Annotated in this window: 58 protein-coding genes (2 of these 58 only partly in view); 33 read left to right on the top strand and 25 right to left on the bottom strand. The window is 68.8% G+C overall.

Annotated features, from left to right (window positions below; genetic code table 11):
• The 6 genes from ACYVIO_RS40290 to ACYVIO_RS40265 all read right to left on the bottom strand — a co-directional run.
• Nucleotides 1–850, bottom strand: partial view of a flotillin family protein gene (locus ACYVIO_RS40290; protein WP_460656286.1) — the 5' portion only. Its footprint begins 503 nt before the window's first position; 850 of the gene's 1,353 nt are visible here — the first part of the coding sequence; it begins with the start codon at nt 848–850; the stop codon falls past the left edge of the window.
• A gap of 24 nt (nt 851–874) precedes the next feature.
• The gene (locus ACYVIO_RS40285; RefSeq protein ID WP_460656285.1) at nt 875–1,069 is read right to left on the bottom strand and encodes a hypothetical protein; all 195 of its coding nucleotides are present in this window, start codon (nt 1,067–1,069) and stop codon (nt 875–877) included.
• 165 nt (nt 1,070–1,234) lie between these two features.
• Nucleotides 1,235–2,056, bottom strand: coding sequence for a carbohydrate ABC transporter permease (locus ACYVIO_RS40280; protein WP_460656284.1), 822 nt, complete (start codon nt 2,054–2,056; stop codon nt 1,235–1,237).
• Nucleotides 2,053–2,988: a carbohydrate ABC transporter permease gene (locus ACYVIO_RS40275; RefSeq protein ID WP_460656283.1), complete on the bottom strand. Its 936-nt coding sequence runs from the start codon at nt 2,986–2,988 to the stop codon at nt 2,053–2,055. The genes ACYVIO_RS40280 and ACYVIO_RS40275 overlap by 4 nt, the downstream gene beginning before the upstream one ends.
• Nucleotides 2,985–4,268, bottom strand: a complete 1,284-nt coding sequence (locus ACYVIO_RS40270) for an ABC transporter substrate-binding protein (RefSeq protein WP_460656282.1) — start codon at nt 4,266–4,268, stop codon at nt 2,985–2,987. Before ACYVIO_RS40270 ends, ACYVIO_RS40275 begins: the two co-directional genes overlap by 4 nt.
• Nucleotides 4,269–4,272: 4 nt before the next feature.
• Nucleotides 4,273–5,271: a carbohydrate kinase family protein gene (locus tag ACYVIO_RS40265; RefSeq protein WP_460656281.1), complete on the bottom strand. Its 999-nt coding sequence runs from the start codon at nt 5,269–5,271 to the stop codon at nt 4,273–4,275.
• 125 nt (nt 5,272–5,396) lie between these two features.
• Here ACYVIO_RS40265 and ACYVIO_RS40260 point away from each other — a divergent pair, with 125 nt between their 5' ends.
• The 12 genes from ACYVIO_RS40260 (at nt 5,397) to ACYVIO_RS40205 (ending at nt 13,922) form a co-directional block, all read left to right on the top strand.
• Nucleotides 5,397–6,149, top strand: a complete 753-nt coding sequence (locus ACYVIO_RS40260) for a DeoR/GlpR family DNA-binding transcription regulator (protein WP_460656280.1) — start codon at nt 5,397–5,399, stop codon at nt 6,147–6,149.
• Nucleotides 6,146–7,489 (top strand): 6-phospho-beta-glucosidase, encoded by a 1,344-nt coding sequence (locus ACYVIO_RS40255; protein ID WP_460656279.1) that lies wholly within the window; start codon nt 6,146–6,148, stop codon nt 7,487–7,489. The genes ACYVIO_RS40260 and ACYVIO_RS40255 overlap by 4 nt, the downstream gene beginning before the upstream one ends.
• A 185-nt stretch (nt 7,490–7,674) precedes the next feature.
• Nucleotides 7,675–8,199, top strand: coding sequence for a 30S ribosomal protein S16 (gene rpsP / locus ACYVIO_RS40250; RefSeq protein ID WP_460656278.1), 525 nt, complete (start codon nt 7,675–7,677; stop codon nt 8,197–8,199).
• A gap of 5 nt (nt 8,200–8,204) precedes the next feature.
• Complete coding sequence (locus ACYVIO_RS40245) at nt 8,205–8,456, top strand: RNA-binding protein (RefSeq protein WP_344183870.1); 252 nt, start codon at nt 8,205–8,207, stop codon at nt 8,454–8,456.
• 110 nt (nt 8,457–8,566) lie between these two features.
• Nucleotides 8,567–9,115: a ribosome maturation factor RimM gene (rimM, locus tag ACYVIO_RS40240; RefSeq protein ID WP_460656277.1), complete on the top strand. Its 549-nt coding sequence runs from the start codon at nt 8,567–8,569 to the stop codon at nt 9,113–9,115.
• Nucleotides 9,115–10,314, top strand: coding sequence for a tRNA (guanosine(37)-N1)-methyltransferase TrmD (gene trmD / locus ACYVIO_RS40235; protein WP_460656276.1), 1,200 nt, complete (start codon nt 9,115–9,117; stop codon nt 10,312–10,314). Before rimM ends, trmD begins: the two co-directional genes overlap by 1 nt.
• 153 nt (nt 10,315–10,467) lie before the next feature.
• Nucleotides 10,468–10,818 carry a 50S ribosomal protein L19 gene (gene rplS / locus ACYVIO_RS40230; protein ID WP_460656275.1) on the top strand — a complete coding sequence of 117 codons (351 nt, stop codon included), beginning with the start codon at nt 10,468–10,470 and terminating at the stop codon, nt 10,816–10,818.
• Between the two features lie 136 nt (nt 10,819–10,954).
• Nucleotides 10,955–11,584 carry a signal peptidase I gene (gene lepB / locus ACYVIO_RS40225; protein WP_460656274.1) on the top strand — a complete coding sequence of 210 codons (630 nt, stop codon included), beginning with the start codon at nt 10,955–10,957 and terminating at the stop codon, nt 11,582–11,584.
• Nucleotides 11,581–12,351, top strand: a complete 771-nt coding sequence (gene lepB, locus ACYVIO_RS40220; RefSeq protein ID WP_460656273.1) for a signal peptidase I — start codon at nt 11,581–11,583, stop codon at nt 12,349–12,351. The genes lepB (ACYVIO_RS40225) and lepB (ACYVIO_RS40220) overlap by 4 nt, the downstream gene beginning before the upstream one ends.
• A gap of 11 nt (nt 12,352–12,362) precedes the next feature.
• Entirely contained in the window at nt 12,363–12,827 is a 465-nt protein-coding gene (locus ACYVIO_RS40215) for a hypothetical protein (RefSeq protein ID WP_460656272.1), read from the top strand.
• Nucleotides 12,824–13,522: a ribonuclease HII gene (locus ACYVIO_RS40210; protein ID WP_344183748.1), complete on the top strand. Its 699-nt coding sequence runs from the start codon at nt 12,824–12,826 to the stop codon at nt 13,520–13,522. The genes ACYVIO_RS40215 and ACYVIO_RS40210 overlap by 4 nt, the downstream gene beginning before the upstream one ends.
• Nucleotides 13,523–13,598: 76 nt before the next feature.
• Nucleotides 13,599–13,922, top strand: a complete 324-nt coding sequence (locus ACYVIO_RS40205) for a DUF2469 domain-containing protein (protein ID WP_012922325.1) — start codon at nt 13,599–13,601, stop codon at nt 13,920–13,922.
• Nucleotides 13,923–14,080: 158 nt separating this feature from the next.
• On the opposite strand, the gene ACYVIO_RS40200 is transcribed toward ACYVIO_RS40205, so the two are convergent.
• Nucleotides 14,081–14,845: a phosphotransferase gene (locus ACYVIO_RS40200; protein ID WP_460656271.1), complete on the bottom strand. Its 765-nt coding sequence runs from the start codon at nt 14,843–14,845 to the stop codon at nt 14,081–14,083.
• A gap of 93 nt (nt 14,846–14,938) precedes the next feature.
• Between ACYVIO_RS40200 and ACYVIO_RS40195 the strand changes: the two genes are divergently transcribed.
• Complete coding sequence (locus ACYVIO_RS40195) at nt 14,939–15,706, top strand: SDR family NAD(P)-dependent oxidoreductase (protein WP_460656270.1); 768 nt, start codon at nt 14,939–14,941, stop codon at nt 15,704–15,706.
• Between the two features lie 1,226 nt (nt 15,707–16,932).
• Here ACYVIO_RS40195 and ACYVIO_RS40190 read toward each other — a convergent pair.
• The 6 genes from ACYVIO_RS40190 to ACYVIO_RS40165 all read right to left on the bottom strand — a co-directional run bounded on the left by ACYVIO_RS40190 (nt 16,933) and on the right by ACYVIO_RS40165 (nt 24,050).
• A complete protein-coding gene (locus tag ACYVIO_RS40190) occupies nt 16,933–17,925 on the bottom strand; it encodes a LysR family transcriptional regulator (protein ID WP_460656269.1) in 993 nt (330 codons plus the stop codon).
• A 345-nt stretch (nt 17,926–18,270) separates the two neighbouring features.
• Nucleotides 18,271–18,882, bottom strand: a complete 612-nt coding sequence (locus ACYVIO_RS40185; RefSeq protein ID WP_460656268.1) for a hypothetical protein — start codon at nt 18,880–18,882, stop codon at nt 18,271–18,273.
• Nucleotides 18,883–18,898: 16 nt separating this feature from the next.
• Entirely contained in the window at nt 18,899–20,011 is a 1,113-nt protein-coding gene (dprA, locus tag ACYVIO_RS40180; RefSeq protein WP_460656267.1) for a DNA-processing protein DprA, read from the bottom strand.
• A gap of 347 nt (nt 20,012–20,358) precedes the next feature.
• Nucleotides 20,359–21,939, bottom strand: coding sequence for a YifB family Mg chelatase-like AAA ATPase (locus tag ACYVIO_RS40175; protein ID WP_460656266.1), 1,581 nt, complete (start codon nt 21,937–21,939; stop codon nt 20,359–20,361).
• Nucleotides 21,939–22,298 (bottom strand): YraN family protein, encoded by a 360-nt coding sequence (locus tag ACYVIO_RS40170; RefSeq protein WP_460656265.1) that lies wholly within the window; start codon nt 22,296–22,298, stop codon nt 21,939–21,941. Before ACYVIO_RS40170 ends, ACYVIO_RS40175 begins: the two co-directional genes overlap by 1 nt.
• Nucleotides 22,299–22,439: 141 nt before the next feature.
• A complete protein-coding gene (locus ACYVIO_RS40165; RefSeq protein WP_460656264.1) occupies nt 22,440–24,050 on the bottom strand; it encodes an APC family permease in 1,611 nt (536 codons plus the stop codon).
• A 137-nt stretch (nt 24,051–24,187) separates the two neighbouring features.
• On the opposite strand from ACYVIO_RS40165, the gene ACYVIO_RS40160 reads away from it, so the two are divergent.
• Nucleotides 24,188–25,126, top strand: coding sequence for a tyrosine recombinase XerC (locus ACYVIO_RS40160; protein WP_460656263.1), 939 nt, complete (start codon nt 24,188–24,190; stop codon nt 25,124–25,126).
• 153 nt (nt 25,127–25,279) lie between these two features.
• Entirely contained in the window at nt 25,280–25,759 is a 480-nt protein-coding gene (locus ACYVIO_RS40155; protein WP_460656262.1) for an RrF2 family transcriptional regulator, read from the top strand.
• A 9-nt stretch (nt 25,760–25,768) separates the two neighbouring features.
• Here the strand turns inward: ACYVIO_RS40155 and ACYVIO_RS40150 are convergent, their stop codons facing one another.
• Nucleotides 25,769–26,566, bottom strand: coding sequence for a M23 family metallopeptidase (locus ACYVIO_RS40150; protein ID WP_460656463.1), 798 nt, complete (start codon nt 26,564–26,566; stop codon nt 25,769–25,771).
• 419 nt (nt 26,567–26,985) lie between these two features.
• On the opposite strand from ACYVIO_RS40150, the gene rpsB reads away from it, so the two are divergent.
• The 6 genes from rpsB (at nt 26,986) to ACYVIO_RS40120 (ending at nt 32,147) form a co-directional block, all read left to right on the top strand.
• Entirely contained in the window at nt 26,986–27,984 is a 999-nt protein-coding gene (gene rpsB / locus ACYVIO_RS40145; RefSeq protein ID WP_460656261.1) for a 30S ribosomal protein S2, read from the top strand.
• A gap of 336 nt (nt 27,985–28,320) precedes the next feature.
• The gene (gene tsf / locus ACYVIO_RS40140; RefSeq protein ID WP_460656260.1) at nt 28,321–29,139 is read left to right on the top strand and encodes a translation elongation factor Ts; all 819 of its coding nucleotides are present in this window, start codon (nt 28,321–28,323) and stop codon (nt 29,137–29,139) included.
• 54 nt (nt 29,140–29,193) lie between these two features.
• On the top strand, nt 29,194–29,955 hold the full coding sequence (gene pyrH / locus ACYVIO_RS40135; protein WP_344183774.1) for a UMP kinase: 762 nt from the start codon (nt 29,194–29,196) through the stop codon (nt 29,953–29,955).
• A 164-nt stretch (nt 29,956–30,119) separates the two neighbouring features.
• A complete protein-coding gene (frr, locus tag ACYVIO_RS40130) occupies nt 30,120–30,674 on the top strand; it encodes a ribosome recycling factor (RefSeq protein WP_460656462.1) in 555 nt (184 codons plus the stop codon).
• A complete protein-coding gene (locus ACYVIO_RS40125; protein ID WP_460656259.1) occupies nt 30,674–31,507 on the top strand; it encodes a phosphatidate cytidylyltransferase in 834 nt (277 codons plus the stop codon). The genes frr and ACYVIO_RS40125 overlap by 1 nt, the downstream gene beginning before the upstream one ends.
• A gap of 31 nt (nt 31,508–31,538) precedes the next feature.
• Nucleotides 31,539–32,147 carry a GNAT family N-acetyltransferase gene (locus ACYVIO_RS40120; RefSeq protein WP_460656258.1) on the top strand — a complete coding sequence of 203 codons (609 nt, stop codon included), beginning with the start codon at nt 31,539–31,541 and terminating at the stop codon, nt 32,145–32,147.
• On the opposite strand, the gene ACYVIO_RS40115 is transcribed toward ACYVIO_RS40120, so the two are convergent.
• Entirely contained in the window at nt 32,137–33,147 is a 1,011-nt protein-coding gene (locus ACYVIO_RS40115; RefSeq protein ID WP_460656257.1) for an LLM class flavin-dependent oxidoreductase, read from the bottom strand. The genes ACYVIO_RS40120 and ACYVIO_RS40115 overlap by 11 nt on opposite strands.
• A 164-nt stretch (nt 33,148–33,311) precedes the next feature.
• Here ACYVIO_RS40115 and ACYVIO_RS40110 point away from each other — a divergent pair, with 164 nt between their 5' ends.
• Entirely contained in the window at nt 33,312–33,956 is a 645-nt protein-coding gene (locus tag ACYVIO_RS40110) for a C39 family peptidase (protein ID WP_460656256.1), read from the top strand.
• Nucleotides 33,957–34,013: 57 nt separating this feature from the next.
• Here ACYVIO_RS40110 and ACYVIO_RS40105 read toward each other — a convergent pair whose 3' ends face one another.
• Nucleotides 34,014–34,835 (bottom strand): SDR family NAD(P)-dependent oxidoreductase, encoded by an 822-nt coding sequence (locus ACYVIO_RS40105; protein WP_460656255.1) that lies wholly within the window; start codon nt 34,833–34,835, stop codon nt 34,014–34,016.
• A 71-nt stretch (nt 34,836–34,906) separates the two neighbouring features.
• Between ACYVIO_RS40105 and ACYVIO_RS40100 the strand changes: the two genes are divergently transcribed.
• The 3 genes from ACYVIO_RS40100 (at nt 34,907) to ACYVIO_RS40090 (ending at nt 37,228) form a co-directional block, all read left to right on the top strand.
• Nucleotides 34,907–35,809, top strand: a complete 903-nt coding sequence (locus ACYVIO_RS40100) for a LysR family transcriptional regulator (RefSeq protein ID WP_460656254.1) — start codon at nt 34,907–34,909, stop codon at nt 35,807–35,809.
• Between the two features lie 61 nt (nt 35,810–35,870).
• Nucleotides 35,871–36,989 (top strand): dual-specificity RNA methyltransferase RlmN, encoded by a 1,119-nt coding sequence (rlmN, locus tag ACYVIO_RS40095; protein WP_460656253.1) that lies wholly within the window; start codon nt 35,871–35,873, stop codon nt 36,987–36,989.
• Complete coding sequence (locus tag ACYVIO_RS40090; RefSeq protein ID WP_460656252.1) at nt 36,989–37,228, top strand: DivIVA domain-containing protein; 240 nt, start codon at nt 36,989–36,991, stop codon at nt 37,226–37,228. The genes rlmN and ACYVIO_RS40090 overlap by 1 nt, the downstream gene beginning before the upstream one ends.
• Here the strand turns inward: ACYVIO_RS40090 and ACYVIO_RS40085 are convergent.
• A complete protein-coding gene (locus ACYVIO_RS40085; protein WP_460656251.1) occupies nt 37,215–37,913 on the bottom strand; it encodes an alpha/beta fold hydrolase in 699 nt (232 codons plus the stop codon). The genes ACYVIO_RS40090 and ACYVIO_RS40085 overlap by 14 nt on opposite strands.
• Before the next feature lie 187 nt (nt 37,914–38,100).
• Between ACYVIO_RS40085 and pdxY the strand changes: the two genes are divergently transcribed.
• The gene (pdxY, locus tag ACYVIO_RS40080; RefSeq protein ID WP_460656250.1) at nt 38,101–38,952 is read left to right on the top strand and encodes a pyridoxal kinase PdxY; all 852 of its coding nucleotides are present in this window, start codon (nt 38,101–38,103) and stop codon (nt 38,950–38,952) included.
• On the opposite strand, the gene ACYVIO_RS40075 is transcribed toward pdxY, so the two are convergent.
• The gene (locus ACYVIO_RS40075) at nt 38,937–40,040 is read right to left on the bottom strand and encodes an LOG family protein (protein ID WP_460656249.1); all 1,104 of its coding nucleotides are present in this window, start codon (nt 40,038–40,040) and stop codon (nt 38,937–38,939) included. The two genes, pdxY and ACYVIO_RS40075, sit on opposite strands and share 16 nt — an antisense overlap.
• A gap of 54 nt (nt 40,041–40,094) precedes the next feature.
• On the opposite strand from ACYVIO_RS40075, the gene ACYVIO_RS40070 reads away from it, so the two are divergent.
• Nucleotides 40,095–41,384 (top strand): aspartate aminotransferase family protein, encoded by a 1,290-nt coding sequence (locus ACYVIO_RS40070; RefSeq protein WP_460656248.1) that lies wholly within the window; start codon nt 40,095–40,097, stop codon nt 41,382–41,384.
• 57 nt (nt 41,385–41,441) lie between these two features.
• Here ACYVIO_RS40070 and ACYVIO_RS40065 read toward each other — a convergent pair whose 3' ends face one another.
• Both ACYVIO_RS40065 and ACYVIO_RS40060 read right to left on the bottom strand, forming a co-directional pair.
• On the bottom strand, nt 41,442–42,329 hold the full coding sequence (locus tag ACYVIO_RS40065) for an aminoglycoside phosphotransferase family protein (RefSeq protein ID WP_460656247.1): 888 nt from the start codon (nt 42,327–42,329) through the stop codon (nt 41,442–41,444).
• A 43-nt stretch (nt 42,330–42,372) separates the two neighbouring features.
• A complete protein-coding gene (locus ACYVIO_RS40060; protein WP_460656246.1) occupies nt 42,373–44,160 on the bottom strand; it encodes a sigma-54-dependent Fis family transcriptional regulator in 1,788 nt (595 codons plus the stop codon).
• 157 nt (nt 44,161–44,317) lie between these two features.
• Here ACYVIO_RS40060 and ACYVIO_RS40055 point away from each other — a divergent pair, with 157 nt between their 5' ends.
• The 6 genes from ACYVIO_RS40055 (at nt 44,318) to groL (ending at nt 51,285) form a co-directional block, all read left to right on the top strand.
• Entirely contained in the window at nt 44,318–45,964 is a 1,647-nt protein-coding gene (locus ACYVIO_RS40055; RefSeq protein WP_460656245.1) for an aromatic/alkene/methane monooxygenase hydroxylase/oxygenase subunit alpha, read from the top strand.
• 82 nt (nt 45,965–46,046) lie between these two features.
• Nucleotides 46,047–47,069 (top strand): FAD-binding oxidoreductase, encoded by a 1,023-nt coding sequence (locus ACYVIO_RS40050; RefSeq protein WP_460656244.1) that lies wholly within the window; start codon nt 46,047–46,049, stop codon nt 47,067–47,069.
• Between the two features lie 9 nt (nt 47,070–47,078).
• Entirely contained in the window at nt 47,079–48,176 is a 1,098-nt protein-coding gene (locus ACYVIO_RS40045) for an aromatic/alkene monooxygenase hydroxylase subunit beta (RefSeq protein ID WP_460656243.1), read from the top strand.
• A complete protein-coding gene (gene mimD / locus ACYVIO_RS40040; protein WP_460656242.1) occupies nt 48,173–48,529 on the top strand; it encodes a propane 2-monooxygenase effector subunit MimD in 357 nt (118 codons plus the stop codon). Before ACYVIO_RS40045 ends, mimD begins: the two co-directional genes overlap by 4 nt.
• A gap of 56 nt (nt 48,530–48,585) precedes the next feature.
• On the top strand, nt 48,586–49,620 hold the full coding sequence (locus ACYVIO_RS40035) for an amidohydrolase family protein (RefSeq protein WP_460656241.1): 1,035 nt from the start codon (nt 48,586–48,588) through the stop codon (nt 49,618–49,620).
• 15 nt (nt 49,621–49,635) lie between these two features.
• Nucleotides 49,636–51,285, top strand: a complete 1,650-nt coding sequence (gene groL / locus ACYVIO_RS40030; protein ID WP_460656240.1) for a chaperonin GroEL — start codon at nt 49,636–49,638, stop codon at nt 51,283–51,285.
• A 93-nt stretch (nt 51,286–51,378) separates the two neighbouring features.
• Here groL and ACYVIO_RS40025 read toward each other — a convergent pair whose 3' ends face one another.
• The 5 genes from ACYVIO_RS40025 to ACYVIO_RS40005 form a co-directional block, all read right to left on the bottom strand.
• Complete coding sequence (locus tag ACYVIO_RS40025) at nt 51,379–51,792, bottom strand: hypothetical protein (RefSeq protein WP_460656239.1); 414 nt, start codon at nt 51,790–51,792, stop codon at nt 51,379–51,381.
• 8 nt (nt 51,793–51,800) lie between these two features.
• A complete protein-coding gene (locus ACYVIO_RS40020; RefSeq protein ID WP_460656238.1) occupies nt 51,801–52,223 on the bottom strand; it encodes a hypothetical protein in 423 nt (140 codons plus the stop codon).
• 138 nt (nt 52,224–52,361) lie between these two features.
• Nucleotides 52,362–53,270 carry an amino acid ABC transporter permease gene (locus ACYVIO_RS40015; RefSeq protein ID WP_460656237.1) on the bottom strand — a complete coding sequence of 303 codons (909 nt, stop codon included), beginning with the start codon at nt 53,268–53,270 and terminating at the stop codon, nt 52,362–52,364.
• Entirely contained in the window at nt 53,267–53,956 is a 690-nt protein-coding gene (locus ACYVIO_RS40010) for an amino acid ABC transporter permease (protein ID WP_460656236.1), read from the bottom strand. Before ACYVIO_RS40010 ends, ACYVIO_RS40015 begins: the two co-directional genes overlap by 4 nt.
• A gap of 80 nt (nt 53,957–54,036) precedes the next feature.
• Nucleotides 54,037–54,851: the 3' portion of a glutamate ABC transporter substrate-binding protein gene (locus ACYVIO_RS40005; RefSeq protein ID WP_460656235.1), read on the bottom strand. It continues 28 nt past the right edge of the window; only the last 815 of its 843 coding nucleotides appear in the window; its start codon lies off the right edge, out of view — the gene reads right to left on this strand; the stop codon is at nt 54,037–54,039.

The following is a 54,851-nucleotide window of genomic DNA, read 5'->3' as shown; positions in this document are numbered from 1 at the left end:
CGGCCAGCGACGCGTTCAGCTTCGCGGTCTCGGTCTCGGCGACCACGACCTCCTGGCGGGCCAGCGCCTCGGCCAGCGGGCCGGACTGCGAGGCCTTCGAGTTCGCCTGGTCGACCTCGGCCTGGTACCCGGCCTGCGCGATCGAGCTCTGCCGTACGGCGGCCGCCTTGGCCGCGGCGGCGACCTGCTCGCGCTCGGTCGCCTCCCGGTCCCGCTCGGCCTGCGCGATCCGCGCCGCGGCCTCGACCGCGGCGGCCTGCGGGCGGCCCAGGTTCTTGATGTAGCCGGACTCGTCGTCGATCTCCTGGATCTGCAGCGAGTCGACCACCAGGCCGAGCTTCTCCATGTCGCCGGCCAGCGAGCCACGGATGTTCGTGGTCAGCGTCTCGCGGTCGTGCAGCATCTCCTCGACCGTGGTCGAACCGACGATCGCGCGCAGGTGACCCGCGAACAGCTCGTGGATCGTGCTCATCACCTGGTCGTCGCTCTGCTCCAGGAAGCGCCGGGCCGCGTTGGCGATCGAGCCGTAGTCGTCACCGACCTTGTACGCCGTGACGCCCTTGATGTGCAGCGGGATGCCCTGGCTGGACACACAGGTGACGGTCAGCGGCGTCGCGCGGATGTCGAGCGGCAACCGGCGTACGGTCTGAAAACCCGGGAGCACCGCGGTGCCGCGGCCGACGACGATCTTGAAGCCGAGCGTCTCGTTGACCTGCTCGACGCTGGAGTGCGCGCCGAGGCCGGAGATGATCAGCGCCTCGTTGGGCTCGGCCACCCGCCAGACCATCCGGAACAGGATCAGCAGCACGACCAGGGCAACCGCGCCACCGATCAGGTAAGTCCAGAACATTTCCCCTCCAGGGAACGTAAGCAATCAGAAGGCGCGAGCGACGTAGACCGTGCGTGGCGGATCGAAATCGACCACCACCACCGGCGTACCGACCTCGATGACCTCGTCGGTCGCGGGGTAAGCGTAGAAGGCTTCGGTGGCACCGCGGATCGGCAACATCACCTCGCCGACGATCCCCGGACCCACTCGCCCGATCACGCGTCCCCGCTTCCCCACCATGACGCACCTTCCGACGCACTCCGGCCTGATCCAGTTCCCGCACCCTACCGCCCGGCGCGGCTCTTCAGGCCTCCCCGACGGTGTTCGGTGGGGTGGACCGAATGGTTGCCAGAGGCTACAAGTGACGGCGACCGCGGCTCGGGACGGCCGCGGTCGCCGTACGGGCTAACCGCGGATCGCGCCTTCGGTGGCGCCCTTGATGAACTGGCGGGCGAAGACGACGAACACGATGATCAGCGGGATCATCGCGAGCAGCGCGCCGGTCATCACCATGCTGTAGTCGACGCCGTGGGAGCGGTTGAGCGACGACAGCGCCACCTGGAGGGTGAGGTGGTCGGGGTTGGTGAGCACGATCAGCGGCCAGAAGTAGTCGTTCCACGAGCCGACGAAGGTGAAGATGCCGAGGAACGCCAGCGCCGGGCGGGCCGACGGCAGCGCGACGTGGCGGTAGACGCCGAAGAAGCCGCAGCCGTCCAGCGTCGCCGCCTCGATCAGTTCGTCGTGGATCGAGTTCTGGAAGTACTGCCGCAGCCAGAAGATGCCGAACGCGTTCGCGGCAGCCGGGATCACCAGCGCCTTCAGCGACCCGACCCAGCCGAACGCGATCATCGTCTGGAACTGCGGTACGACGGACAGCTGCGCCGGCAGCAGCATCGTCGCCAGCAGGATCACGAACAGCGCCTGCCGTCCGGGGAACCGGAACTTGGCGAAGGTGAACGCGGCCAGCGAGTCGAAGAACAGCACCAGCACCGTCGTACTGATCGCGACGACGGCCGTGTTGGCCATCGAGGAGAAGAACGCGACGTTGTCCAGCACGTGCCGGACGTTGTCGTCGAACTGCGACCCGAAGGTGAACTTCGGCGGGTAGCGGTAGATGTCGGCGGTGGTGTTGGTCGCCATCACCAGCGTCCAGAAGAACGGGAACAGGCAGAGCAGTCCCGCCACCGCCAGCGCGACGTGCAACATGATCCCGCGACCCCGGTTCATTCGGAGCTCCTTCCGCGCAGCAGCCGCCAGTTGATCGCCGTGAACAGCAGCACCAGCAGGAAGATGCTGATCGCGATCGCCCCGGCGTAGCCGTAGTCGTTGGCCCGGAAGGCGGTGTTGTAGAAGTACAGAACGGTGGTCAGGCCGCTCTGGTCGGCGCCACCGGTCTCACCGACCATGACCTGCGGCTCGGTGAACGTCTGCAGCCCACCGATCGTCGACATGATCACGGTGAACAGCACCACCGGCCGCAGTTGCGGCAGCGTGATCGAGAAGAACGTCCGCAGCGGGCCGGCGCCGTCCACCTTCGCCGCCTCGTACTGCTCGGTCGGGATCGCCTGCAGCCCGGCCAGGTAGATGATCGTGTTGTAGCCGGTCCACTGCCACACGATCATCGCCGAGACCGCGATCTTGATGCCCCACGGCTGCCCGAGCCAGTCCTCGGTGGGCAGCCCGAGCGCGCGCAGCCCGGAGTTGATCAGGCCGAAGTTGGTGCTGAAGATCGCCGCGAAGAAGATCGCCGCGGCCACCAGCGAGGTGATGTTCGGGATGAAGTACGCGATCCGGTAGATGCCCTTGAAGCGGATCGCCGAGTTCAGCATCACCGCCAGCGTCAGCGCGATCGCCAGTGTCGGCACGGTCGACATCACGAACAGCACCAGCGTGTTCCACAACGACAGCCAGAACGTGCTGTCCTCGAGCAGGAAGCTGAAGTTCTGCAGCCCGACGAACTGCCGCGGCCCGAGGCCGTCCCACTTCTGGAACGCCAGCAGGATCCTGGAGGCCAGCGGGTACAGCCCGAACACCGCGAACAGGATGTAGAACGGCGACAGGGCGAGGTAGTACCGCCAGTACGACCAGATGCTCTTGCGCCGCCGCCCCGGTTCCGCCGTACCGGCGGAGCGGGACGGGGCGGTCGCCGTCAGCGTCACTGCACGCCCTGACGCTTGCCGATCTGCTTCGCCTGCGAGACCGCCTGCTGCCAGGCCGCCTCCGACGACTTGCTGCCGGCCTGCACCGACTTCAGCGCGGCCGTGTAGGCAGCGGCGAGCGCGGAGTCGAGCGGTGCCTCGTACGCGATCGGGACGTTGGCCGCCGCCGGGCCGAGCACGTCGATCGGTGCCTGACCGCCGAAGAACGGGTCGGCCGCCTTGAGCTGCGGCTTCTCGTACGCCGCCGGCGTGGCCGGGAAGATCTGCGCGTCGGCGAACGCCTTGGCCTGGTTGTCCGGGCTGAGCAGGTACTTGACCACCTCGAAGGCGGCCGCCGGGTCCGCGGCGTTCTTGGTGATCGCCAGGAACGAGCCGCCGAAGTTCGCCGGGCCGCTCGGGGTGGGCGCGACCCGCCACTTGCCGACGCTGGTCTTGCTGGCCGCCTTGATGTCGAGCGCCACCCAGGCGGCACCGACCACGGTCGGCACGGTGCCTTGGTCGAGACCGGCGTTCCAGTCCGGCGTACCGCCCGGCGTACGGCCCTCGACCTTGGTGGTGATCGCCTTCACCGACAGGTCCCAGGCCCGGCGGATGTGGTCCTGGTCGCCGATGAACTTGTTGTCCTTGTCGATGTAGCGCTCGGTGCCCTGGTTGACGATCGTGCCGTACATGTCGGTCGCGTCGGCGACGATCGGCGCCTTCGGGTTGGCCTTGCGCAGCTCCAGCCCGGCGGCCAGCAGGTCCTCCCAGGTCTTCAGCTGCTCGGCCACCTTGGCGGGGTCGCTCGGCAGCCCGGCCTTGGCGAAGACGTCCTCGCGGTAGAACAGCGCGGTCGGGCCGATGTCGATCGGCAGGCCGATCACCTTGCCGTCCAGCGTGGTGGCCTGCTTGACCTTCCACTCGACGTACTCGCCGAGCACGGAGTCCGCGCCGAGCGACTTCAGGTCGACGAACCGCTCGGCCTGCGGCAGCAGCGAGGCGATGTCCTCGCCCTTGATCCCGGTGATGTCGGGGATCGCGGTGCCGCCGTTGATCGTGGTGACCAGCTTCTGCTTGAAGTCGCCGCCGATCTCGGAGTACTTGATGTGCTGGTCGGGGAAGTGCGCGATGGTGTCGTCCAGCACGGACTTGCCGAGGCCGCCTCCCCAGCACCACAGTGCCAGGTTGCCGGTCGCGTTCTTCTTGCCCGAGCCGGCGTCCATGCTCGACGAGCAGCCGGTGGCCGCGGCGACGACCGCGGCGAAGCTCCCAGCGAGCAGCGTGCGACGGGAGAGCTCCATGGTTCTACCTTCCTGACTGGTCGCGCGACGTCGCGCTTCCGATGGGTGCGCCCTGGTGGGTTGCGTGGGTTTCCAGGAGCGCGGCAAGGGATCGGTCTTCTGGGTGGTGCTGGTGCCAGGCGGCGAGATCGGCCCAGGTCGGGGCCGCGTCCGCACCGCCGTACCGGGTCACGGAGACGGCGGCGGTCAGCGCGCCGAACCGGACCCGCTCGGCCAGGGGGAGTCCCCAGAGCGTGGCCGCGATGAATCCGGCGGCGAACACGTCACCCGCCCCGGTGGTGTCCACCGCCGGAACCTGAAGGGCCGGTACGGCGAACCGCTCGCCGGTCCCGGCGTCGAGTGCGAGCGCGCCCTGGTCCCCGTTGGACACGACCACCAGCGGGACCTTCTCGGCGAGCTTGGTGAGCGCCTGGTCGGGGGTGTCGGTCCGGGTGTAGTTCATCGCCTCGCCGGCGTTGGGCAGGAACACGTCGCAGTGCTGGAGCTGGTCCAGGACCGCGGGGTCCCAGCGCTCCGACGGGTCCCAGCCGACGTCGGCGAACACCACGCTGCCGGCCGCCTTCGACGTGGCCAGCCACTCGTTCGGCCAGGGACCGATGTGGGCGGCGACCGCGCGGGCGGCCGGCGGCGTGGTGATCAACTCGTCGGCCGACAGCGGGGGAGGGGTACCCCGGGTGACCAGTGCCCGGTCGTTGTCGTAGGCAAGGGCCACCGTGAGGGGGGTCTGCCAGCCGTCGAGCCTGCGGGAGAGCGTCAGGTCGACGCCCTCGTGGTTGGTGAGCCGGTCGCGGAGGCGGTCGCCGAGATCGTCGGCGCCGAAGGCCGCGGCCAGGCCGGTGCGGAGTCCGAGGCGGGCCAGCGCGACCGCGAAGTTCGCGATCCCGCCGGGGCTTTCGGCCGAGTCGGTCGCCCAGACCTCGGTGCCCGGGCGGGGCGGACCGGGCAGGCCGAGCACGAGGTCGTGGAAGACCAGGCCGGACACCACTACATCCAGCTCGCTCATGTTCGGCACACTCCTGCACGGTCGCTCAAACTCGTGCAGACAGTGTGCTGCTTTCGAGCAAACCGCGCAATACCCGTGCAGATCTATGCGTGAATGTGACGGAGTTTGCGTGATACGGTCTCTCCGTGTTGCCGAAGCAGCGTCAGGACCAGATCGTGCGCGCGCTCCGGGCCGACGGGGCCGGGGGCGTCAAAGTGCTGGCCGTGCAGCTGGGGGTCAGCGAGGCGACAATTCGCCGCGATCTCGAGCAGCTGCACGAGCAGGGCCGGCTGACCAGGGTGTACGGCGGGGCGCTGGCCGTCGACGGCGGCGACGAGCCGTTCGCCGAGGTGAGCGCGGTGCACGCCGACGAGAAGAACCGGATCGCCCGCGCGGCCGCCGAGCTGATCTCCGACGGCGAGTCCGTGCTGCTGGACATCGGTACGACGGCATTGCGGCTCGCGCAGCAGTTGCACGGCCGTTCCCTGACTGTTGTCACCAGCAACCTCGCCGTACTGGAGGAGCTGCAGAACGACGAGCAGATCGAGCTGATCGTGCTCGGTGGGTTCCTCCGCCGCAGCTACCGCTCCCTGGTCGGGTACCTGACCGAGGAGAGCCTGCGGCAGATCCACGTCGACACGTTGTTCCTCGGGACCAGCGGTGTGCGCCCGGACGGCCGCGTGATGGACAGCACGATGATCGAGGTCCCGGTCAAGCGCGCGATGATCCAGGCGGCCGACCGGGTGGTGCTGCTGGCCGATGGCACCAAGTTCCCCGGCCACGGCGTCGCCAAGGTCTGCGACCCGACCGAGCTGGCCGTCGTGGTGACCGATCCCGGGGCGGACGAGAAGACCCGGGCCCAACTGACCGAAGCAGGAGTACAGGTGGTACTGGCGTGAAACTCACCATCCTCGGCGGCGGCGGCTTCCGCGTCCCCCTCGTCTACCAGGCGTTGCTCGGCGACCAGGGCGAAGGCCGCATCACGGCGGTCACCCTGTACGACACCGACCGCAACCGCCTGAACGCCATCACCGCGGTCCTGAAGCAACAAGCAGTTTCTTTTTCTGATGCTCCTGTAGTGAGTCCAACTACTGATCTCGACGAAGCGATTCGCGGTGCGGACTTCGTCTTCTCCGCCATCCGCGTGGGTGGTCTCGAAGGTCGCACCATCGACGAGCGGGTCGCCCTCGACCTCGGCGTACTCGGTCAGGAGACCGTCGGCGCCGGCGGGATCGCCTACGGCTTGCGGACGTTGCCCGTAGCAACTGCCATCGCGCAGCGGATCGCCGTACTGGCTCCGGACGCCTGGGTCATCAACTTCACCAACCCGGCCGGCATGGTCACCGAGTCGATGCTCCCGTACCTCGGCGACCGCGTGATCGGCATCTGCGACTCGCCCTCCGGCCTCGGCCGCCGCGCCGCCCTCGCACTCGGGCTCGACGCCTCGCAGGCCTTCTACGACTACGCCGGCCTGAACCACCTCGGCTGGCTCCGCGGTCTCCAGTACGACGGGGTCGACCAACTGCCGAGACTCCTGGCCGATCCTCAGGCGCTGGGTGCCTTCGAGGAGGGTCGCCTGTTCGGCGTCGAGTGGCTGCGCTCGCTCGGCTCGATCCCGAACGAGTACCTGCACTACTACTACTTCGCGCGCGAGACCCTCGCCGCCGTTCAGTCGGTGGAGAAGACCCGCGGCAAGTTCCTGCTCGAGCAGCAGTCGGACTTCTACGCCGAGACCGCCCGCCACCCGGGCGACGCGCTCGAGCTGTGGCAGAAGACCCGCGCCGAGCGCGAGTCGACGTACATGGTGGAGAGCCGCGAGGTCGCCGACGCCGGCGAACGCGACGAACGCGACATGTCGGCCGGCGGCTACGAGCAGGTCGCGCTGTCGCTGATGCGCGCGATCGCCCACAACGAGCGCGCCTCGCTGATCCTCAACGTCCGCAACCGCGGCACGCTCGAGCACCTGGACGAGGACGCGGTCGTGGAGATTCCGTGCACGGTCGACGCCAACGGCGCCCGCCCGCTGACCGTCTCCCAGCTCACCGACCACCAGGCCGGCCTGGTCAGCTCGGTCAAGGCCGTCGAGCGCTCGACGATCGAGGCCGCGGCGTCGGGCTCCCGCGCGACCGCCCTGCGCGCCTTCGCCTGGCACCCGCTGATCGACTCGGTCAACACCGCCGAGAAGCTGCTCGACGGGTACGTCGACCACCTGCCCGACCTGGCGGCGTTCCGCGCCTGAGTACGTCGTACAGCCCGGATTGGGTTGCGCGCGCCTGATCTGGCAGAATGTCAGTCTGAGTCCGTCCGGATGTTGTGCAGCCCTCTAACTCCACGCCCCGGCCGGCCCATTCGAGTGGTCATCCGTTGTCCCCACGACGGCGTGCAGCTCACCCACCTGTATTTCCCGAGGGAGACCACACAAACGTGGCAGTCAAGATCCGTTTGAAGCGCATCGGCAAGAAGCGTGCGCCGCACTACCGCATCGTCGTGATGGACGCCCGCGCCAAGCGTGACGGCCGCGCCATCGAGGAGATCGGCAAGTACAACCCGAAGGCCGAGCCGTCCTTCATCCACGTCGAGTCCGACCGGGCGCAGTACTGGATGAGCGTCGGCGCGCAGCCGACCGAGGCCGTGCAGGCGATCTTCCGGGCCAGCGGTGACTGGCAGAAGTTCAAGGGTCTCGAGGCCCCGGCGCCGCTGCGCGTCAAGGAGCCCAAGCGCGACAAGCTGGAGATCTTCAACGAGGCGCTGGCCGAGGCCCACGGCACGCTGAAGACCGAGGCCGTCACCAAGAAGGCCGCGGCGAAGAAGGCCGACAAGAAGGACGACGCCGTCAAGGACGAGGCGAAGACCGAGGCCAAGGCTGAGGCCAAGACCGAGGAGCCGAAGGCCGCCGAGCCCGAGGCCCCGGCCGCCGAGGCCGCGCCGGCCGACGACGCCAAGGCCTGAGCGTCATGGAGACCGAGGCGCTGGAGCACCTGGTCCGTGGCATCGTCGACAACCCTGACGACGTCAGCGTCCGGTCGCGCAACCTGCGCCGCGGACGCACGCTCGAGGTGCACGTGCACCCCGACGACATCGGCAAGGTGATCGGCCGCAACGGCCGGACGGCGACCGCGATCCGCACGGTGGTCGGGGCGCTCAGCTCCGAGCAGTCGGTCCGGATCGACTTCGTCGACGAGCAGAACCGGCGCCCGCGCCGCTGACTCGGTAGCAGTCTCTGGAGGGCCGCACCCCACGGGTGCGGCCCTTCGCCTTTATCTTCGGAAGTACGCCGGTCCGCCTCGGGCCGGTGAGAGCAGAGAGGGACACACGGGTGTTGGTGACCGTCGGCCGGATCGGCCGGGCACACGGGATCAAGGGTGAGGTCGGGATGATCGTCCGGACCGACGAGCCGGACCGCCGGTTCGCCGACGGCGCCGTCCTGATGACGGAGAACAAGCCGGCCCGGGCCCTGACCGTCGAGTCCAGTCGCTGGCACTCCGGCCGCCTGCTGGTGAAGTTCGTCGAGGCCCCGGACCGGACCGCCGCCGAGAACCTGCGCAACCTGGCCCTGCAGGCCGAGATCGGCGAGGAAGAGCGCCCGGAGGACCCGGAGGAGTTCTACGACCGCGAGCTGATCGGCCTGGCCGTCCGCACCACTGACGGCGATGAGGCCGGTGAGGTGATCGACGTGGTCCACCTGCCCTCGCAGGACCTGCTGGAGATCCGCCGGCCGGGCGGCAATGCCGTACTGGTGCCGCTGGTCGAGGAGCTGGTCCCGGAGATCAGCCTGGACAAGGGCTACGTGCTGGTGGCCGACCGTCCCGGCCTGCTGGACCCGGAGGGCGCCGAAGAGGTTCCGAACGAGCCTGGCGCCAGCTGATGAGGCTGGACGTCTTCTCGATCTTCCCGGAGTACCTGGCCGCGCTGGACCTCAGTCTGGTCGGCAAGGCGGCGAAGAGCGGCCTGCTGGACGTCCGGGTGCACGACCTGCGCGACTGGACCCACGACCGCCACCGCACTGTCGACGACACCCCGTCCGGTGGTGGCGCCGGCATGGTGATGAAGCCGGAGCCCTGGGGCGAGGCGCTGGACACTGTCGCGCCTGCCGACGGCCCGGCGCAGCCCCGGCTGATCGTGCCGACCCCTGCGGGCCGCCCGTTCAGTCAGGAGCTGGCCTACGAGCTGGCGGCCGAGCCGTGGCTGGCCTTCGCCTGCGGCCGGTACGAGGGGATCGACGCGCGTGTCGCCGAGTACGCCGGCGAGCGGATGCGCGTCGACGAGGTCTCGATCGGCGACTACGTGCTGAACGGCGGTGAGGTCGCCGTACTGGTCATGGTCGAGGCAGTGGCCCGGCTGCTGCCCGGCGTGATCGGCAACCCGGAGTCCCTGGCCGAGGAGTCCCACTCGGGCGACGGCCTGCTTGAGTATCCGGTGTACACCAAGCCGACCGCCTGGCGCGGCCACGACGTACCGGATGTCCTCCTGTCCGGGAATCACGCCCTGATCGCCCAGTGGCGTCACGACCAGGCCGTACGGCGTACTGCCGAACGCCGCCCGGACCTGCTGGCCGCCTGGGGCGGTGTGGTCGCCGGCAAGGACGACGCGGCGGCGCTGGTCGACGTACTGCCTGCTGCCGAGACTGACGCAGGGGAGCTGCTCACGCTGCAGCGGGCCGCGTACCTGTCCGAGGCGCTGGCGTACGACGACTTCACCATCCCGCCGCTGCTGGAGCCGGTGGAGGGTGTGGCCGAGCGGATCCGTCAGGGGCAGGTCTGGAAGGCCGTGGCCGGTACGCGGATCGTCGGGTCGGTCCACCTGGCCGTGGACGGCTCGGTCGGCCGTGTCGGGCGGCTGATGGTCGCGCCGGACTGGCAGGGGCGTGGCGTCGGGACCAGGCTGCTGAAGGTGGCCGAGCAGACCGCGCCACCGGAAGTGACGGCGTACGAGCTGTTCACGGGTACGGAGAGCGAGCGAAACGTTCACCTCTACCGCAAGGCCGGCTACCGGGAGATCCGCCGGGAGCCGCACACCGCGAAGATCGAGTTCGTGCTGCTCGCCAAGCGGAGAAGGCGGCGCTGATTTCGTTGCGACCGAGCCGTGTGGCAAACTTGGTCGCTGTTGCCAGTGCGATGCTCCTGCCACAGGGGGTGACCATCGCACAGCGACATCCTTCAGCTTCTCACCACCTATTTCGTGGGTGACCTGTGGCACGCGCGAGAAAGCGAACACCTGATGACCAACGTCCTGAACGAGCTCGACAACGCGAGCAAGCGTGACGACATCCCCTCCTTCCGCCCCGGCGACACGGTCAACGTGCACGTCAAGGTCGTCGAAGGAAGCCGCTCCCGCGTCCAGGTGTTCAAGGGCGTCGTGATCCGTCGCCAGGGTGGTGGCCTGCAGGAGACCTTCACGGTCCGCAAGGTCAGCTTCGGCGTCGGCGTCGAGCGCACCTTCCCGATGCACACCCCGATCGTCGACAAGGTCGAGGTCGTCACCCGCGGTGACGTGCGTCGCGCCAAGCTGTACTACCTGCGTGAGCTGCGCGGCAAGGCCGCGAAGATCAAGGAGAAGCGGGACGCCTGAGTCCTAGCGACGACGGTCAGGTATGGCGCCGAGCACTGCGACTCGCGCTCGCCCGGTAGCCAAGAGGGCACGTCGCAGCAAAGGACGACATCGCAGGCTCAAGCAGCGCAACCCGCTGCTGAGCCTGCTGATCGAGATGACCACGGTGACGGTGCTCGCCCTGGTCATCACGGTCGTTCTACGGCTTTTTGTCGCCGAGGCGTTCTACGTGCCCTCGGAGTCGATGTACGACACGCTCACGACGAACGACCGCATCCTGGCCGAGAAGGTCAGCTACCTGCACCGTGACGTCGACCGGGGCGACATCATCGTCTTCAAGGACCCCGCGAACTGGCTGAACGAGGAGCAGGCGACCCCCGGTCCGCTGCGCCGGGTCGGCGAGTTCGTCGGCATCCTGCCGCGCAGCGGTGAGGGTCACCTGGTCAAGCGGGTGATCGGGCTGCCCGGCGACCGCGTGTTCTGCTGCGACCGGTCTGGCCGGATCATGGTCAACAAGATCCCGCTCGACGAGCAGGAGTACCTGCTGAAGGACGCCAAGCCGTCGCTGCAGCCCTTCGACGTCGTCGTACCGCCAGGTCACCTGTGGGTGATGGGGGACAACCGCGCCGAGTCGGCCGACTCCCGCGCCCACATGGGCGGTCCCGGTGGTGGGTTCGTGCCGGTGGAGAACGTGGTTGGCCGGGCCTGTTGCGTAATCTGGCCGTCTGACCGGATGACGATGCTGCGTCCTCCGGAAACCTTCAAGAAGCCGGGGCTGAAGAAGTGACCGATACATCGACCGAGGCGACGCCCGACAAACCCACCCACCGCTCGGGGCTGGCCGCCGCGGCCCGCGAGTTCGTGCTGATCGTGGTCGGAGCGCTGATCGTCTCGTCGATCCTGCGGGCGTTCGTCGGGCAGATGTTCATCATCCCGAGCGAGTCGATGCAGAACACCCTGCTGGTCGGTGACCGGGTGGTGGTCGAGAAACTGACGGACGTCGAGCGCGGTGACGTCGTCGTGTTCGAGGATCCGGGCGGCTGGCTGGGCACCGAGGAGAGCGGCCAGAAGCGCGGCTCGATCGGCCGGTTCTTCGAGGTCGTCGGTCTGCTGCCGGACTCCAGCCACGGTCACCTGATCAAGCGCCTGATCGGCATGCCGGGCGACAAGGTCGCCTGCTGCGACGAGAAGGGCCGGCTGATGGTGAACGGCAAGCCGCTCGAGGAGTCCCAGTACCTGTACCCGGGTGACGCACCGTCGGCGATGGAGTTCCAGGTCACCGTTCCCGCGGGCAAGATCTTCGTGATGGGCGACCACCGCTCGGAGTCCGGCGACTCCCGCGTGCACCTCAGCGACACCGGCCCCGACGGAGGCAACCCCGGCGACGCCGCCTTCGTCCCCCTGGACAAGGTCACCGGCCGCGCGATCCTGGTCGTCTGGCCCGCCAGCAACTTCTCCAAGCTCGGCGTCCCCGACACCTTCAAGTCGATCCCAGCCGCCGCCGGCCCACCCCCGGCCAAGCCGTCGATCTCCCTGACACCACCCCCCAAGTAAGCGGAGCCCCCGTGCCCCTCACCGCACACCCGCCCACCGCCGTACGGCGCTCCCCGCTTCCTCACGCCCCCACCTGTCGACCGGCGGACACCCGCGCGCCCGGCGCCGCCGACGGCGACCCGCTGGCGAGCAGCCACGCGTCCGGCGCCGCCCACCGGCCGGCGGGCACCTACGCCCCCGCGCCCGGAGCCCGTCCGTTGGCGGGCACCCACCCGTCCAGCACCGCCGGTGCCGACCGGCTGGCGGGCACCCACGCGCCCGGCGCCGCCGGTGCCGACCGGCTGGCGGGTAGCCACGCGTCCGGCGCCGCCCACCGGACGGCGGGCACCCACGCCCCCGCCCACCCGGCGGCGGTTGGCTGGCTGGCCCAAGTACCGGCCCTCGATGCCTCCACGCACGGCCTGGCGGTCAGCTCGATGCGTCGTACTTCCTTCCGTGGTGGTGTTCGCCTGTGCCGTGTCGGGAGACTCGGATGAGCGCTCTCCCGCGCGGCAGCACCATTCGCCGCGACGCGGGCCTGTACGGCTACGAGCGCGCGCTCCGGCGCGTCGGCCTCGACCCGATCGCCGGCGTCGACGAGGCCGGGCGGGGACCGTGCGCGGGCCCGCTGGTTGCCGCGGCAGTGATCCTGCCCGACGGCAAGCGCGGCCAGATCCCGGAGCTCGCCGACTCCAAGCTGCTCACCGCCAAGGCGCGTGACCGCTGCTACGACCAGATCCGTGCCCGCGCGCTGGCCTGGTCGGTCGTCTCGATCGAGGCCGACGAGTGCGACCGCCTCGGCATGCACGTCGCGAACGTCCAGGCGCTGCGCCGGGCGCTGTTCCGCCTCGACGTGCGGCCGTCGTACGTGCTGACCGACGGCTTCGGCGTCGACGGCCTCGGCGTACCGGGCCTGGCGATTTGGAAGGGCGATCGGGTCGCCGCCTGCATCGCTGCCGCGTCAGTGATCGCGAAGGTCACCCGCGACCGGATCATGCAGCACTGGGACTCGGTGTACCCGGAGTACGATTTCGCGGTCCACAAGGGGTACTGCACGCCCGAGCACCAGGCGGCACTGGACAAATACGGCCCGTGTCCACAACATCGACGCCGATTCGAGAATGTCCGCCGCAGTCTGCGGCCCGATATGGGACAGAATGTGACCAGTCCCACCGGAGTGGAGAGCCGATGAGCGAGCGTAGCGAGCGAACAAACAGCAGAGCCGCCCTAGCGCTCGCGCCGCAACCGAGCGCCAGCGAGGTGAAGGCGTGAGCGCTGACGACCTCGAGAAGTACGAGACCGATATGGAGCTACAGCTCTATCGGGAGTACAAGGACGTCGTCGGGATCTTCAAGTACGTCGTGGAGACCGAACGGCGCTTCTACCTGTGCAACGCCGTGGACCTCAAGGTCCGCACCGAAGGCGGCGACGTCTACTTCGAAGTGACGATGGCCGACGCCTGGGTGTGGGACGTCTACCGTTCGGCCCGCTTCGTGAAGAACGCCAAGGTCGTCACCTTCCGCGACGTGAACATCGAAGAACTGGCCAAGTCCGACCTGGAAGTTCCCAAGGACTCCGACTTCGGCCGCTGACCTCACCCTGAGCGGGCGTCTCCCAGGAGACGCCCGCTCAGGGCGTCAGCACGCCTTCTTCCAGCCCGTACGGCGTGCAGCGCGCGGTGCCCTCGGGTTCGCCACGTACGCCGTCAGCGCGTTGGCCAGGGCGCCCGCGCAGTACGCAGCACAGCCCGTCAGTTCAGCGCCCGCTCGAGCTGCTCTTTCCGCGTCTCCAACCACCGCAGCTCCGCCGCGTAGAACTCGAGCGACACCGCGGAGTCCTGCGGCCCCAGACCCCATCCTTCGACCCGCCCGGCCTCCCGCAGCTTGAACTGCACCAACGCCGGCACCAGCCCGCTCCGATCCTCGAGCCCGCACGCATCAGCGAACACCCGCAGCCGCGCGCCCAGATCCGGCACCTCCTCGAACCCGGCCTCGATCAACTGCCGATTGGACTCCAACGGCACGAATGCCCAAGCAGCCCCCGCGACATCCAGCAACGGCGTCGTCGGCCGGCAGGCATCCCAGTCGATGAACGCCACCGGCCGCCCGTCGCGGTACACGGTGTTCCACGGCCCGAGATCCCCGTGCGACATGATCTCGCCATCCTTCAGCGCGATCCCGGGCGGCACGAATCCCTCGCTGGCCGCGTGCAACCGCCGCAGCAACGTGGCAACCTCCACGAGCGCCGCCTCCGACCGCATCTCCGCCGTCAGCGGATTCCCCTTGCCGGGCGCCCACTCAGGATCCGCCGCCACGACACCTGCCACGTAGCTGAGGACCTCGACCCCGTCCTCCACCCCGAGCACCCGCGGTGCCCCTTCGAATCCCACAGTCTCGAGATGCCGCAGGTAGGCATGTACCAGCGGCGACTCCGCGCCGACCTGCCGCCGTACCGTCTCCCCGCGGCGAACCACCGCAGGATTGTTCCGTCCACCGGCCAGCACCTCGTCGCCCATCTGCCCACCTTCGTCGATCGATACCGCTGAGGTATCGCTGCCGTACCCGGACCGTCATTGTTCCGCGCCTCGGGGGCTGGTGGAGTTTGTTGCATGAGACAACTTCAGGACAAGGTCGCGGTCATCACCGGCGGCAGCGCGGGCATCGGCCTCGCCACGGCCCAGCGGTTCACCGAGGAAGGCGCCACGGTCTACATCACCGGCCGTCGCGCAAGCGAGCTCGAGGAAGCCGCCCTCGATTCCGGTGCCATCGCCGTCCAAGGTGATGTCGCCAACCCCGCCGACCTCGACCGCCTCTACGCCCGCATCCAGGCCGACGGCCACCGCATCGACGTACTGGTCGCGAACGTCGGCGTCGGCGACTTCGTCCGCCTGGAAGACGTCACCGAGGCCCACTACGACCGCATCTTCGACACCAACGTCAAAGCCACCCTTAACACCGTCCAGAAGTCCCTACCCCTCCTCAACGACGGCGCCTCGATCGTCCTCGTCACGTCGATGGCCCACACCACCAACCAGGAAGGCCTAGGCGTCTACTCCGCCTCCAAGGCCGCCGTCCGCTCCTTCGCCCGCACCTGGTCCAAGGAACTCGGCCCCCGCAACATCCGCGTCAACGCCATGGCCCCCGGCAGCACCGACACCCCCGCCGTCGACGCCTCCCTGATCGCCGCCGGCCTCCACGACGAACCCACCCGCCAAGCCTGGAAAGCCAACCACGTAGCCACCATCCCCCTCGCCCGAATGTCCCACCCCGAAGAACAAGCCGCCGCCATCCTCTACCTGGCCTCCCCCCAAAGCACCTACACCACCGGCACAGAACTAACCACCGACGGCGGCACCACCGCCGGCCTCAACCCGTAGCTCCAGCCGACCCAAAGCCCCACAACGCCGGCGTCAGCCGCGGCGGCCGACACCCCGCCACGGCTGCGGCGCCAACCGCAGCCGCGCCCCCCGCTCTGGCGTCCACCCCGCAAGCCGCAGCGTCGCCCGACGTCCTCAACCTCAACCTGCAGACCTTCGCCGTCGGCTCGCCTCTTGCCATCGCCCTGACTGCAGCCGACAACCCACCGACCGCACCCAGGCCGCCGGAACCGACCCCGCCACCATCAACCACCACCCACACAGCCATCGATCCCACCGCCCGCCACCGGGTAGCCGGTGGCCGTCTCGCCCCTCAGCCACTCGCACCAGCCTGCCAAGACCAGCCCTCCGTCGCCGACCTCGGCTCGCCACCCTCGACACCGCCGTCCACAGCCTCCACTCCTAGCGCGTTCGCCGATCCTGGAGGCATCGCCGTATCAGCCCACGTCGGCCCCACGTCGGCCTCGCGCGGCACCGGCGCGGTGCCCGCTCGTCGCCGTTTCGGCCCATTCAGTCACTAGCACCTGCCCGTCGGGGTCAGCCTCCGCCGCCGACCCCGGCTTGCCAACCTCGACGTGGCTGTCTGCAGACGCCAGCTCTTCGGCCGTTCGCCGACCTCGAGGTACTGCCGCCCCAACCCATGGCGGCCGCCGTCGGGCGCTCCCGAGCACCTCGGCTTCACGTGGCACGGCCGTCGTCTGACTCAGCTGGCCAGGGCGTTCGCTTAGACCGGCTGCGTTGCCGTTGCACCGCACGGCAATGGCCGCGCCGACACCTCCCGGCGCGGCTATTGCCAAGGGCGAGGACGCGAAGATCTCCATCCGAGCACGCGGCTGGAGGGCGCGAGGTTCCAGAGCGGACGCAGTCGGCGAGCGCGTTCGCCGGCTCCAGAGGCATCGTTGTTCCGTCGCACAGCGATCCCCGCCCAGAGGCACATTCGCAGCGTCAGCCCCGCTCGGCATCGGTAGCCAGTTCCCACCTGGAGGTCATGCCCAGCGGTGGGTTCCGCGTGTCGCGGGTCCAGGCGAGTTGCCGACGCCCTGGCCAAGCGGGCCGGGATCGCGTTCTCGCTCGACGCTGGCGACCACACGAGGTCGTCCTCGCTCCGGCCCGCGCCCTCCGTTGCTTTTGGAGGCCCCGGCGGCTGAGGTAACGGCGGGCTTGGGTGAGGTTGGGGCGGATCTGTCCGTCAGGCTGGTTGCTGGACGCGGGGCCGGTCCTGCCGATCAGGCTGGCTGCTGGAAGTGGGGAATCGCGGGGACGGGGGAGTCGGCGGGTGTTGTCGCTTCGGCTGGGGAGAGGGCGGGTGCTGTGGCGGGGGAGAGGGCGTGGGGCGTGGCTGGGGTGGGAGAGAGGGCGTGGGGGGCGGAGGTTGGAGAGAACGGCTGGCTTGTGGCGGGTGTGAGGCCGGGGTGGTTGGTGGCTGTGGACCGGGTGGTTCGGGTGAAGTTGGTGCGGGTTGGTGGGTGGGCCTCGGGGTGCCAGGCGAGGACCAGACGGGTCGTGGGGGCGTCGAGGACTGGTACGGCGGTGACCGTTGGGCCGGTTCGGGTGGTGGCGCTGGCGCCTACGGTGACGATGCGTTCGCCGATGGAGACCTCTTCGACGAGCTGGTCCAGGGTGTCCGTGGGGTTGCAGGCGGGGCGGAAGGTTGGATCGCTTGTGATGTCGTCGAGGGTGACGGTGGTGCGGGTGGCCAGAGGATGGTCTGTGGGCAGGAGAACTACCGTCCGCTCCTCGGCGATCTCCGTGTGGGTGTATCCGCGGAGATCCCCTCGTCCGCACATCAGCGCGACATCGGCCGCACCGGCGTGGACCTGCTCCAGCGGGTCGCTGCTGAAGATGACTTCGACCTCGGCAGCTCCAGGCTGACGCCGATAGGCACGAAGGGCACCCGCGAGGAGCCCGGGCCCAACGCCCGGCCGGGTGGCAACGACAAGCCGATGCGGACGCCCGGTGCGTTGCGCACTCACCACCGCCGTATCAATCGCCTTCAGTGCTTTACGGCTCTGCGCAAGAAAGGTCGCCCCAGCCAGGGTGAGGCCAACCCGCCGACTCGTCCGCTCGAACAGCTGCACACCCATCCGTCGCTCAAGACGCCCGATCGCCCGAGACAACGGCGGCTGCGCAATCCCAAGCCGCTCAGCAGCCCGCCCGAAGTGCAACTCCTCAGCCACCGCAACGAAGTACTCGAGCTCCCGCGTCTCCACCCGTTCCATACCCTCAAGGTAACAATCGCCCGAAGAAGTCCCGGGCCCCAACGCCTGGGATACGCGGCTGGGAATTTGTCGACAGAGCCAGCGCCTGCACAAGCCTCGGTGCTCAATCGACCGGGTCTTTCGGCGGTAACAGCCGAACCACTCGCCGGTGCCGGTGCCGGTGGCCGTGTGATGGGTGCGGTAGCGGTAGCCGTGGCCGTGGCCGTGTGGTGGGTGGGGTGGCGATAGCGGTGGCCGTGGCCGTGTGGTGGGTGTGGTGGGTGGGGTGGCGGTAGCTGGCGTGAACCCGCTGCCGGCCCAATGGCAGACGCGGCGTCCTCCTCGTTTGCGTCGTGGGCGCGGTGGCTAGTAGCAGGGCCAAGTGGCGATTGTGGGGGAAGTGCTGAGGAGGACTGGGGTTTCTTTGGGGAGGTGGTCGGCGGCTAGGGCCATGGCGGTTAGGCGGGCGTGGCCTTCTAGGACTACCAGGTGAGAGCTGGTGTCGGCTCGGACGCAGATGATGGGTGGCCAGGTGGCGCCGTTGCGGAATTGGGCGGCGAGGTCCAGGAAGTTGTTGGTGGGCATGTGGTCGAAGACCAGGCCTCCTTGGCGGATGAAATCGACGGCGTCGGTGGGGCGGCGGGCGCCGTTGGTGAGGGCGGTCCAGTAGCTGTAGTCGATGTAGAGAACGTTGAGGAGTTCCGCTGGGGTGAGGGTGACCAACTGCCAGCTGAGGTTGTCGGGGAAGTCGGCGAAGAGCTCTCGGTTCTGGCGGTAGCCGCGGTAGTCGCCGAGCAGTTGTCGGCACTGCTTGTTTTGCTGGGGGTTGGTGAGGTCTGGGGTGGTGAGGAGGGCCTCTAGGTAGCCGTGGGTGGTCAGGGTCTTGGTAAGGGCCGGCCTGAAGCGGGGTGAGGTCAGTTCGGCGGCGAGGAAGGTCGCGACCATCTCGTCCTCGGTGGCTGGTCGGAGGGTGCGCATGAGGTTCATCCTGCCGTCAGGGGGAGCGTCTTTGGGTGCGGGAGAGGCGCCAGCCGGAGTCCTCGTAGGTGATGAGGTTGGCTTGGCTGAGGGTTTCCAGGCATTCCTGGACGGTGTCGTGGTCGAGGCCGGCGACGCTGGCGATCTTTGTGGACGTGGAGGGGCGGAGGACTGGGACGGCGTCGAGGGTGCGGCGGAGGTCGTGGTCGAGGGCGTCTTCTGGGGTGGCGGGGGTGTGTGGGTACGGGGTGAGGTGCTGGCCCAGGGGCGAGATGGCTTCGAGGATGTCGGCTACTGAGCTGGCCAGGGTGGCGTTGCGTTCTCGGATGAGGAGGTGGGTGCCTTCGGACATTCGAGACGTGATGGGGCCGGGGACCGCGAGGACTGGGCGGCCGCACTGTTCGGACCAGTTGGCGGTGTTGAGGGCTCCGCTGCGGATGGCGGCTTCTACGACGACGGTGCCTTGGGTGGCTGCGGCGATGAGGCGGTTGCGGGCGAGGAAGCGGAGCTTGGTGGGGGAGCAGCCGGGTGGGAGCTCGCTGACGAGCAAGCCTTCGCCGACGATGCGGTCGAAGAGAGTCCCGTTGCTCTTGGGGTAGGGGATGTCGACGCCGCAGGCGAGCACGGCGATGGTGGTGCCGGTGCTGGTCAGGGCGCCGCGGTGGGCGGCGGCGTCGATGCCGTACGCGCCGCCGGAGACGATGGTCGTGCCGCGATCGCCCAGACCGGCGGCGAGTTCGGCGGCGGCGTTCTCGCCGTACGACGAGCACGCGCGGGCGCCGACCATGGCGACTGAGGACTTGAGCAGGTCGCGGAGGTTGGGTGTGCCTCTGACCCAGAGGCCGTACGGCGTGCCACCGCGGCGGGCTTGCTGGCCCGCCTCGGTGAGTACCTCGATCTGGTCGGGCCATTCGTCGTCGCCGGGGATGACGAAGCGGGCGCCGGCCTTGTGGGCGCGGGCGAGATCATCTTCGGCGGAGACTCGGGAGAGGCGGGAGGACCAGCGTTCCAGGCCTGGCGCCTTCGTGCGGAGGAGTTCCCAGATCTCCACCGGTTCGAGGTCGGCGAAGGTCTTCAGGGTGGCGGGGTCGCCTGGCTCGATGACTCGGGACAACGCCGCTCTCGCCATCCGGTCCTCGTCGGAAGGAACCGGACGGTCGAGGGCTGTGGAGGGGGCGTTGCTGGAGGCAACTACCAGGTCGCGGGCGGGCGGGGCAGGTCGGACGGAGGGGAGAGGACGCCCCGGCTCGCTCCGGGGACCAAGCTCCGGATCCTCCGGACGGCCAAGCTCTGGACGGCTCGGAGGGCCGAGGTCCGGGTCGCCAAGCTCCGGAGGGCTCGGAGCGCCAAGCTCCGGATTGCCCGGGGGACCAAGCTCTGGATGGTTCGAAGGGGCAAGGTCCGGATGGCTCGGGGGACCGAGGTTCGGGTGGCTTGGGTGGGTGAAGGTGCTGGACTGCTGGGTGGGGTTGTCGGTCATGTGGGGAGGGGCTCTCTGAGGGGGCGGATGTCTTCGAGGGGTGTCAGGGCTGCGCCCGTGCGGAGTTGGAAGGCTTCGTGGGTGAGGGCGGGGGTCGGGGTCGGTTCGGCTGCCAGGTCGGTGAGGGTCCAGGCGAGGCGGACTACCCGGTCGAGGCCTCGGGCGGTGAGGCGGCCTTCGGCGTAGTGGGCTTCGAGGATGGATTGGCTGGTGGCGTCGAGCGGGAACTCACGGCGCAGCACCGGGCCGGGGACCTCGCTGTTGAGTTGCCAGGGCGTGTCGCGATACCGGCGGGCCTGCCGATCGCGGGCAGCGCGGACGCGGGCGGCGACATCGGCGGTGGACTCGGGCAGGTCACCGGCGCCGATGCCTCGGGCGGCGGGGAGGATCTGGCGCTGGATGTCCATCCGGTCCTTGATCGGGCCGCTGATGCGTTGGCGGTACCGGTTGAGGATCTGGGGTGTGCAGTTGCAGATGCCGGTCGGCGTGCCGGATTGTCCACAGGGACAGGGATTCGCAGCCAGGACCAGGAGGAACCGGGCCGGGAACTTGGCGACGGCGGCCGCGCGGTGGACCTCGACGAAACCGGACTCGAGCGGCTGGCGCAGGGTGTCGAGGGTCAGTGGGTGCATCTCCGGTGCTTCGTCGATGAACAGGATGCCTCGGTGCGCGCAACTGATCGCGCCGGGGCGAGGGACTCCGGAGCCTCCGCCGACCAGGCTGACCAGGGACGCGGTGTGGTGTGGGGCGATGAACGGTGGGCGGGTGACGAGCTCTGCGTCGTTGGTGAGGAGACCGGCCAGTGAGTGGACGGCGGAGACCTCCAGGGATTCGTCGGTCCCCAGGTCGGGCATCAGCCCGGCGAGGCGCTCGGCGAGCATGGTCTTGCCGGAACCGGGTGGGCCGTAGAGGTACAGGTGATGGCCGCCCGCGGCGGCGGCTTCGATGGCGCGGCGGCCTTCGCGCTGGCCGAGGACGTCGTCCAGGTCGACCTCGGGGACCCTGGTGAGGGACTCCGACATCAGGCGTGGCTCGGCGCGGGGTGGCTCCTCGTCGGGGATCTCCTCGCCGCGGATCATCGCGAGCACCTGTCGCAGCGAGCGCACGCCGTACACGCTGATGTCGGGGACGAGGCGCGCCTCGTTTGCGTTGAGCTCCGGCACGATGATGCGGGTGAAACCGGCGCGGGCGGCGGCGAGCGTCATCGCGAGAGCGCCGCGGACTTCGCGGATGCGGCCGTCGAGGCCGAGCTCTCCGATGATGGCGCAGTGCCGCAGCTCGCCGATCGGGAGGACGCCGCTGGCCGCGAGCAGGGCGCACGCGATCGTGACGTCGTAGTGCGAACCGGTCTTGGGCAGGGTCGCGGGGGACAGGCCGATGGTGACCTTGCGGTCGGGGAACCGCTCGCCGCTGTTGACGACGGCCGCGCGGACGCGGTCCCTTGCCTCGGACAACGAGGTGTCGGGAAGCCCGATCAGCGTGGTCTTGGGCAGGCCTTGGGCGATGTCGGCCTCGACCTCGACGAGATGGCCTTCCAGGCCGACGAGGGCGACGGACCAGGCCTGGGCGAGGGACATCAGCCCACGCCCCTCAAGTGCTCGATGGTGGGTCTGGCGCCGCCGGGCGGGACCAGGACGGCGATCACGTCGATCCTGATCTCCGGTGGGTGGAGCTCGTGTTCCTGCAGCCAGCGGCCGACCAGGCGGCGCAGGGTGCTGAGTTTGCGATAGGTGACCGACTCCAGGGGACTGCCGTACCCGAGGCCGCGTCTGGTCTTCACCTCGCAGACGACCAGGGCCCGGCCGTCGCGGGCGACGATGTCGATCTCGCCCTGCTCGCAGCGCCAGTTGCGCGCGAGGATCGCGAAGCCCTGCTGGCTGAGATGTTCCGCGGCGAGCTGTTCGCCGTACTGCCCGACTGCATCTTTGGTCCGCATCGATGACCACCTCCGACCTAGAAGATGCCGGGATCGGACGCGGATTCGAGGGCGAGTTCGCAGCTGTGGACAACGAATGGCTGTGGACAACGAAAACGCCGGCCGGGCCCGAGGGCCGGCCGGCGTTGGTGGTGCGGTGGGTCAGTTGCGCATGTGTTTGCCGCGGTTGGACTTCGGTGGCGTGCGGTCGACGCGGAGCTCGGTGGGCTCGTGGCGAATGACCTGCAGGCCGCCGGTGCCCGGGTCGGTGTCGCCGACCTCGAAGTCCCAGCTCTCCTCGTTGGCCAGGCGGCTGTGCCAGCGGCCGTAGAGGCCGTAGATGGCCAGGCCGATCAGCATCCAGATGCCGAACTTGGTCCAGGTGCCGGTCTTGAGGTTCAGCATCAGCCACAGGGTCGCGGCCAGCGACAGCAGCGGGATCAACGGGACCAGCGGGACGCGGAAGCCGCGTTCCAGGTTCGGCTCGGTACGACGCAGGCGGAGGACTCCGACGGCGCAGAACGCGAAGCAGAACAGGGCTCCGATGACCAGCAGCTCCTCGAGCTCGACCACCTTCGGGTAGAGCGTGAGGAGCAGTGCGGCGACGCCGGCCGCCGTCGCCGCGCGAGCGGGCGAGGAGTAAACCCGGCTGACCCGGCCCAGGCTCTTCGGCAGCAGCCCGTCACGGCCCATGTTGAACAGCACGCGGCTCTGCGCGATCAGTACCACCATGATCACGGTCGACATCGCCAACAGAGCCCCGAGATTGACCACGTCCGCGGCCCAGCCGACTCCGACCGCCTCCAGCGCCTCCGAGACCGGTGCGCCACCGCCGAGCTGCCCGTACGGGCGCAGGCCGACCAGGACGACCGCCATCGCGACGTACAGAACAGTGACGACCACGACGCCGAGCAGCATGCCCTGCGGGACTGTCTTGCGCGGGTTGCGGGCGTCCTCGGACGCGGTCGCGATCAGGTCGAAACCGATGAACGCGAACACGATCGCGCTGGCCGCGGTGAAGATGCCCATCAGGCCGAACGAGCCGAACGACGAGTCCAGCATCCAGCCCAGCAACGTCGGGTTCGCGGTGGCGGGGGCCGGACGCTCCATCGGGACGAAGGGCTTGTAGTTCTCCATCTTGATGTGCGTCGCGCCGACCACCACGACCAGCAGGATCACCGCGACCTTGGCCGCCACGACGACGGTCAGCACGCGGGACGACAGCTTGGTGCCGGTGACGATCATCGCGGTCAGCAGCAGGATCAGCAGCGGCGCGACGAGGTTCACCTTCGCCTCGGGGCCGAAGAACTGGGCCAGCCCGTCGGGCAGGACGACGCCGAAGCCGTTCAGGGTGGCCAGGAAGTACGCGGACCAGACCCGGGCGACGATCGCGGCGGCGGTGACGAGCTCGAGCACGAGCGCCCAGCCGACCAGCCACGCCCACATCTCACCGAAGGTGACGTAGCTGAAGGTGTACGCGCTGCCGGACACGGGAATCGTCGACGAGAGCTCGGCGTAGCACGCGGCTGCCAGCAGGCAGACGAGCGCCGCGACCACGAACGACAGGATCACGGCAGGGCCGGACACGTTCGCGGCCTGCTTGCCACTCAGGCTGAAGATGCCGGAACCGATCATCACACCGAGGCCGAGCACGACAAGGTCGCGTCGGCCGAACAGACGTGGGAGTCGGTGCCGAGCCTCCTCGACTCGAGTGAACGCCGACTCGACCGGCAGGCGCCGGCCTACGGTCTGTCCGTTCGCTGAGGGGGCCATGGTCAGGGGTGCCTCCGTTGCTACTAGGGCAATCGGGCCGAACAGTAGTCGACCGGGGGACTACGGGCCAGACCCTCCTTCGTGTCGCTGCCGCGCGGCTGCTTGCGATGCCGGGGCCGCTCACGCATGGTCGAGCCATGGCACCGGACGACGTCAGCCAAGAGCCCTCCGTACCGGAGGAATTCGCTGTGTTACTGGCTGACTACGAACGGCATCTCACGGCGGAAAGAGGCCTCAGCGAACATTCGGTCCGAGCGTACATGGGTGACGTCACCGATTTGATCGATCATTTGAATCGGCTTGGTCACGATGAGCTGGACGCGCTCGACATCCGCGGTCTGCGGTCCTGGCTGGCCAAGCAGCAGAGTCTGGGCAAGGCGCGCAGCACGATGGCGCGGCGGGCCACGGCGGCGCGGGTCTTCACCGCGTGGGCCCAGCGGACCGGGCGGATCGCGACCGATCCAGGCGCGCTGCTGGCCAGTCCGAAGGCGCACAAGACGCTTCCGGGCGTGCTGGGGCAGGCGGATACGCGGGCTGTGCTGGATGCGGCGGCTGTTGCGGCGGACGACGGGAGTCCTGTCGGGCTACGGGATCTGGCGATCATGGAGCTGCTGTACGCGACGGGGATCCGGGTTGGTGAGTTGTGCTCGCTGGATCTCGATGAAGTTGATCGGGGCCGGCGCGTCGTTCGGGTGTTTGGTAAGGGGCGTAAAGAGAGGTCGGTGCCGTACGGCGTACCGGCGGGTGCGGCGTTGGAGTCCTGGCTTGCCGTGCGGGCGCAGCTGGTGAGGGACGGGAGTGGGGCCGCGCTGTTCCTCGGGGCGCGGGGTGGGCGGATCGATCAGCGGACGGTACGGCGGGTTGTGCATGCGCGGATCGGGGCTGTGGATGCGCCTGATCTGTCGCCGCACGGGTTGCGGCACACGGCGGCTACGCATCTGCTCGAGGGTGGGGCGGATCTGCGGAGTGTGCAGGAGTTGCTCGGGCATGCGTCGCTTGCGACGACGCAGGTGTACACGCATGTGTCGAGCGAGAGGTTGCGCGCGGCGTACCAGCAGGCGCATCCGCGGGCTTGAGGTCTGGGCTCCGGTTGATCGGTGGAACGCGTTGAGGATCCTTGCGGTGATAGGCGGGAGCCGTGCTTCGAGAGGCGGATCCGGTGCTTGTCCTGAGCGGGGGTGCGGCGGGGTGATGGGCGGGCGGTGCGGGAATGGGGCAGACTGCGGGCCATGCGGGTTTCGGCAAAATCTGACTATGCGTTGCGGGCGTTGATCGAGATCACCCAGCGCTGGGTGGCCAACGATCCCTCGGTGGTGTCGGCGGAGGAGCTCAGCCGGCAGCAGGGCATTCCGCACGGGTTCCTCCAGGGGATCCTTGCCGATCTGCGGCGGGCGGGTGTGCTGACGAGTCAGCGCGGGCAGTCCGGCGGGTGGAAGCTGGCGGTGGACCCGAACGAGGTCTCGGTGGCCGACGTGATGCGTGCCGTCGACGGGCCGATCGTGAGCATCTCGGGGGTCCGGCCGGAGAGCGTCGACTACAACGAGCGGGCCGTCGTGCTGCAGCGGGTGTGGATCGCGGCGCGGGCGAGCCTTCGGGACGTGCTCGAACACACCACGCTGACGGACCTTGCCAAGGGCAAGCTTCCGGCGGGGGTCGAGCGGCGGTCGAAGGACGAGGACGCTTGGCAGGCGCGGGTTCCTGGGAGTTGATCGCACTGGTCAGTGGTTTCTGATCAGGATTGTGGCGCCGAGGGTTGCCAGGGCGCTGAGGGCGACGAACACGGTTGGTAGTGGGCTGTGGGTGTCGGCTTGGGGTGTCGGGGCTTGGGGTTGCGCGGTGGGTGAGTCGGCTCGGTTTGGTGGCTGGGGAGGCTGACATGCAGGCGGGCAGGTTGCTTGTGGCTGAGGCCGCTGCGCCGGCAGAAGAGTTGTGGGGTGTTGGCCCAGTAGCCGGTGTGCGGGTGGTGTCGGTGCGCTGATGTGGTCGGGGCGCGGTGGTGGCGGGCCGGGGTGGTCGGGGGTCTGCTGTGGCGCGTCGAGGGGCGGCGGCGGTGCGCCGGGGTGGTCGGGGGTCTGCGGTGGTGTGTCGAAGTGGTGTGGGGTGGCGGGGAGTAGGCGGACTGGTTGGGCTGGTAGGAGGCTCAAGGGGTTTAGGTAGGTCTTTCCCTCCAAGAGGCCCCAGTGGAGGCAGGTTTTGGGGGTGCAGTGGGAGGCGGCTGCTGAGAGGTGGCCTATGGGTTGGGCGGCGTGGACTGTGGTGCCGGTGGGGACGGATGGGATCACTGGCTCGTAGGTGGTGCGTTGGGGGCCGTGGGTGATGACCACGACGCTGCGGCCGGCTACGGGGCCGGCGTAGGTGATGGTGCCGTTGGTGGCGGCGAGGACTGGTTGGCCGGGCGTGCCGGCCAGGTCGATGCCTCGGTGGCCGGGGAGCCAGGGCTTGGCGGGTGGGTTGTAGGCGTGGACGATCCGGGGGCGTGGATCGAGGGGCCAGACAGCATCCGGGAGTTGTGGCATGAGGGGGCGCAGGACCGCCGGAGTGATTGGTGCCAGGTCAGGCGTCAGGAGCGGTGGGGTGAGGGGCGCCAGGAGGGGTAGGGCGAGGGGGGCCAGCAGGGGTGCCAGGGGGAGTGGGGTCATGCTGGAAAGGTGCAGGTGAGACGGCGAAAACCGCGGGGTGAATCGGGGGCTGTGGACAGGGTGGGGGCCGGTTCGACCAGGGGTGGCTTGTCGCGTAGACTTCTGGTGGCGTCCCACCTCGGTGGGGCGACTTCGCACGCCTGCACACATCCGAATCCCCTTGGTCCCGGTTCGCCGGGGAGGGATTCGCGCGGGCGTCAGGCGCGACGGACCAACCCCGGTCCGCCGCGGGACAACCGAGACAGCGTCTCCGAGACGGGTAACCCGTGCGGGGCGCGACAGGAGAGAACCACGTCATGGCCGTCGTCACCATGAAGCAGCTGCTCGAGAGCGGCGTGCACTTCGGGCACCAGACCCGCCGCTGGAACCCGAAGATGAAGCGCTACATCCTCACCGAGCGCAACGGCATCTACATCATCGACCTGCAGCAGTCGCTGTCGTACATCGACCGCGCCTACGAGTTCGTCCGGAGCACCGTCGCCTCCGGCGGCGCGATCCTGTTCGTCGGCACCAAGAAGCAGGCCCAGGAAGCGATCGCCGAGCAGGCGACCCGCGTCGGCATGCCCTACGTGAACCAGCGCTGGCTGGGCGGCATGCTCACCAACTTCCAGACCGTCAACAAGCGGCTCCAGCGCCTCAAGGAGCTCGAGCTGCTGGACTTCGACGACGTCGCCGCCTCCGGCGTGACGAAGAAGGAGCTGCTGCAGAAGCGTCGCGAGCACGACAAGCTGCTCAAGACCCTCGGCGGCATCCGCGACATGGGCCGGGTCCCGTCCGCGGTCTGGATCGTCGACACCAAGAAGGAGCACCTCGCGGTCGACGAGGCGCGCAAGCTCAAGCTGCCGATCATCGGCATCCTGGACACCAACTGCGACCCGGACGAGGTCGACTTCCCGATCCCGGGCAACGACGACGCGATCCGCTCGGTCGGCCTGCTGACCCGCGTGGTCGCCGACGCCGTCGCCGACGGTCTGATGTCGCGTGGTGGCCAGGGCGCTGCGGCGGCCGGCGAGGAGCTGGGCGCCGAGGAGCCGATGGCTGCTTGGGAGCGCGAGCTGCTGGAGAGCCAGAACGCCGCCGCGGCCGCTCCGGCCAAGGCCGACGAGGCTCCGGCCGCGCCGACCGAGGCTGCTGCCGCCGAGGCCCCCGCTGCTGAGGCTCCGGCCGCTGAGGCTCCGGCCGCTGAGGCTGAGGCTCCGGCTGCCGAGGCCGCCGCGACCGAGGCGCCTGCCGCCGAGGCCACCGAGGCTCCGGCCGAGGCCGCTGCCGACGAGGCGCCGAAGACCGAGGCCTGATCCCGTTCCGGGCTGCCGGCTTCCTCCCCTGACCCGCGAGGGTCCTGGACAGGAAGCGGCGGCCCGGACCAGGAACGGCCCGGACCGGGCGGAAGCCGCGGATCGCGAGATCCCGGCAGACGTTCCGCCGTACGACGGAAACCCAGTACGACGGAAAACCGCAGCACGACGGCCCCACCGGCGAAAGCCCGGGGCCACCGGTCCGACGAAGGCTTCACAGGATCGACAAGGTTCCGGTCCCCACCGGATCAGGAACCCCGATCGCCCGGCACCGCTTCGGCACCCGGGCGGCGACCCACCCAGCTGATCGCACCGACTAGATCGAGAGAACGAGGAATGGCGAACTACACCGCCGCTGACGTGAAGAAGCTCCGCGACGCCACCGGCGCGGGCATGATGGACGCGAAGAAGGCGCTCGAGAGCACCGACGGCGACTTCGAGAAGGCGATCGAGGAGCTGCGCATCCACGGCGCCGCCAAGGCCGCCAAGCGTGGCGCCGAGCGGTCGGCCACCAACGGCCTGGTCGCCGCTGCCGAGAACGCGCTGGTCCAGCTGAACTGCGAGACCGACTTCGTCGCCAAGAACGAGCAGTTCCAGCAGCTCGCCGCCGACATCGTCACGCACGCGTCGGCCAGCAAGGTCGGCGACGTCGAGGGTCTGCTGACCGAGAAGCTGTCCGACGGCAAGAGCGTCGCCGAGAACATCGAGGCGCTCGCCTCGGTCATCGGCGAGAAGCTCGAGCTGGGCAAGGTCGCCGTGTTCGACGGCAAGGTCACCGCCTACATGCACAAGCGTGCGGCCGACCTGCCGGCCCAGGTCGGCGTCCTGGTCGAGTTCGAGGGCGACGACGTGGAGGCCGCCCGTGGCGCCGCCATGCAGGCCGCCGCGATGCGCCCGCTCTACACCAACCGCGACGAGGTCCCGGCCGAGACGGTCGAGAACGAGCGCCGGATCGCCGAGGCGACCGCTCGCGAGGAGGGCAAGCCGGAAGGCGCCCTGCCGAAGATCGTCGAAGGCCGGGTGAACGGCTTCTACAAGGAGGTCGTGCTGACCGAGCAGTCGTCGGTCCAGGACAGCAAGAAGTCCGTCAAGGCCGTTCTCGACGCGGCCGGCGTGACCGTGAAGCGGTTCGCCCGCTTCGAGGTCGGCGCCTGACCGTCATCGGTTAGGACGAGACAGCACAGCATCATCGACGAGGAGGCCGGAATCGTGACGGAAACCCTGGGTACCGAGACGAATCCGGCCTCTTCGCCGTTCGATCCGGCCTATCACCGGGTGCTGCTCAAACTGTCGGGCGAGGTGTTCGGCGGCGGCAAGCTCGGCGTCGACCCCGACGTGGTGAACTCGATCGCCAAGCAGATCGCCGAGGTGGTCCGGGCCGGTGTCCAGGTCGCCGTGGTGGTCGGCGGCGGCAACTTCTTCCGCGGCGCCGAGCTGCAGCAGCGCGGGATGGAACGCAACCGCGCCGACTACATGGGCATGCTCGGCACCGTGATGAACTGCCTGGCGCTGCAGGACTTCCTGGAGAAGCTGGGCGTGGAGACCCGGGTCCAGACCGCCATCACGATGGGCCAGGTCGCCGAGCCGTACATCCCGCGCAAGGCCGACCGGCACCTGGCCAAGGGCCGCGTCGTGATCTTCGGCGCCGGTTCCGGCATGCCGTACTTCTCCACCGACACCGTCGCCGCCCAGCGCGCGCTGGAGATCGGCGCGGAGGCACTGCTGATGGGCAAGCAGGGTGTGGACGGGGTCTACGACTCCGACCCCAAGACGAACCCGGACGCGGTCAAGTTCGACCAGCTCTCGTACGACGACTTCCTGGCCCGCGGTCTGCGGGTCGCCGACGCCACCGCGATCAGCCTGTCCCGCGACAACGCGCTGCCGATCGTGATCTTCGGCCTGGAAGAGGGCAACATCGCCCGCGTCGTACGCGGCGAGAAGATCGGGACGGTCGTCTCCCCAGGCCAGTGATTCGGCTCCCCGGGCAGTGCAACCGGGCGGTCGTCTCCCCGGGTGAGTGAGCCGGGTACTAGGATCACCGACACGCGGACCGACGTCCGCGCGCAGGTGAGATTGCGTTCGTAGGGTTTGAGCGGCCGCACCGACGCGGCCCCGAGGAAGCGAGGAATGTCGTGATCGACGAAGCACTCCGCGAAGCCGAGCAGAAGATGGCGAAGGCCGTGGAGGTCGCCAAGGACGACTTCGCCGCGATCCGTACCGGCCGGGCGCACCCGTCGATGTTCTCGAACATCGTCGCCGACTACTACGGTTCGCCGACGCCGCTGCAGCAGCTGGCCGGCTTCCAGGTCCCCGACCCGCGGACCGTGCTCATCTCGCCGTACGACAAGGGCGCGATGGCCGCGATCGAGAAGGCGATCCGCGACTCCGACCTGGGCGTGAACCCCGGCAACGACGGCTCGGTGATCCGGGTCTCGATGCCGCAGCTCACCGAGGACCGCCGCAAGGAGTACATCAAGGTCGCCAAGACCAAGGGTGAGGACGCGAAGATCTCGGTCCGCTCGATCCGCCGGCACGCCAAGGACGCGATCGACAAGTCGGTCAAGGACGGCGAAGCCGGCGAGGACGAAGGCAAGAGTGCTGAGAAGCGGCTGGACGGGATGACGAAGAAGTACGTCGACTCGATCGACCAGCTGCTCAAGCACAAGGAAGCCGAACTGCTCGAGGTGTGATGGGCCTCGACCAGAGCCCGCCTGCGCCGAGCCGCGCCGGGCGCAACCTGCCCGCCGCGATCGGCGTCGGCGTCGGCCTCGGTGCGGTGATCATCGGGTCGCTGTTCTGGCAGAAGTCGCTGTTCGTCCTCGTCGTGCTCGCCGCCGTCCTGGTGGCCGTCGACGAGATGATCCGCGCGCTCAAGACCAGCGGTGCCACGATTCCGCGGATCCCGGTGCTCACCGGTACGACGGCGATGCTGGTGGCGGCGTACTTCGGTGGACCGATGGCGCTGCTGGTCGGCCTCGCGCTGACCGTGCTGGCGACGATCTTCTGGCGGATGCCGAGCGGCTCGATCGGATTCGTCCGCGACGTCACCGCCGGGGTGTTCCTGCTCGCGTACATCCCCCTGCTCGCTGGGTTCGCTGTCCTGCTGGTCCAGCCGGACAGTGACGGGCCCGAGCGGGTGGTGACGTTCTTCCTGGTTGTCGTGGCCAGCGACGTCGGCGGCTACGTCGCCGGCGTGCTGTTCGGCAAGCACCCGATGGCGCCGACGATCAGCCCGAAGAAGTCCTGGGAGGGCTTCGCCGGTTCGACGCTGGCCTGCATCGGCGCCGGCATCGGGGCGGTCGTCTGGCTGCTCGACGGCAACTGGTGGGCCGGCGCGATCGTGGGTGCCGTGGCGGTGCTGACGGCAACGGTCGGCGACCTCGGCGAGTCGATGATCAAGCGCGACCTCGGGATCAAGGACATGTCCAACCTGCTGCCGGGCCACGGTGGCGTGATGGACCGGCTGGACTCCCTGCTGGCCACGGCTCCGGCCGTGTGGCTGCTGCTCCACCTATTGGTTTGACCGGCCGCCGTTCCGGAGGTTGGCTGAGGTCATGACCATCGCTCCGGACGGCCGCCCACTGGTCGACGACCTCGTACGCCTCGACAAGTTCGTTGCCTCTGACACCGATCAGCTGTACGCCGCGATCGACGACGACCGGGTGTACGCCGCGGGCTTCGGCGGTGGGCCCGGCGGGCGCCCGGCCGATGCCGAGCAGATGCGTGAGCGGTGGACCAAGTCCACCCAGCTGAGGACGGCGTACGTCGTACGGCTCGCGAAGGACTCCGAACTGGGGGCCGAAGGCACCGTCGTCGGGACGACGAGCCTCGGCGACGTCGACCTGGCCAACGAGCGCGTCCACCTCGGCTGGACCGGTTACGCGCCGGCGGTCTGGGGGACGGCGGTCAACCCGTCGTGCAAGTTCCTGATGCTCCAGCACGCGTTCGAGGACTGTGGCTTCAACCGGGTGAAGATCCAGACCAGCCTGGTGAACACCAGGTCGCAGGCGGCGATCGCGAAGCTCGGCGCGACCCGCGAAGGTGTGCTGCGCCGGCACATCAAGCAGCCCGACGGCAGCTGGCGGGACACGGTCGTGTTCTCGATCCTGGCCGACGAGTGGCCCGACGTACGGAAGGGTCTGCTCGCCAGGATCAGTGGCTGACGCGGAGACCGGCGAGCTCGGCCAGCAGGCGGTAGTTCTCCAGCAGGTCGGCGCGGTCGTAGGTGTTGGTCGTGATCAGCAGCTCGTCGGCGCCGGCCAGCTCGACCAGTCCGCCCAACGCCAGATCCACTTCGTCCGGCGTGCCGTAGATCTGGCCCTCCAGCGACTGCTCGAAGAAGCCGCGCTCCTTGTCACTCATCACCCGCTGCGGATCGAAGGGCTCCAGCGGCGGGAAGACGCCGCGGGTGCGCGAGTAGGCGCTCGACCATGCCTCTGGCAACAGCAACTGCCGAGCCGCTTCGGTCGTTGAAGCAACAGCCGCGGTAGCCGCCAGTACGACGTACGGCTGCTCGGCCCACGCCGACGGCGTGAAGGCCGAGCTGTAGCGAGCCAGCGAGTCGAGCAGGGCGGCCTCACCGCGCACGCCGGCAATGACCAGCGGCAGGCCAAGTGAGGCCGCGAGCTGGGCGCCCTCACCGACAGCCAGCACGTACGCCGGTACGCGCAGCCCTTCGCCCGGTCGGGCGTGGACCTGCGGGTGGTTCCGCTGAGTGCCGGTGAAGTAGCCGAGCAGCTCGCGGACCTGGTCGGTGAAGTCCTCGGCGGCGTCCTTCTCGACGCCGAGCGCACGGCGAATCCCGTTGGTGAAGCCGACCGAGCGGCCGAGGCCCATGTCGATGCGGCCCGGGTAGAGCGACTCCAGTACGCCGAACTGCTCCGCCACGACCAGCGGCTGGTGATTGGGCAGCATCACCCCGCCGGTGCCGACCCGGATCCGCTCGGTCGAGGCGGCTACCGCCGCGGCGAGGACAGTCGGCGCCGAGCCGACCACGCCGGGCACGCTGTGGTGCTCGGAGACCCAGAACCGGTGGTAGCCGAGCTCCTCGACCTGCTGCGCGAGCCGGACCGTGCCGCGCAGCGTCTCCGCCTCGGTCTCGCCCACGCGGGTCCGCGAACGGTCGAGGATCGACAGGGGAACACCGCGCAGCGAGGAAGTCATGATGCAGAGTCCAACGGCACGGTCAAGCCTTGTCATTCCTGATTGAAAGGAAGCACCCACGAGAATTGAATCTCAGTAAGTCCTTTACATCGCCACCGAATGCGACTGCACTGGGTGCTTGGGTGGCCACGCCCGGTCATCGGGGGCGACTGTGAGGAGCTGAGATGAGCAAGAAGGTGAAAGCCGTACTCAGCGGTCTGGTGCTGACCGGCGCGTTGCTGATGCCGGCCGCCGGTCCGGCGGTGGCTGTCGAACCGGTGGCCGTGAAGACAATTCCCAGCGGCGCTACCCAGACGCTGACCGCCAAGACGCTGCAGGTGGACTTCCAGTATCAGGAGACCGGCTACTGGTGTGGCCCGGCGGCGACGCGGATCGCCTTGTCGGCGCGGGTCGCTCCGCCGAGCCAGCAGCAGCTGGCCAACGAGCTGCCGACCACCACGAACGGCACCGACTGGATCGGTCAGGTGACGCGGGTGCTCAACAACCACGTCGGCACCGGCTGGTACGAGACGAAGGAGATGCCGAACGACCCGCCCACGCAGGGCCAGCGGGACCTGCTGTGGAACGACATCGTGCTCGACATCGACAACAACTACCCGATCGTGGCCAACATCGTCGCGCCCGCCAGCAACCATCCGCCGGGCTACCCGGACTACACGATCTACCACTACTTCACGGTGATCGGGTACGACTCCGCCGACATGACCGTGCTGATCGCCGACCCGGCCGGCTTCGCCCCGACGGCGACGTACTGGCTCACCTTCAACCAGCTCGCGACCCTGATCCCGCCGAAGGGCTACTCGGCCTGACCCGTCAGCAGCCGAACAGTCGCCCGCCCGCTAGGCGGGCGGGCGACAGGTGGGGAGTTAGATCGCGGTGGAGCGGCTGAGTTCTTCCCACTCGGTGACTGAGGCCAGCAGGGCCTCGTGGTGTTCGCGGAGGCCGTCGACGGCGTCGTTGCCCAGCAGGAGGCGCAGGGGCGGGGTGCCGCTGTCCAGTGCCTTCATGATGGCGGCGACGCCCTTGACCGGGTCGTTCGGCTCCGAGTCGAGCAAGGCGACAGTGGCCTCGCGGGTGGCACCTGCTGTCTCGCTGTAGACGTCGAGCGGGCTGGTGATCACCTTGTTGCGGTTGAACGCCGTACGGAAGGCGCCCGGCTCGACGATCAGGACGCGGATGCCCAGCGGAGCCAGCTCGGTGGCCAGGGCCTCGGAGTAGCCCTCCAGAGCGTGCTTGGCGGAGTTGTAGGCGCCGTAGCCCGGGTAGGTCTTCAGCCCGCCGAGCGAGCTCATCTGCACGATCGTGCCCGAGCCCTGCGCATGCAGGACCGGCAGAACTGCCTCAGTGACCTGGGCGGCGCCGAAGAACACCACGTCGAACTGCTCGCGCAGCCTCTGGACGCCGACCTCTTCGATCGCGCCCATCACCATCGAGCCGGCGTTGTTCACCAGTACGTCGATCCGGCCGAACACTGCCAGCGTTGCCTGTACGGCGGCCTCGATCGACGCCGGGTCGGTGACGTCCAGCGCCGCCGTACTGGCGCCACGCGAAGCCAAATCAGCCAGTGTCTCGGGTCGACGAGCTGTGGCCATCACCTGGTCGCCGGCAGCCAGTGCGGCCAGGACCAGCTCGCGTCCGAAGCCCGTGGAGCAGCCGGTGATCAGCCAAACCTTGTTGTTGTTTTCCATGCTTCGAGTCTTCGTCGGAACCCCTGTGTGGGACCAACACCGGCTGCCTGGCACAGCAGTAGCCTGTGCCTGTGACCCCCGAGCTGCGCCAGCTGCGCTACTTCGTCGCGGTGGCGGAGGAGTCGAGCTTCACCCGCGCCGCGGCCCGGCTGACGATCGCCCAGCAGTCGCTGTCGCAGCAGATCACCCTGCTGGAGCGGCTGGTCGGCGCCAAGCTGTTCGACCGGGACAGCCGCGGTACTGCGCTGACCGAGGTCGGTGCGCTCTTCCTGCCCGAGGCACGCGCCGTACTGGAGCGTGCGGACCAGGCCATGGCTGTAGTCGCCCGTGCGGTCCGTGGCGAGATCGGCCTGCTCCGGATGGCCTTCCTGGCGACCACCGCCAACTACCTGCTCCCACCGGTCGTCCGGGCCGTCCGCGAGCGCTTCCCGGACCTCGAGCTCGCCACCGAGGAGACCACGATCGGTCCGCTGGTCGAGGGCGTCCGCAGCGGCCGGTACGACGTGGCGTTCACCCGGCCGCCGCTGGTCGACGACCTGGCGACCAGGACTCTGGTCCGCGAGGAGGTCTGCGCCGTACTGCCGGAGGGGCACGCGCTGGCCGACCGACCGGAGCTGACCCTGCGCGACCTGGCCGACGAGCCCTGGCTGCTGACGCCGCGCAGCTCGTGGGGGCCGTGGCACGACGTGTACGACGCGGAGTTCCGCGCGGCCGGGTTCGAGCCGAAGGTGGTGCACCGGGACGCGAGCATCCAGGTGCTGCTCGGCATGGTCGCGGCCGGGGTCGGGGTGACCAGGCTGGCCAGGTCGGCGTCGAGCCTGCGGCGTACGGGGGTCGTGTTCGTGCCGCTGGCGGGGGAGAGCGTGTCGACCGAGATGGTCTGGCTGCCCGGGAACACGTCGCCGGTGCTGCCCGCCGTACGGGAAACCGTCGCGCGACTCGCTGCCGAAAGCGATCTCACCGCGGCAGGCTAGTGACCGGTACCACCAGTGTGAATTTGTGAAAGCGGTCGGCGGCGAGGGACAATCGAGGGCGATGACTACCTCCCTCCCGCTTGTTTTCGATGAACCGCGCCGTGCCAAGAAGCCGCCGCGGCACTTGGCCGACCTCAGCGGGGAGGAGCGCAAGGCCGCGGTGGTGGCGCTCGGGGAGCCCGCGTTCCGCGCCAAGCAGCTGTCGAACCATTACTTCTCCCGGTTGGTGTCCGACCCCGCCGAGATGACGGACCTGCCGGCCGCGACCCGCGACAAGCTGGCGGCCGACCTGTTGCCGCCGCTGCTGACCAAGGTCCGCGACATGGAGTGCGACAACGGCCAGACCCGCAAGTCGCTGTGGAAGCTGCTCGACGGCTCGCTGGTCGAGTCCGTGCTGATGCGCTACACCGACCGGACCACGATGTGCGTCTCGTCCCAGGCCGGCTGCGGGATGGCCTGCCCGTTCTGCGCCACCGGCCAGGCGGGTCTGACGCGGAACATGACGACCGCCGAGATCGTCGAGCAGGTCGTCGACGGCGCTCGCGCGCTGTCCCGCGGTGAGATCGCGGGTGGCCCGGGGCGGGTCAACAACATCGTGTTCATGGGCATGGGCGAGCCGATGGCCAACTACAAGGCCGTGATCGGTGCGGTCCGCCGGTTCACCGCGCCGTCGCCGGAGGGTCTGGGCATCTCCGCCCGCGGCGTCACCGTGTCGACCGTCGGCCTGGTGCCGCGGATCAACCAGCTCGCCGACGAAGGCATCCCGGTCACGCTCGCGCTGTCGCTGCACGCGCCGGACGACGAGCTGCGCGACGAGCTGGTCCCGATCAACAACCGGTGGAAGGTCGACGAGGTGCTCGACGCCGCCTGGGCCTACGCCGAGAAGACGAAGCGCCGGGTCTCGATCGAGTACGCGATGATCCGCGACATCAACGACCACGCCTGGCGCGCGGACCTGCTGGCCGAGAAGCTGGCCGCCCGCGGCGACTGGGGCTGGGTGCACGTCAACCTGATCCCGCTGAACCCGACGCCGGGCTCGAAGTGGACCGCCTCCGACCCGGCCGACGAGCGCGAGTTCGTCCGCCGCCTGCAGGCCGGTGGCATCCCGACGACGGTTCGCGACACCCGCGGCCAGGAGATCGACGGCGCCTGCGGCCAGCTCGCCGCCGCCAACAGCTGATGGACACCCCGCAGTTCCGCCTGGTCAAGTGGCAGCAGGCGTACGACGTGAGCGAGGTCGATGCGTTCGTCGACCGCTTGCAGCTCACCGTCGACGGCCTGGCCGGCGCTGACCCGGTCACCGCCGACGAGATCCGCAAGATCCAGTTCCGCGGCAGCGGCCTGTTCCGCGAGGGCTACGACGTCCAGGAAGTCGACATGTTCCTCGATCGCGCGGAGAGCCTGCTCAGCTCACGCTGACCAGTAGTGCGGCCAGTTCGGCGGGCTTGGAGAACATCGGCCAGTGGCCGGTGTCGAGCTCGGCCAGGGTCCATGACGGGGACTCGAGGTGTTGCAGGACGGGGTTGCTCGGGGTCGGGCCGTCCATCAGGCACTTCACGTACGTCGTCGGCAGCTCGGTGATCGGCCGCGCGAGGACCGCGGGCTCGGTGATCGCTCGGCCGGGGTGCGGCGTGGAGCGCTTCACGATCGTGGCGATCTGGTCGTCGGTGAGGTCCTGGCCGGCGTAGTCCTCGGCGGTCAGCGCCGGCCAGAAGCCGCCTGACTCGGCCAACTGGCCCGCCAGCCACGCGCGTCCCTCCGGCGACCATCCCTCGGCGAACGACTGGCCCTCGACTGGGATGTTGGAGTCCAGGTAGATCACTCGCCGCAGCCTGTCGCCGAGCTGAGCCGCCGCCTGCCCGGCCGGGATGCCGGAGTAGCTGTGGCCGACGATCACCACGTCAGTCAATCCCTCGGCCGCAGACAAGATGTCGGCCACGTGCTGCGCCTGAGGAGTCTGCGCCGAGTCAGGCTGATGCCGCTCGGCCAGCCCGGTCAGCGTCACCGGGTACGCCTTGTGCCCCTCGGCCTCTAGCAGGTCGGCGACCTCGTCCCACGCCCACGCACCCAGCCACGCCCCCGGAACCAGTACGAAATCAGCCATACGGAGGAACCTAGGGCAGCGCACCGACAAATTGAGAAACCCGGGCGAGGCGGGGCGGGGGCGGGGCGAGGCAAGGAGGCGGAGCGGGGCAAGGCGAGGCGGGGCGGGGCGAGGGGGAGCGGGTGCTGGCCGGCCCCCGGCACCACGTCCCTCCGGCGCGGCCGGAGCGGGATGGCATGATCGAGCGGTGAAGATCCTCTCGATCCAGTCCGCGGTGGCCTTTGGGCACGTGGGCAACTCGGCTGCCGTGTTTCCGCTTCAGCGCATCGGGGTGGAGGTGCTGCCGGTCTACACGGTGAACTTCTCGAACCACACCGGGTACGGCGCGTGGCGGGGGCCGATGATCAGTCCGGACGACGTCCGCGAGGTGCTGCTCGGGATCGAGGACCGGGGGGTGCTGCCGCAGATCGACGTGGTGCTCTCGGGGTACCAGGGTGGTGAGGGGATCGCCGACGTGATCCTCGAAACCGTCGAGCGGGTGAAGACGGCGAACCCTGCGGCCGTGTACTCCTGCGACCCGGTGATGGGCAACGCGAAGTCCGGGTGCTTCGTCGCGCCGGCGATTCCGGTGCTGCTGCGGGACCGGGTGGTTCCGGCGGCCGACATCATCACGCCGAACCAGTTCGAGCTGGGCTTCCTGACCAACACCGAGCCGGACACGCTCGAGTCCACGCTGGCGTCGGTCGAGCTGATCCGCGCGACCGGGCCGCGGACGGTGCTTGTCACCAGCGTCGAGCGGCCGGACCGCGAGGACGGCACGATCGAGATGCTCGCTGTCGACGACAGCGGTGCGTGGCTCGTGCAGACGCCGTACATCCCGATGAAGGCGAACGGCTCCGGCGACGTGACGGCTGCGCTCTTCACCGCGCACTACCGCCGTACAGGGGACCTCTCGGAGGCGCTCGCGCGGACGACGTCGAGCGTGTTCGACCTGCTGACCCGCACCCACGAGTCGGGCGAGCGCGAGCTGCAGCTGGTCGAGTCGCAGGAGGCCTACGCCAACCCGCAGTTGCAGTTCAAGCCTCAGCGCGTGGTCTGAACCAGCTTGGCGGCGTCCTCGATGGAGTCGACCAAGTAGACGGACGACTCCATCGGACGGCCGTCGGACAGCGCCTGCAGTAGCGGCCAGACGGGCAGCCGAGAGGTCCAGTGCTCGACGCCCACCAGCACCATGGGGACCTGCGTGGCCGGGTCGCCGTAGTAGTTGGGTGTGACGGCCTGGAAGATCTCCTGGACGGTGCCGGCGGCGCCGGGCAGGTAGATGATGCCGCCGCGCGCCCGGCTGAGCAGGACGTCCTCGCGCTGGGCGTTGGAGAAGTACTTCGCGATCGACGAGGCGAACACGTTCGGCGGCTCGTGGCCGTAGAACCAGGTCGGGATGGAGACGCCGCCGTCGCCCGGATAGGCCTGGCGGACTGCCAGACCGGCCGCAGCCCAGGCGGCGATCGACGGGCGGAACGACGGTACGGCGGCCAGCGAGTCGAGCGCAGTGTCGACCGCAGTAGCGTCGTACGACGCCAGCATCGCGCCCAGGTTGGCCGCCTCCATCGCGCCCGGGCCGCCGCCGGTGGCTACGGTCAGACCGGCCAGGGTCAGCACCCGGCCGAGCTCGACGGCCGACCGGTACGTCGGGTCGCCGCGCTTGATCCCGTGGCCACCCATCACGCCGATCCAGGGCTTGCCGTCGGGGAGCTCGTGCAGCGCGTCGGCGATCGAGTGGTCGTGCAGCGCGGCCGCGAGGGTCCGGCTGGTGTCGCCCTTCTCGTCGTGCTGGCGGGACCAGGCGTAGATCTGCGCGTCCGGCGTCGCCGCGTAGCCGGCGTCGAGACCGGCGTACAGCTGGTCGGCGTCGTACAGGACACCGCGGTACGGGTCGAACGGCAGCTCCGGGATGGCCGGGAAGAGCAGCCCGCCGCCGTCGCGGATCCAGGCGGCCGCCGGCTCCTCGAGCGCGCAGCCGAGGAAGAGCGACCCCACCGGCGTCAGGGCCAGCAGCTGCTCAGTACGGGCGGTCAGGTCGACCGACTGGACCCTCCAGCCGTTCATCGAGGTCGCTCCCGCGGCCAGGATCTGGTCGAAGTGGTCCAGGGACTCGATGTCCACGTGCGGGATGCTCGGCTGCGTCACCCGCAGCACCCTAGAACACTGTCGGTCAGCACCGAGATGAGGTATTGCTAAGACATGACACATGCGGAGCTGTGGGAGCGTCACCAGGCCGTCATGCCGGACTGGCTCGCCTTGTACTACGAGGAGCCGATCGAGATCGTCAAGGGATCCGGCCGCCGGGTCACTGACGGGGAAGGCAAGGAGTACCTCGACTTCTTCGCCGGCATCCTGACCAACGCGATCGGCTACGACATCGCCGAGATCTCCGACGCCGTCCGCGAGCAGCTGAGCAGCGGCGTCGCGCACACCTCCACCGTGTACCTGATCCGCCGGCAGATCGAGCTGGCCGAGAAGATCGCCGAGCTGTCCGGGATCCCGGACGCGAAGGTGTTCTTCACCAACTCCGGCACCGAGGCGAACGAGGCCGCGCTGCTGTTCGCGACCCAGAAGCGCCGGTCGAACCAGGTTCTCGCGATGCGGAACTCGTACCACGGCCGCGGCTTCGGCACGGTGGCGATCACCGGCAACCGCGGCTGGTCGGCGAGCAGCCTGTCGCCGGTCAACGTCCAGTACCTGCAGGGCGCGTACCGCTACCGCAGCCCGTTCCGCGACCTGTCCGACGCCGACTACGTGAAGGCGTGCGTCGACGATCTGCGCGAGGTGATCGCGACGACGACCGCCGGGGACGTCGCCTGCCTGATCGTCGAGCCGATCCAGGGCGTCGGCGGGTTCTCGTCGCCGCCGGACGGTCTGTACGCCGCGTTCAAGGAGGTCCTCGACGAGTACGGGATCCTGCTGATCTCGGACGAGGTGCAGACCGGGTGGGGCCGGACCGGCGAGCACTTCTGGGGCATCCAGGCGCACGACGTCGTACCGGACGCGATGACGTTCGCGAAGGGACTCGGCAACGGGTTCGCGATCGGTGGGGTCGTCGCGACGCCCGCGCTGATGGACAGTCTGAGCGCGAACTCGCTGTCTACGTTCGGTGGGAACCCGATCTCGACGAGCGCCGCGAAGGCGACGATCGAGTACCTGCTCGACCACGACCTGCAGGCCAACGCCGCCAAGCGCGGCGCGCAGCTGGCCGACGGGCTGCGGGGGATCGCCGACGAGTTCCCCGAGCTTGGCGATGTCCGCGGCAAGGGGCTCATGCTGGCGGCCGAGATCGTCAAGCCCGGCGACAACGCGCCGGACGCGGCGACCACGGCCAAGCTCCAGCAGGAGGCGAAGAACCGCGGCCTGCTCATCGGCAAGGGCGGCCTCTACGGCAACGTCCTCCGGATGGCCCCGCCGATGACGCTCACGGAGCCGGAGACCACCGAAGCGATCGAGATCCTCCGGGAGTCCTTCAACACCCTTCGCTGAAGAACACGCGCCGGCCCGCCTGCGGCGGGCCGGCGCGTGAGGGAAGAGAGGGCGAGGTCAGAGGGCGTAGCGCTGGTGGTCGGCGAGGACCTCGTCGATCACCAGCCGGTTGGTCTCTTCGTCCCGGCCGTCGGCGAGAACGATCAGCGCCTTCCACAGCGCCCAGCCGCGCGCCCGCGCCCACGTGCCGGCATCAGCAGCGACAGTACGCCGAAAGGCCTCACGGCTGGCGCCCGAGAACATCGTCCACGCGATCACCAGGTCGCAGGCCGGATCCCCGACCCCCGACGTCCCGAAGTCGATCACCGCCGACAGCTTCCCGTCCCGCACCAGAAGGTTGCCTGAGGCAATGTCTCCGTGGAACCAGACCGGCGGCCCGTCGAAGCGGCTGGCCAGCGCGGCCTCCCACACCGCAGACGCAGCGTCCACATCGACCTGTCCGGCCAAGACCCGCAGCGCCGCACGAGTCTCCGAGTCGTAGTACGCCGGCGGCCCGCCCCGGTGGAAGTTGTGCCCACCCGGCACCGGCCCACCTGTCGCGTCGCACGCCTGCAGCGCCAGCAAAAACTCCCCGACCGCCACCGCGAACGCCGTCAGGTCGGAGATCCGCTCGAGCGACGACGCCTCCCCGTCGAGCCACCGTCGCACCGACCAGTGGAAGGCGTACCCCTCACCCGGCACACCGTTGCCCAGCACCTCCGGCACCGGCACCGGCAAGAAGGGCGCGAGCCGCGGAATCCACTCGTTCTCCTTGCCCACGGCATCCGCGTACGCCGCCGCGCTCGGCAGCCGCACCGTCATCGACGAGCCCAGCCGGTACGTCCGGTTGTCCCACCCGTCCACCTTCACCGGCTCGACCGGCAGATCGGCCCACTGCGGGAACTGCGCCTTCACCAGCCGCCGCACCAGCCCCGCGTCGATCCCACCGCGTCCGTCAGTAGCCATCCGGAAAGTCTCCCGGCGAGGCCACCCACCGCGCAACGCAGTTTCAGATCGTCAGCACGATCCCGTAGTCGCGGATCTTGCGGTAGATGGTCGCCCTCGACATCCCCAGATCGCTCGCGGCCTTGTCCTTGTTGCCGCGGTGGATGACCAGCGCCTTGACCACAGCGTCCCGCTCCAGCGACTCCAGCTGCGTGAGCCGCCGTCGGGTCGTGGCACGGCACTCGCCCGGCAGGTCGTCGAGCTGGATCGTCCCGGACCGCCGGTGCTGAGCCACCCGCAGCAGGACCCGCCGCAGCTGCTCCACGTTGCCCAGCCAGGGCAGCCGCATCAGCTGCGCCAGCGCGGACGACGAGATGCTCAGCTGGTTGCCCCGGTTGAGTCGGCCGAGCAGGTGGGGGACCAGCTTGTGCATGTCCTCCAGGTGGTGCCGCAGCGGCGGCACCTCGATGGTGTGGGCGAAGTGCGGCAGCAGTTGGGCGTCGACGGCGGGATTGCGCGGCTCGCTCCGCATGGTCAGCGCGACCCAGACCCCACGCCGCTGGTCGGCGTGCTCGAGCAGCAGGTCGGACAGCCCGTTCACCGTCTCCGCGTCGAGCAGATGCGCACGCCGTACGACGAGAGACCCCGCCCCGGCCGCCAGCTCCTCGGCGATCGTGTCCAGCCAGGCCGGACCGGCCTCCGCCGCGTCCATCACCCGGAAGTGCCCGGAGCCGTTGCGCAGCTGGTTCACCGAGCGCAGCAGCGCGATCTTGCCGACGCCGGCCTCGCCCTCCAGCACCACCCACGACCCGCTCTGCCGCGAGCTGTCGACGGCATGGCTGACCCGCTGCCAGGTCGCACTGGTCCCAGCCAGCCCAGGCATCACCGGGACGATCGTCGGCGGCGCGCCCGTCGACGAGTCCAGACCGGACTGCACCTGAATCCGCAGTACGCCGCCGGCGAGCTCAGCGCCGCTGAACGCCGGCTTGTAGTCCATCCTGGCGACCAAACCGCTCGGCAGGTCGGTCACCAACGTCATCGGGCTGGCCTCTCCAGAAGCGTCGGCAGACCGAGTCAGCAGCGCCGCCTGGTCGGCAGGGTCGAACCGCTGCTGCGCCTGGGCGTTCATCATCACCAGGTCCTTGCTCAGCGCGAGCACACCGCTCCCCGGGTGCTGACAGGCCGCCAGGTAGTCCCGGAACAGCGCCAGCTCCCGCGCACCAGCCCGAGCCAGCACCTGCTGCTCGATCTTCTGCGCGGTCGAGCGGGCGCAGTACATCAGCAGAGCGTTCGAATGAGCCACCGACGACGTCAGATCCAGTACGCCGAGCAGCGCGCCCGTGATCGGGTGGTGGATCGGCGCGCCCGCGCAGGCGAAACCGCCGAGCCGGCCGGTGAAGTGCTCGCTGCCGGTCACCATCGTCGGGATGCCGGCCTCCAGCGTCGTACCGATCCCGTTGGTGCCGACCTGCTCCTCGGCGTAGCTGAAGCCGGGGGACAGGTAGGCGCGATCCAGCTCCCGCACCAGCGATTGATCGGAGCAGGTGCGCTGCAGCACCAGTCCGTGGGCGTCGGTGAGGATGATGCTCACCGATTCGTTGGCCAGCTCCTCGGCCAGCGCGGACAGCACCGGCGTCGCACTGACCGCCAGCGCCGACTGTTCCTCGATCGGGCCGAGGTACGTCGGGTCGAGGTGGTCGGTGTCCACCCGCAGCCGCGACGACCGGACCCAGGACGCCTGGATCGGTTCGCGGACCAGGGGATCGAAGTCGCCGGAGGACAGGAACAGGTCGCGCGCCTGCCGCAGGACCAGGCTGTTTCCGCGCGAGTTGGCGGTACGACGGTCGTCCACAGGCGGCGCCTCTCGTCATCGGGGCTTGCACCCAATCTACGGGCGACTGCCTCCACAGTCCGTCTCAGATTGAGACAAGCGCAAGGGCTCGGACAGTGTCCGATAGGCACCACGGCGCCCTCGGCGTCGTACCTGACCCTGACCGAGGAGGCAGACCGTGAGCAGGCAGAGTCTGAGCAAGGCCCATGCCAAGATCACCGAACTGTCCTGGGAGCCGACCTTCGCCACTCCCGCGACACGCTTCGGGACCGACTACAGCTTCGACAAAGCTCCGAAGAAGGACCCGCTCAAGCAGATCATGCGGTCCTACTTCCCGATGGAGGAGGAGAAGGACAACCGCGTCTTCGGCGCCATGGACGGCGCGATCCGCGGCAACATGTTCCGCCAGGTGCAGCAGCGCTGGATGGAGTGGCAGAAGCTGTTCCTGTCCATCATCCCGTTCCCGGAGATCTCCGCGGCCCGGGCGATGCCGATGGCCATCGACGCCGTCCCGAACCCGGAGATCCACAACGGGCTCGCGGTGCAGATGATCGACGAGGTCCGGCACTCGACGATCCAGATGAACCTGAAGAAGCTGTACATGAACCACTACATCGACCCGGCCGGGTTCGACATCACCGAGAAGGCGTTCGCGAACAACTACGCGGGCACCATCGGCCGGCAGTTCGGCGAGGGGTTCATCACCGGTGACGCGATCACCGCGGCCAACATCTACCTCACGGTGGTGGCCGAGACCGCGTTCACCAACACGCTGTTCGTCGCGATGCCGGACGAGGCCGCGGCCAACGGCGACTACCTGCTGCCGACGGTGTTCCACTCGGTCCAGTCCGACGAGTCCCGGCACATCAGCAACGGGTACTCGATCCTGCTGATGGCGCTGGCCGACGAGGACAACCGCCAGCTGCTCGAGCGCGACCTGCGCTACGCCTGGTGGAACAACCACTGCGTCGTCGACGCCGCGATCGGCACCTTCATCGAGTACGGGACGAAGGACCGCCGCAAGGATCGGGACTCGTACGCCGAGATGTGGCGCCGCTGGATCTACGACGACTACTACCGCAGCTACCTGATCCCGCTGGAGAAGTACGGCCTGAAGATCCCGCACGACCTGGTCGAGGAGGCCTGGAACCGGATCTACAACAAGGGCTACGTGCACGAGGTGGCGCAGTTCTTCGCCACCGGCTGGCCGGTGAACTACTGGCGGATCGACCCGATGACCGACGAGGACTTCGAGTGGTTCGAGTTCAAGTACCCGGGTTGGTACAACAAGTACGGCAAGTGGTGGGAGAACTACAACCGCCTGCGCTACCCGGGCAAGAACAAGCCGATCGCGTTCGAGAACGTCGACTACGAGTACCCGCACCGGTGCTGGACCTGCATGGTCCCGGCGCTGATCCGCGAGGACATGGTCACCGAGAAGGTCGACGGCCAGTGGCGCACCTACTGCTCCGAGACCTGCGCGTGGACCGACATCAAGGCGTTCCGTCCTGAGTACGAGGGCCGCCCGACGCCGAACATGGGCCGGCTGACCGGTCACCGCGAGTGGGAGACGCTGCACCACAACCGGGACCTGGCCGACATCATCAAGGATCTCGGCTACGTGCGCGACGACGGCAAGACGCTGATCCCGCAGCCGCACCTGGACCTCGACGACCCGAAGAAGCTCTGGACCCTGGACGACGTCCGCGGGATCAACTTCGCCAGCCCGAACATCACGCTGAACGAGATGTCCGACGCCGATCGCGAGGCGCACATCGCGGCGTACACGGCCGGCGGGCCCGCAGGCCGTCCCGCGAAGGTCTGACCAACCCCCAGGCAGATCGGTGGCGGCGAACCCTGGCACCACTCGCCGCCACCGGTCGCCCGAGCCCGAACAGGAGTCGTCGATGGGTGACAAGCACGTCGTACGGTTCGAGCCCGTCGACCTCGAGATGGAGGTCGACGAGAACGAGACCGTCCTGGACGCCGCGTTCCGGCAGGGCATCGCGCTGATGCACGGCTGCAAGGAGGGCCAGTGCGCCGCCTGCAAGTCGTTCCTGCTGGACGGTGACGTGCAGATGGACCGGTACTCGACGTTCGCGCTGGCCGAGTACGAGAGCGACGAGGGCTACATCCTGCTCTGCAAGTCGCACGCGTACTCCGACCTGACCGTCGAACTGATCAACTACGACGAGGAGGAACTGCGCAACGCCGTACCGCTGCAGCACCTACGGACCACGATCGCCGCGATCGAGCCGATCACGCACGACATCGTCTCGCTCCGGCTGGACCTGGTCGAACCGACGGCCTTCACCTTCAAACCCGGCCAGTACGCCGACATCGCGATCCCCGGCCACGACGGCCACCGGTCCTTCTCGATGGCCAACCTGCCGGACCAGCCGCTGGAGTTCCTGATCAAGAAGTACCCCGGCGGGCACTTCTCCGGCCTGCTCGACGGTGAGCTGAAAGCCGGCGACACCCTGGAGCTGGACGGCCCGTACGGCACGTTCACGCTGAAGAAGTCGTCGGACCGCCCGATCGTCTGCATCGGCGGGGGAGCGGGGATGGCCCCGATCCTGTCGCTGCTGCGGCACGCGGTGCGGGACGGGATCGACCGGCCGATTCGCTTCTACTACGGCGCCCGGACCGAGAACGACCTGTTCTACCTCGACCAGATCGAGGAGCTCGGCGCGCAGCTCGGCGACTTCGCGTTCGTCGGCTGCCTGTCCGAGAGCTGGCCGGACGACTGGGAGCACACCGGCTTCGTCACGGAGGTGGTGCAGCGGCTGGAGCCAGGGCTGGCCGGTTACGACGCCTACCTGTGCGGGCCCCCGCCGATGGTCGACGCGGCGATGGACCTGCTCGAGATGGCCGGCGTACCGCGGGAGCACATCCACTACGACAAGTTCACCACTTCGGTGGCGGAGTAGGAGATCGAGATGGCAGACACGAAAGAACGGAGCTTCCCGCACCCGGAGTTCACCGACTCCGAGGCCGGCGCGCTCACGTTCCCGAGCTCCACGAGTCGCAGCTACAACTACTACAAGCCGGCCAAGGCGCGGGCGACGACGTACGAGGACGTGACGTTCGACGTCCAGCCTGACCCCGAGCGGCACCTGTCGCAGGGCTGGATCTACGGCTTCGCGAACTCCCCGGGCGGCTACCCGCAGGACTGGACCCGGCTCAAGTCGGCGGACTGGCACCAGTTCCGGGACCCGAACGAGGAGTGGGAGAAGACGATCTACCGCAACAACGCGGCGGTCGTCCGGCAGATCGGGCTGAGCCTGGAGAACGCCAAGCGGGCCAAGGCCTACAGCCACTGGAACCCGGCCTGGACCCGGTTCATCGAGCGCAACCTCGGCGCGTGGATGCACGCCGAGAACGGCCTGGGCATGCACGTGTTCACCGCCGCCCAGCGGTCGGCGCCGACGAACATGATCAACAACGCGATCTGCGTCAACGCCGCCCACAAGCTGCGGTTCGCCCAGGACCTGGCGCTGTTCAACCTCGACCTGGCCGAGTCCGACATCGACTTCGACGGCCAGGTGCACCGCGACGTCTGGCAGAACGACCCGGTCTGGCAGGGCGTCCGGGAGACCGTCGAGCGGCTGACCGCGATCGGCGACTGGGGCGAGGCGCTGTTCGCCACCAACGTGGTGTTCGAGTCCCTGGTCGGCGTGCTGTTCCGGTCCGACCTGCTGATGCAGATCTCGGCCCGCAACGGCGACTACATCACCCCGACCATCGTCGGGGCCGGCGAGAACGACTACAGCCGCGACCTCGGGTACAGCCGGGCGCTGTTCTCGCTGCTCACCCGTGACGAGAAGCACGGTGCCGAGAACAAGGCCGTGCTCGGCGAGTGGCTGTCGGTCTGGGTGCCGCAGTGCCTGCGCGCGGCCCACGAGCTGCAGCCGATCTGGTCGCAGCCGAACGAGAAGGTCGTCACCTTCGCCGACTCCCTCGACGCGGCCAAGGCGACGTTCCGCAGCGTCCTGTCCGACCTCGACCTCGACGTACCGAAGGAGCTGGACCAGTGAGCGAACCCAAGGAGTTCGGCGCGGTCGACCGCACTTTCTCCAACATGTGCGGCGTGACCTTGATGAACAACCAGAACGGCCACGTGGTCGCCCAGATCATGGGGGCCAAGGACAACGTCGAGATCACCGAGTACCCGTCGATGATCCGGGTCGACGGCGTCGGCAAGCTCACCTTCGACTTCGCCGAGATCTCCGAGGCGCTCGGCGCCGACTTCGACCAGTCCGACTTCGAGGAGATCATGTCCACCCACTACGGGCGGATGGTCCACTTCGACGACAAGACGATGCTCTTCTCCAGCCCGGAGGAAGCCGCCGAGTACATCGACTTCGACCTCGTCGAGGTCTCCAGCTGATTCCCCTGGGCCCCGGTCCGCCGGGGCCCAGCTGCTGCCTGCCAGGGAGGCAAACCATGTACGAGCACAACGGCGAGAAGTACTACGTGGTCGACAGCCACGTGCACTTCTGGAACGGCCGGCCGGAGAACAACCGCAACCGGTACGGCGAAGGCTTCACCGCCTGCTTCTACGACTACCACCGCAACCTGTCGCCGGAGGAGTACGTCTGGACGCCGGAGAAGTTCGGCGCCTACTCCGAGGCCGACCTGCTGCACGACCTGTTCGAGATCGGGTACGTCGACAAGGCGATCTTCCAGCCGACGTACCTGACCGACTTCTACGTCGACGGGTTCAACACCACCGAGCGCGACGGCGCCGTGATGGAGAACAACCCGGGCAAGTTCATCACCAACGGCGCCTGGGACCCGCGCGACGGCGCCGAGGGCCTGGACAAGCTGGAGGAGCTGCACGCCCGCTGGAACCTGCAGGGCGTCAAGCTCTACACCGCGGAGTGGAAGGGCGACTCCAAGGGCTGGAAGCTGTCCGACCCGTCGGCCGAGCCGTACCTGCGCAAGTGCGTCGAGCTCGGCATCACCAACATCCACGTCCACAAGGGCCCCACGATCTACCCGTTGAACCGGGACGCCTTCGACGTGCAGGACATCGACTACGCGGCCTCGATGTTCCCCGAGCTGAACTTCATCGTCGAGCACGTCGGCCTGCCGCGGCTGGAGGACTTCTGCTGGATCGCCACGCAGGAGCCCAACGTGTACGGCGGTCTGGCGGTCGCGATGCCGTTCATGCACAGCCGGCCCCGGTACTTCGCCCAGATCATCGGCGAGCTCCTGTACTGGATCGGCGAGGACCGGATCACCTTCGCCAGCGACTACGCGATCTGGCAGCCCAAGTGGCTGGTCGAGCAGTTCGTCGACTTCCAGATCCCCGAGGACATGCAGTCCGAGTACGGCGTTCTCACGCCGGACGTGAAGCGCAAGATCCTCGGGCTGAACGCGGCCAAGCTCTACGACCTCGACGTGCCCGCCGAGCTGCGGATCGTTGCCGACGACACCGACAAGCCGATCGGCTCCGCGCCGGTCCAGGTCGCCTGACCGAAAGGATCCACCATGGCCAAGGACCTCCGCTTCTCCGCCGACGCGCGGCAGCTGCTCGAGCAGGGCGTGAACGCGCTCGCCGACGCGGTCAAGGTGACGCTCGGCCCGAAGGGGCGCAACGCCGTCCTGGAGAAGCTCACCGGACCGCCGACCATCACCAACGACGGCGTGACGATCGCCCGTGAGATCCAGCTGCGCGACCCGTTCGCCAACATGGGCGCGCAGCTGGTCAAGGAAGTCGCGATGAAGACCAACGGCGTCGCCGGCGACGGGACGACGACCGCGACCGTGCTCGCCCAGGCGCTGGTGCGCGAAGGGCTGCGCGCCGTCGACGAGGGCGCCAACCCGATGCAGCTGCGGCGCGGGATCGAGGAGGCCGTCGCGGTCGTCGTCCGGACGCTGCTGGAGCGGACCTCGGAGATCGGCGGCGACACCGACCTGCTGTACGTCGCGACGCTGTCGGCCAACGACGACCCGGAGATCGGGGCCGTCATCTCGCAGGCGATGAGCCGGGTCGGCAAGACCGGCGTGGTCACCGTCGAGGAGTCACCGGCGTACGGGCTGAGCCTGAACGTTGTCGATGGCATCGAGTTCGACCACGGCTTCATCTCGCCGTACATGGTGACCGACAAGGAGCGGATGGAGACGGTCTTCGAGGACCCGTTCATCCTGCTGACCAACCAGAAGATCAGCCAGCTGCAGGACCTGATGCCGACGCTGGAGGCGGTGACACGCTCGGGCCGGCCCCTGGTGATCCTGGCCGAGAACGTCGAGGGCCCGGCGCTGCAGATGCTGGTCAGCAACAACGTGCACGACACGTTCCGGTCGGTCGTCGTCCGGGCTCCTGGGTTCGGGCACCGGAGGGTCGCCGAACTGGAGGACCTGGCCGCTGTCCTGGGCGGTCGGGTGGTCAGCGAGGACTCCGGCGTGAACCTGCACTCGGTGACGACGGCGGACCTCGGCAGCTGCCACCGGATCACGATCACCGAGAACGGTACGACGATGGTCGGCGGCGCGGGTGCGGCCGATCTGGTCGAGGCGCGGCTGCACCAGCTGGAGAAGGAGCTCGACCGGACCGAGAACGAGCACGACCAGGACAACCTGAAGCTGCGGATCGCGCGGCTCGCCGGCCGGGTCGCCGTGATCCACGTCGGCGCGGCCACGGGGGTCGAGCTGAAGGAGAAGCAGCACCGGGTCGAGGACTCGCTGTCGGCCACGCGGGCGGCGCTCGAGGAAGGCGTGATCGCCGGAGGTGGTTCGGCGCTGACGCAGGCCCGTGACTCGCTCGACAAGCTCGAGCTCACCGGCGACGCGCTGGCCGGGCGCGAGATCGTTCGCCAGTCGCTGGCCGAACCGCTGCGCTGGATCGCCATCAACGCCGGGTACGACGGCGACGAGGTCGTGAAGACCGTCTCGGAACTGCCGCTCGGTCAGGGCTTCAACGCGCTCACCGGCGAGTTCGGCGACATGTTCGACTTCGGCGTGATGGACCCGGTCAAGATCACCCGCTCGGCGCTGGAGAGCGCGGCGTCGATCGCCGCGCTGCTGATCACCACCGAGACCGCCATCGTCGAGGAGGTGCTCGGCAACCCCGGCGCCATCATGGCCCCCGGTTTCGGCGACCTCGCCGAAGGCATGGTCCGCCCCTCGAACATCTACTGACCCGCATGACCCAACTGGCCCGCCCGCCTCCGCCCCCTCCCGGGGGCGGGCGCCCGTGTCGCGGCGGTGAGCGCCCGTCCCGAAGGGAGAGACCTACTTGGTGCAGCTCTTGCAGGGGAACCAGCCGAGTTCTTCGCGGTAGCTGTTCTCCCAGGTGTCGCCGGCCTTGTAGGTGACCTTGGCCCAGACGTAGTTGCCGCGCTTGTCGTTGGGCTTGGGCATCGACGGTACGTCGACGCCCAGCCAGTGCTCGCGGACGCCGGGGATCTTGCCGCCGCTGCCGACCGCCCACCACTCGCCGTTGACGTAGACGTCGATCCGCCAGCTGTCCGCGTTGGCCTCGCAGTGCGCCAGTACGTTGACCTTCCCGCGCTGGCCGCCGCCCGCGGGAGTGAAGTTGGCGTCCATGTCCCAGCAGAAGTCCATCGCCGGGCTCGCGGCCGCGGCCGGAACGAAGCCGGCCAGCAGCGCCGTGCTTCCCGCCAGCGCCATCAGTGTTCGCTTCATCGGGCTCCTCAGCTCGGGGACGTGATCGGGAAGCAGTCGTAGGTGCGCTGGGACGCGAGCGGGTCCTCGCGCGGCCCGTAGATCGACGCCTGCGCGTCGACGCAGGCCGTCTCCCGGGGGTTCGGCGGGGTGGACGGGATCGTCACGATCTTCGAGTACGAGTTCGCGGTCGTCGTCCCGAAGTGCGCGAAGTAGGTCTTCTTCGTGGTCCGGTTGTAGACCGAGACGTCGTAGGCCTTGGTGTACTTCCAGTCGCAGGACATCGTGATGGTGACCTTCCACCACCCGCCGGTCTGATCGTGGTCGAACTCCTTCGCGACCACCGGCACCGTGCAGTTGTCCTTGGCCGGGGCCGCCTGCGCGGCCGTGGTCGTTGCCGGAAGCATCAGTACGCCGATCGCCGCGACCGCGACGAGTCGAGAGAGTCTCATCTCCGTGCCTTTCGCTTCAGGAAGGTGGTCACTGAGAGCGAGTGTAGCGATGCGGAGAGTCATCGGCGCCGGTTTGTTGCCGACGGCAAAAAGCAGGGGCCCCGGGAGATCCCGGAGCCCCTGCCGCAGACGATCTGGTCAGACGTGCCCAGGACCCGGCGGCATCGCCGCGGCGGCGGCAGTGGTGACCGCGGCCTGGTCGATCTGGTCCGGCGCGATCGGGCCGCCGGCGGAGCGCCCGCGGCGGCGCGTGCGCTGCTCGATCCGGGTGGCCAGGGCGCCGAGCAGGTAGTTGATCAGGATGAAGATCGCGGCGACCACGATGAACGCCGGGATCAGGTTGCTCTTGTAGTTGCCGATCTGCTCGGCTTTCCGGAGCAGTTCCTCGTAGGTGATGATGTAGCCGAGCGCGGTGTCCTTCAAGACGACGACCAGCTGGCCGACGATCGCGGGGAACATCGCGGTGACCGCCTGCGGCAGCAGCACCAGGCGCATCGTCTTGCCGGTGGTGAGACCGACCGCGAGCGCGGCCTCGTTCTGGCCCTTGGGCAGCGAGTGCACGCCGGAGCGGACCAGTTCGGCCACGACCGAGCCGTTGTAGAGGGTCAGGCCGGTGACGACCGCGGCCAGCGCGAGCCGGTCCGGTGGGAAGGTCTCGTAGAAGGCGAACAGCGCGTAGGCGAACAGCATCATCAGCAGCACCGGTACGGCGCGGAAGAACTCCACGACCACGCTGCAGGGCCAGCGGATCCAGGCCGCGGCGGACAGCCGGCCGACTCCGAGCAGACCGCCCAGCGTCAGCGCCAGCACCACCGAGATCGCCGCCGCGGTGAGTGTGCCGATCAGGCCGGGGATCAGGTACTCGGTCCAGATCTCGGCGGTCAGGAACGGCTTCCACTTCGCGGCGGTGAGCTGGTCCTTGTCCGCGAGCTTGTCGATCACGAACCACAGGACCAGCAGCATCGCGACGACACTGACCACACCGACCAGCCGGTAGGTCCGCTTGGCCCGCGGGCCGGGGGCGTCGAACAGGACTCCGGCGCTCATCGCTTCACCGCCAGGCGCTTGGACATCGAGGTGAACAGCACGCCGACCGGCAGGGTCAGGATCACGAAGCCGACGGCGAAGATGCCGAACACCACGAAGATCACGTCCGGCCGGTTCTCCATCATCACCTTCATCACCGCGGAAGCCTCGGTCACGCCGATCACGGACGCGACGGTCGTGTTCTTGGTCAGGGCGATCAGCACGTTGCCCAGCGGCGCGATGGCGCCGCGGAAGGCCTGCGGCAGGACGACGTGGCGCAGGGTCTTGAGGAACGGCAGGCCGATCGCCCGGGCCGCCTCGGCCTGCCCGAGCGGCACCGTGTTCACGCCGCTGCGGATCGCCTCGGCCACGAAGGCCGCGTGGTAGACCGACAGGCCGAGCACGGCGAGCCGGAAGTTGTTGTCGTCGATCGAGGTCGGCGAGTTCTGGTCGGCCAGCGAGAGGCCCAGCTGCAGGAACAGGCCGAGGTTGCAGAACACGATCACCAAGGTCAGCGGCGTGTTACGGACGATGTTGACGTACGCCGTACCGATCAGCTGCAGCACGCGGACCGGGGAGACCCGCATCACCGCGACGACCGTACCGATGGCGAGGGCGAACACGGCCGACAGCAACGTCAGGTAGATCGTCTGCTTGAACGCCTGCAGACCGTCGTAGGTGTTGAAGAACTCGGAGATCGCATCCATGGTGCTCCAGCGAAAGATCAGGGCCCGGACCCGCCGGTGGGGAGGAACCCTCGCAGGTCCCTCCCCACCGGGGTGTCAGGTCAGGCGCAGGTGTCGAAGGTCTTCGGCGGGTTCGTCGCCGCGTCGAGCTTCAGGCCGGACGGACCGACGTTCTTGTCGATCGCCTTCTGCCACTCGCCGGAGTCGACCATCTTCTTCAGGGCGTCGTTGACCTTGGTGCAGGTCTCGGTGTCGCCCTTCTTCAGGCCGACGCCGTAGCGCTCGGTCGAGAAGGTCTTGCCGACCACCTTGAACTTGCCCTGGTTGGCGGCCTGCGCGGCGAAGCCGGCCAGGATGGTGTTGTCGGTGGTGACGGCGTCGATCGCGGGACCGGCCAGCGCCTCCACGCACTTGGAGTACGTGTCGTACTTCTGCAGCTGGACCGTCTTGGCGAACTTCTCGGCGACCTTCTGGGCCGACGTCGAGCCGGTCACCGAGCACAGCTTCTTGCCGTTCAGCGAGTCCGGACCGGTGATGTCGGTGTTGTCGGCCTTGACCAGCAGGTCCTGACCGGCGACCAGGTACGGACCGGCGAAGGAGACCTTCTCCTTGCGGGCGTCGGTGATCGAGTACGAGGCGAAGATCATCTTCACCTGGCCGTTGGCCAGCAGCGTCTCGCGCTGGGCCGACGGCGCTTCCTTGAACTCGACCTTGTCGTCGGCGAAGCCCATCTCCTTGGCCACGTACTTGGCCACGTCGACGTCGATGCCGGTGTAGTTCGAGCCCTCCTTGAGGCCGATGCCGGGCTGGTCGAACTTGATGCCGATGGTGATCTTGTCACCGCTCGACCCGGAGCCACCGGCGTTCGAGTCGTCACCGCAGGCGGTGAGGCTGGTCGCGGCCAGGACCGTGATGC

It is taken from the genome of Kribbella endophytica, from assembly GCF_054781295.1.
This window is presented reverse-complemented; position numbering and strand designations above follow the sequence as displayed.

Excerpts from the sequence above, each read along its gene's own strand:
- ACYVIO_RS40200 (WP_460656271.1), bottom strand. The coding sequence starts at position 14,845 with ATGGGCGACGAGGTGCTGGCCGGTGGACGGAACAATCCTGCGGTGGTT.
- ACYVIO_RS40085 (WP_460656251.1), bottom strand. The coding sequence starts at position 37,913 with ATGGCTGATTTCGTACTGGTTCCGGGGGCGTGGCTGGGTGCGTGGGCG.
- ACYVIO_RS40210 (WP_344183748.1), top strand. The coding sequence starts at position 12,824 with ATGAGCGCTCTCCCGCGCGGCAGCACCATTCGCCGCGACGCGGGCCTG.
- ACYVIO_RS40020 (WP_460656238.1), bottom strand. The coding sequence starts at position 52,223 with ATGAGACTCTCTCGACTCGTCGCGGTCGCGGCGATCGGCGTACTGATG.
- ACYVIO_RS40150 (WP_460656463.1), bottom strand. The coding sequence starts at position 26,566 with ATGCCACAACTCCCGGATGCTGTCTGGCCCCTCGATCCACGCCCCCGG.
- dprA (WP_460656267.1), bottom strand. The coding sequence starts at position 20,011 with ATGGCGAGAGCGGCGTTGTCCCGAGTCATCGAGCCAGGCGACCCCGCC.
- ACYVIO_RS40010 (WP_460656236.1), bottom strand. The coding sequence starts at position 53,956 with ATGGATGCGATCTCCGAGTTCTTCAACACCTACGACGGTCTGCAGGCG.
- ACYVIO_RS40090 (WP_460656252.1), top strand. The coding sequence starts at position 36,989 with ATGGACACCCCGCAGTTCCGCCTGGTCAAGTGGCAGCAGGCGTACGAC.
- ACYVIO_RS40175 (WP_460656266.1), bottom strand. The coding sequence starts at position 21,939 with ATGTCCCTCGCCCAGGCCTGGTCCGTCGCCCTCGTCGGCCTGGAAGGC.
- ACYVIO_RS40065 (WP_460656247.1), bottom strand. The coding sequence starts at position 42,329 with ATGGCTACTGACGGACGCGGTGGGATCGACGCGGGGCTGGTGCGGCGG.
- ACYVIO_RS40285 (WP_460656285.1), bottom strand. The coding sequence starts at position 1,069 with ATGGTGGGGAAGCGGGGACGCGTGATCGGGCGAGTGGGTCCGGGGATC.
- ACYVIO_RS40160 (WP_460656263.1), top strand. The coding sequence starts at position 24,188 with ATGGCACCGGACGACGTCAGCCAAGAGCCCTCCGTACCGGAGGAATTC.
- ACYVIO_RS40125 (WP_460656259.1), top strand. The coding sequence starts at position 30,674 with ATGGGCCTCGACCAGAGCCCGCCTGCGCCGAGCCGCGCCGGGCGCAAC.
- ACYVIO_RS40015 (WP_460656237.1), bottom strand. The coding sequence starts at position 53,270 with ATGAGCGCCGGAGTCCTGTTCGACGCCCCCGGCCCGCGGGCCAAGCGG.
- ACYVIO_RS40050 (WP_460656244.1), top strand. The coding sequence starts at position 46,047 with ATGGGTGACAAGCACGTCGTACGGTTCGAGCCCGTCGACCTCGAGATG.
- tsf (WP_460656260.1), top strand. The coding sequence starts at position 28,321 with ATGGCGAACTACACCGCCGCTGACGTGAAGAAGCTCCGCGACGCCACC.
- rpsB (WP_460656261.1), top strand. The coding sequence starts at position 26,986 with ATGGCCGTCGTCACCATGAAGCAGCTGCTCGAGAGCGGCGTGCACTTC.
- ACYVIO_RS40190 (WP_460656269.1), bottom strand. The coding sequence starts at position 17,925 with ATGGAACGGGTGGAGACGCGGGAGCTCGAGTACTTCGTTGCGGTGGCT.
- ACYVIO_RS40185 (WP_460656268.1), bottom strand. The coding sequence starts at position 18,882 with ATGCGCACCCTCCGACCAGCCACCGAGGACGAGATGGTCGCGACCTTC.
- ACYVIO_RS40025 (WP_460656239.1), bottom strand. The coding sequence starts at position 51,792 with ATGAAGCGAACACTGATGGCGCTGGCGGGAAGCACGGCGCTGCTGGCC.
- groL (WP_460656240.1), top strand. The coding sequence starts at position 49,636 with ATGGCCAAGGACCTCCGCTTCTCCGCCGACGCGCGGCAGCTGCTCGAG.
- ACYVIO_RS40105 (WP_460656255.1), bottom strand. The coding sequence starts at position 34,835 with ATGGAAAACAACAACAAGGTTTGGCTGATCACCGGCTGCTCCACGGGC.
- ACYVIO_RS40070 (WP_460656248.1), top strand. The coding sequence starts at position 40,095 with ATGACACATGCGGAGCTGTGGGAGCGTCACCAGGCCGTCATGCCGGAC.
- ACYVIO_RS40270 (WP_460656282.1), bottom strand. The coding sequence starts at position 4,268 with ATGGAGCTCTCCCGTCGCACGCTGCTCGCTGGGAGCTTCGCCGCGGTC.
- ACYVIO_RS40195 (WP_460656270.1), top strand. The coding sequence starts at position 14,939 with ATGAGACAACTTCAGGACAAGGTCGCGGTCATCACCGGCGGCAGCGCG.
- ACYVIO_RS40035 (WP_460656241.1), top strand. The coding sequence starts at position 48,586 with ATGTACGAGCACAACGGCGAGAAGTACTACGTGGTCGACAGCCACGTG.
- rplS (WP_460656275.1), top strand. The coding sequence starts at position 10,468 with ATGACCAACGTCCTGAACGAGCTCGACAACGCGAGCAAGCGTGACGAC.
- ACYVIO_RS40265 (WP_460656281.1), bottom strand. The coding sequence starts at position 5,271 with ATGAGCGAGCTGGATGTAGTGGTGTCCGGCCTGGTCTTCCACGACCTC.
- ACYVIO_RS40155 (WP_460656262.1), top strand. The coding sequence starts at position 25,280 with ATGCGGGTTTCGGCAAAATCTGACTATGCGTTGCGGGCGTTGATCGAG.
- ACYVIO_RS40110 (WP_460656256.1), top strand. The coding sequence starts at position 33,312 with ATGAGCAAGAAGGTGAAAGCCGTACTCAGCGGTCTGGTGCTGACCGGC.
- ACYVIO_RS40165 (WP_460656264.1), bottom strand. The coding sequence starts at position 24,050 with ATGGCCCCCTCAGCGAACGGACAGACCGTAGGCCGGCGCCTGCCGGTC.
- trmD (WP_460656276.1), top strand. The coding sequence starts at position 9,115 with ATGAGGCTGGACGTCTTCTCGATCTTCCCGGAGTACCTGGCCGCGCTG.
- ACYVIO_RS40045 (WP_460656243.1), top strand. The coding sequence starts at position 47,079 with ATGGCAGACACGAAAGAACGGAGCTTCCCGCACCCGGAGTTCACCGAC.
- ACYVIO_RS40120 (WP_460656258.1), top strand. The coding sequence starts at position 31,539 with ATGACCATCGCTCCGGACGGCCGCCCACTGGTCGACGACCTCGTACGC.
- rlmN (WP_460656253.1), top strand. The coding sequence starts at position 35,871 with ATGACTACCTCCCTCCCGCTTGTTTTCGATGAACCGCGCCGTGCCAAG.
- ACYVIO_RS40115 (WP_460656257.1), bottom strand. The coding sequence starts at position 33,147 with ATGACTTCCTCGCTGCGCGGTGTTCCCCTGTCGATCCTCGACCGTTCG.
- lepB (WP_460656274.1), top strand. The coding sequence starts at position 10,955 with ATGACCACGGTGACGGTGCTCGCCCTGGTCATCACGGTCGTTCTACGG.
- ACYVIO_RS40245 (WP_344183870.1), top strand. The coding sequence starts at position 8,205 with ATGGAGACCGAGGCGCTGGAGCACCTGGTCCGTGGCATCGTCGACAAC.
- ACYVIO_RS40170 (WP_460656265.1), bottom strand. The coding sequence starts at position 22,298 with ATGCGGACCAAAGATGCAGTCGGGCAGTACGGCGAACAGCTCGCCGCG.
- ACYVIO_RS40280 (WP_460656284.1), bottom strand. The coding sequence starts at position 2,056 with ATGAACCGGGGTCGCGGGATCATGTTGCACGTCGCGCTGGCGGTGGCG.